52 protein-coding genes and 1 riboswitch (2 of these 53 running past the window's edge) are annotated in these 57343 nt (G+C 66.6%); of the genes, 36 read left to right on the top strand and 16 right to left on the bottom strand.

What is annotated here, in order from left to right; all coding sequences use genetic code 11:
- The 4 genes from N2K99_RS13840 to N2K99_RS13825 all read left to right on the top strand — a co-directional run.
- Nucleotides 1-456, top strand: the 3' portion of a protein-coding gene (locus tag N2K99_RS13840) for a type II secretion system F family protein (RefSeq protein WP_227919111.1). 171 nt of this gene lie to the left of the window's left edge; the window shows 456 of its 627 coding nt (coding positions 172-627); its start codon lies beyond the left edge, outside the window; the stop codon is at nt 454-456.
- Between the two features lie 150 nt (nt 457-606).
- A complete protein-coding gene (locus tag N2K99_RS13835; RefSeq protein ID WP_227919108.1) occupies nt 607-972 on the top strand; it encodes a DUF4244 domain-containing protein in 366 nt (121 codons plus the stop codon).
- Nucleotides 973-1073: 101 nt separating this feature from the next.
- A complete protein-coding gene (locus N2K99_RS13830) occupies nt 1074-1487 on the top strand; it encodes a TadE family type IV pilus minor pilin (RefSeq protein WP_227919106.1) in 414 nt (137 codons plus the stop codon).
- Nucleotides 1488-1596: 109 nt separating this feature from the next.
- A complete protein-coding gene (locus N2K99_RS13825) occupies nt 1597-2085 on the top strand; it encodes a hypothetical protein (protein WP_227919104.1) in 489 nt (162 codons plus the stop codon).
- Here the strand turns inward: N2K99_RS13825 and N2K99_RS13820 are convergent.
- The gene (locus N2K99_RS13820) at nt 2082-4421 is read right to left on the bottom strand and encodes a DEAD/DEAH box helicase (RefSeq protein ID WP_227919101.1); all 2340 of its coding nucleotides are present in this window, start codon (nt 4419-4421) and stop codon (nt 2082-2084) included. The genes N2K99_RS13825 and N2K99_RS13820 overlap by 4 nt on opposite strands.
- A 69-nt stretch (nt 4422-4490) precedes the next feature.
- Nucleotides 4491-5144 carry a GNAT family N-acetyltransferase gene (locus tag N2K99_RS13815; RefSeq protein WP_227919100.1) on the bottom strand — a complete coding sequence of 218 codons (654 nt, stop codon included), beginning with the start codon at nt 5142-5144 and terminating at the stop codon, nt 4491-4493.
- Between the two features lie 83 nt (nt 5145-5227).
- Here N2K99_RS13815 and N2K99_RS13810 point away from each other — a divergent pair, with 83 nt between their 5' ends.
- From N2K99_RS13810 to proC, 7 genes are all read left to right on the top strand, one after another.
- Nucleotides 5228-6121, top strand: a complete 894-nt coding sequence (locus N2K99_RS13810) for a rhodanese-related sulfurtransferase (RefSeq protein ID WP_227919098.1) — start codon at nt 5228-5230, stop codon at nt 6119-6121.
- 159 nt (nt 6122-6280) lie between these two features.
- Entirely contained in the window at nt 6281-8095 is a 1815-nt protein-coding gene (locus tag N2K99_RS13805; RefSeq protein ID WP_227919096.1) for an FAD-dependent oxidoreductase, read from the top strand.
- A 100-nt stretch (nt 8096-8195) separates the two neighbouring features.
- Complete coding sequence (locus N2K99_RS13800) at nt 8196-9815, top strand: methyltransferase (RefSeq protein WP_227919093.1); 1620 nt, start codon at nt 8196-8198, stop codon at nt 9813-9815.
- Nucleotides 9816-9981: 166 nt separating this feature from the next.
- The gene (gene topA / locus N2K99_RS13795) at nt 9982-12717 is read left to right on the top strand and encodes a type I DNA topoisomerase (protein ID WP_227919091.1); all 2736 of its coding nucleotides are present in this window, start codon (nt 9982-9984) and stop codon (nt 12715-12717) included.
- 25 nt (nt 12718-12742) lie between these two features.
- Nucleotides 12743-13765 (top strand): Ppx/GppA phosphatase family protein, encoded by a 1023-nt coding sequence (locus N2K99_RS13790; protein WP_227919089.1) that lies wholly within the window; start codon nt 12743-12745, stop codon nt 13763-13765.
- Nucleotide 13766: 1 nt separating this feature from the next.
- Nucleotides 13767-14603 (top strand): sugar phosphate isomerase/epimerase, encoded by an 837-nt coding sequence (locus tag N2K99_RS13785; RefSeq protein ID WP_227919087.1) that lies wholly within the window; start codon nt 13767-13769, stop codon nt 14601-14603.
- Nucleotides 14604-14671: 68 nt separating this feature from the next.
- On the top strand, nt 14672-15517 hold the full coding sequence (gene proC, locus N2K99_RS13780) for a pyrroline-5-carboxylate reductase (protein WP_227919085.1): 846 nt from the start codon (nt 14672-14674) through the stop codon (nt 15515-15517).
- Nucleotides 15518-16338: 821 nt separating this feature from the next.
- Here proC and N2K99_RS13775 read toward each other — a convergent pair.
- Both N2K99_RS13775 and N2K99_RS13770 read right to left on the bottom strand, forming a co-directional pair.
- Nucleotides 16339-17007, bottom strand: a complete 669-nt coding sequence (locus tag N2K99_RS13775) for a TrkA family potassium uptake protein (protein ID WP_227919084.1) — start codon at nt 17005-17007, stop codon at nt 16339-16341.
- On the bottom strand, nt 17000-18409 hold the full coding sequence (locus tag N2K99_RS13770; RefSeq protein ID WP_227932961.1) for a TrkH family potassium uptake protein: 1410 nt from the start codon (nt 18407-18409) through the stop codon (nt 17000-17002). The genes N2K99_RS13775 and N2K99_RS13770 overlap by 8 nt, the downstream gene beginning before the upstream one ends.
- A 110-nt stretch (nt 18410-18519) precedes the next feature.
- Between N2K99_RS13770 and N2K99_RS13765 the strand changes: the two genes are divergently transcribed.
- The 5 genes from N2K99_RS13765 to N2K99_RS13745 all read left to right on the top strand — a co-directional run bounded on the left by N2K99_RS13765 (nt 18520) and on the right by N2K99_RS13745 (nt 22738).
- On the top strand, nt 18520-19728 hold the full coding sequence (locus N2K99_RS13765) for an acetoin utilization protein AcuC (RefSeq protein ID WP_227919082.1): 1209 nt from the start codon (nt 18520-18522) through the stop codon (nt 19726-19728).
- Nucleotides 19729-20095: 367 nt separating this feature from the next.
- Nucleotides 20096-20575, top strand: coding sequence for a helix-turn-helix transcriptional regulator (locus tag N2K99_RS13760; protein ID WP_227919081.1), 480 nt, complete (start codon nt 20096-20098; stop codon nt 20573-20575).
- A 103-nt stretch (nt 20576-20678) separates the two neighbouring features.
- A complete protein-coding gene (gdhA, locus tag N2K99_RS13755; RefSeq protein ID WP_227919079.1) occupies nt 20679-22019 on the top strand; it encodes an NADP-specific glutamate dehydrogenase in 1341 nt (446 codons plus the stop codon).
- Between the two features lie 198 nt (nt 22020-22217).
- Nucleotides 22218-22430, top strand: coding sequence for a helix-turn-helix domain-containing protein (locus tag N2K99_RS13750; protein ID WP_227919077.1), 213 nt, complete (start codon nt 22218-22220; stop codon nt 22428-22430).
- A 209-nt stretch (nt 22431-22639) separates the two neighbouring features.
- Nucleotides 22640-22738 (top strand): 30S ribosomal protein bS22, encoded by a 99-nt coding sequence (locus N2K99_RS13745; protein WP_003792170.1) that lies wholly within the window; start codon nt 22640-22642, stop codon nt 22736-22738.
- Nucleotides 22739-22877: 139 nt separating this feature from the next.
- Here the strand turns inward: N2K99_RS13745 and N2K99_RS13740 are convergent, their stop codons facing one another.
- A complete protein-coding gene (locus N2K99_RS13740) occupies nt 22878-23690 on the bottom strand; it encodes an HAD family phosphatase (RefSeq protein ID WP_227919075.1) in 813 nt (270 codons plus the stop codon).
- Nucleotides 23691-23756: 66 nt separating this feature from the next.
- On the opposite strand from N2K99_RS13740, the gene N2K99_RS13735 reads away from it, so the two are divergent.
- Both N2K99_RS13735 and N2K99_RS13730 read left to right on the top strand, forming a co-directional pair.
- Entirely contained in the window at nt 23757-24008 is a 252-nt protein-coding gene (locus tag N2K99_RS13735) for a glutaredoxin family protein (RefSeq protein ID WP_227919072.1), read from the top strand.
- On the top strand, nt 24008-24766 hold the full coding sequence (locus N2K99_RS13730) for a redox-sensing transcriptional repressor Rex (protein WP_227932962.1): 759 nt from the start codon (nt 24008-24010) through the stop codon (nt 24764-24766). Before N2K99_RS13735 ends, N2K99_RS13730 begins: the two co-directional genes overlap by 1 nt.
- Here the strand turns inward: N2K99_RS13730 and N2K99_RS13725 are convergent.
- From N2K99_RS13725 to N2K99_RS13715, 3 genes are all read right to left on the bottom strand, one after another.
- The gene (locus tag N2K99_RS13725; RefSeq protein ID WP_227932963.1) at nt 24722-25891 is read right to left on the bottom strand and encodes a hypothetical protein; all 1170 of its coding nucleotides are present in this window, start codon (nt 25889-25891) and stop codon (nt 24722-24724) included. The genes N2K99_RS13730 and N2K99_RS13725 overlap by 45 nt on opposite strands.
- Nucleotides 25892-26856: 965 nt before the next feature.
- Nucleotides 26857-27576: a hypothetical protein gene (locus N2K99_RS13720; RefSeq protein WP_227919065.1), complete on the bottom strand. Its 720-nt coding sequence runs from the start codon at nt 27574-27576 to the stop codon at nt 26857-26859.
- Between the two features lie 263 nt (nt 27577-27839).
- Nucleotides 27840-28379: a YceI family protein gene (locus N2K99_RS13715; RefSeq protein ID WP_227920890.1), complete on the bottom strand. Its 540-nt coding sequence runs from the start codon at nt 28377-28379 to the stop codon at nt 27840-27842.
- Nucleotides 28380-28537: 158 nt separating this feature from the next.
- Between N2K99_RS13715 and N2K99_RS13710 the strand changes: the two genes are divergently transcribed.
- From N2K99_RS13710 to ccsB, 5 genes are read left to right on the top strand one after another with little or no spacing between them, the layout of a single operon-like run.
- The gene (locus N2K99_RS13710; RefSeq protein WP_227919063.1) at nt 28538-29200 is read left to right on the top strand and encodes a histidine phosphatase family protein; all 663 of its coding nucleotides are present in this window, start codon (nt 28538-28540) and stop codon (nt 29198-29200) included.
- 59 nt (nt 29201-29259) lie between these two features.
- Nucleotides 29260-29895: a TlpA family protein disulfide reductase gene (locus N2K99_RS13705; RefSeq protein WP_374200031.1), complete on the top strand. Its 636-nt coding sequence runs from the start codon at nt 29260-29262 to the stop codon at nt 29893-29895.
- Between the two features lie 5 nt (nt 29896-29900).
- Nucleotides 29901-30698 carry a cytochrome c biogenesis CcdA family protein gene (locus N2K99_RS13700; protein ID WP_227919061.1) on the top strand — a complete coding sequence of 266 codons (798 nt, stop codon included), beginning with the start codon at nt 29901-29903 and terminating at the stop codon, nt 30696-30698.
- Entirely contained in the window at nt 30698-32482 is a 1785-nt protein-coding gene (locus tag N2K99_RS13695; protein ID WP_227932964.1) for a cytochrome c biogenesis protein ResB, read from the top strand. Before N2K99_RS13700 ends, N2K99_RS13695 begins: the two co-directional genes overlap by 1 nt.
- Entirely contained in the window at nt 32482-33522 is a 1041-nt protein-coding gene (gene ccsB, locus N2K99_RS13690; RefSeq protein WP_227932965.1) for a c-type cytochrome biogenesis protein CcsB, read from the top strand. The genes N2K99_RS13695 and ccsB overlap by 1 nt, the downstream gene beginning before the upstream one ends.
- A 132-nt stretch (nt 33523-33654) precedes the next feature.
- On the opposite strand, the gene N2K99_RS13685 is transcribed toward ccsB, so the two are convergent.
- A complete protein-coding gene (locus N2K99_RS13685) occupies nt 33655-34026 on the bottom strand; it encodes a PLD nuclease N-terminal domain-containing protein (protein WP_227919056.1) in 372 nt (123 codons plus the stop codon).
- A gap of 84 nt (nt 34027-34110) precedes the next feature.
- Here N2K99_RS13685 and N2K99_RS13680 point away from each other — a divergent pair, with 84 nt between their 5' ends.
- Nucleotides 34111-34416: a DUF4229 domain-containing protein gene (locus N2K99_RS13680; RefSeq protein ID WP_227919054.1), complete on the top strand. Its 306-nt coding sequence runs from the start codon at nt 34111-34113 to the stop codon at nt 34414-34416.
- 40 nt (nt 34417-34456) lie between these two features.
- Here the strand turns inward: N2K99_RS13680 and N2K99_RS13675 are convergent, their stop codons facing one another.
- Genes N2K99_RS13675 through N2K99_RS13665 form a run of 3 tightly spaced genes read right to left on the bottom strand, consistent with a single transcriptional unit; the run spans nt 34457 to nt 37487 of the window.
- A complete protein-coding gene (locus N2K99_RS13675; protein ID WP_227919052.1) occupies nt 34457-35341 on the bottom strand; it encodes a 1,4-dihydroxy-2-naphthoate polyprenyltransferase in 885 nt (294 codons plus the stop codon).
- Nucleotides 35342-35389: 48 nt separating this feature from the next.
- A complete protein-coding gene (locus tag N2K99_RS13670) occupies nt 35390-36526 on the bottom strand; it encodes an AMP-binding protein (RefSeq protein ID WP_227919049.1) in 1137 nt (378 codons plus the stop codon).
- A 7-nt stretch (nt 36527-36533) separates the two neighbouring features.
- Complete coding sequence (locus tag N2K99_RS13665; RefSeq protein WP_227919047.1) at nt 36534-37487, bottom strand: 1,4-dihydroxy-2-naphthoyl-CoA synthase; 954 nt, start codon at nt 37485-37487, stop codon at nt 36534-36536.
- Between the two features lie 149 nt (nt 37488-37636).
- Between N2K99_RS13665 and N2K99_RS13660 the strand changes: the two genes are divergently transcribed.
- Genes N2K99_RS13660 through N2K99_RS13625 form a run of 8 tightly spaced genes read left to right on the top strand, consistent with a single transcriptional unit; the run spans nt 37637 to nt 48350 of the window.
- On the top strand, nt 37637-41356 hold the full coding sequence (locus tag N2K99_RS13660; RefSeq protein ID WP_227932966.1) for a nitrate reductase subunit alpha: 3720 nt from the start codon (nt 37637-37639) through the stop codon (nt 41354-41356).
- Entirely contained in the window at nt 41356-43128 is a 1773-nt protein-coding gene (gene narH, locus N2K99_RS13655; RefSeq protein ID WP_227932967.1) for a nitrate reductase subunit beta, read from the top strand. The genes N2K99_RS13660 and narH overlap by 1 nt, the downstream gene beginning before the upstream one ends.
- Nucleotides 43125-43823, top strand: coding sequence for a nitrate reductase molybdenum cofactor assembly chaperone (gene narJ / locus N2K99_RS13650; protein WP_227932968.1), 699 nt, complete (start codon nt 43125-43127; stop codon nt 43821-43823). The genes narH and narJ overlap by 4 nt, the downstream gene beginning before the upstream one ends.
- Entirely contained in the window at nt 43820-44635 is an 816-nt protein-coding gene (narI, locus tag N2K99_RS13645; RefSeq protein ID WP_227932969.1) for a respiratory nitrate reductase subunit gamma, read from the top strand. Before narJ ends, narI begins: the two co-directional genes overlap by 4 nt.
- 33 nt (nt 44636-44668) lie before the next feature.
- Complete coding sequence (locus N2K99_RS13640; RefSeq protein WP_227932970.1) at nt 44669-45904, top strand: MFS transporter; 1236 nt, start codon at nt 44669-44671, stop codon at nt 45902-45904.
- Between the two features lie 37 nt (nt 45905-45941).
- On the top strand, nt 45942-46682 hold the full coding sequence (locus tag N2K99_RS13635) for a histidine phosphatase family protein (RefSeq protein ID WP_227932971.1): 741 nt from the start codon (nt 45942-45944) through the stop codon (nt 46680-46682).
- On the top strand, nt 46663-47544 hold the full coding sequence (locus N2K99_RS13630) for an NAD(P)H-hydrate dehydratase (protein ID WP_227919031.1): 882 nt from the start codon (nt 46663-46665) through the stop codon (nt 47542-47544). Before N2K99_RS13635 ends, N2K99_RS13630 begins: the two co-directional genes overlap by 20 nt.
- Before the next feature lie 41 nt (nt 47545-47585).
- Nucleotides 47586-48350: a CPBP family intramembrane glutamic endopeptidase gene (locus N2K99_RS13625; protein ID WP_227932972.1), complete on the top strand. Its 765-nt coding sequence runs from the start codon at nt 47586-47588 to the stop codon at nt 48348-48350.
- A gap of 151 nt (nt 48351-48501) precedes the next feature.
- On the opposite strand, the gene N2K99_RS13620 is transcribed toward N2K99_RS13625, so the two are convergent.
- Both N2K99_RS13620 and N2K99_RS13615 read right to left on the bottom strand, forming a co-directional pair.
- Nucleotides 48502-48906 carry a hypothetical protein gene (locus N2K99_RS13620; RefSeq protein ID WP_227932973.1) on the bottom strand — a complete coding sequence of 135 codons (405 nt, stop codon included), beginning with the start codon at nt 48904-48906 and terminating at the stop codon, nt 48502-48504.
- A gap of 15 nt (nt 48907-48921) precedes the next feature.
- A riboswitch (SAM riboswitch) is annotated at nt 48922-49054 on the bottom strand.
- A gap of 613 nt (nt 49055-49667) precedes the next feature.
- Nucleotides 49668-50687 carry an LLM class flavin-dependent oxidoreductase gene (locus N2K99_RS13615; protein WP_227919023.1) on the bottom strand — a complete coding sequence of 340 codons (1020 nt, stop codon included), beginning with the start codon at nt 50685-50687 and terminating at the stop codon, nt 49668-49670.
- Between the two features lie 74 nt (nt 50688-50761).
- Here N2K99_RS13615 and N2K99_RS13610 point away from each other — a divergent pair, with 74 nt between their 5' ends.
- From N2K99_RS13610 to N2K99_RS13600, 3 genes are all read left to right on the top strand, one after another.
- The gene (locus N2K99_RS13610; protein ID WP_227919014.1) at nt 50762-51313 is read left to right on the top strand and encodes an alpha/beta hydrolase; all 552 of its coding nucleotides are present in this window, start codon (nt 50762-50764) and stop codon (nt 51311-51313) included.
- Between the two features lie 10 nt (nt 51314-51323).
- Entirely contained in the window at nt 51324-52391 is a 1068-nt protein-coding gene (locus tag N2K99_RS13605) for an ATP-dependent DNA ligase (protein WP_227919012.1), read from the top strand.
- A gap of 115 nt (nt 52392-52506) precedes the next feature.
- Nucleotides 52507-53889, top strand: coding sequence for an FAD-binding oxidoreductase (locus N2K99_RS13600; RefSeq protein ID WP_227919010.1), 1383 nt, complete (start codon nt 52507-52509; stop codon nt 53887-53889).
- 56 nt (nt 53890-53945) lie between these two features.
- Here N2K99_RS13600 and N2K99_RS13595 read toward each other — a convergent pair whose 3' ends face one another.
- Entirely contained in the window at nt 53946-54971 is a 1026-nt protein-coding gene (locus N2K99_RS13595; protein ID WP_227919008.1) for an SGNH/GDSL hydrolase family protein, read from the bottom strand.
- A 242-nt stretch (nt 54972-55213) separates the two neighbouring features.
- Between N2K99_RS13595 and paaZ the strand changes: the two genes are divergently transcribed.
- On the top strand, nt 55214-57289 hold the full coding sequence (gene paaZ, locus N2K99_RS13590; protein WP_227933060.1) for a phenylacetic acid degradation bifunctional protein PaaZ: 2076 nt from the start codon (nt 55214-55216) through the stop codon (nt 57287-57289).
- A 32-nt stretch (nt 57290-57321) separates the two neighbouring features.
- Here the strand turns inward: paaZ and N2K99_RS13585 are convergent, their stop codons facing one another.
- Nucleotides 57322-57343, bottom strand: partial view of a CGNR zinc finger domain-containing protein gene (locus N2K99_RS13585; RefSeq protein WP_227932974.1) — the end only. It continues 629 nt past the right edge of the window; the window shows 22 of its 651 coding nt (coding positions 630-651); the start codon falls outside the window, past its right edge; it ends in the stop codon at nt 57322-57324.

The raw sequence follows: 57343 nt of genomic DNA, 5'->3' as shown, positions 1-57343 counted from the left end.
GGACAACCGCTGCCCTCGGCGTTGGCCATCCTGCGCGGCGGTGTGGACCCGGCTACGTCACGCGATCTTGAGCGGCTCCTTCGGGCGTTGGACCTCGGAATTCCCTGGGATGCCGCGTGGCAGTTGTCCGCCGTTTCCGCCCCCGCGGGAGCGCAGCCAGCGGGTGCGGAACCAGCGGACGCGGAACGGGTATCCCGGGCCAGCGGAATGCCAATCTCGGCACTCGCGGCACTCGGTCCGGCCCTGCGCTTCACGGCCGTTACGGGGGCCCCGTCAGCTGCGGTGCTTCATTCCCAGGCGGACGCCCTTCGACGGCGCCGACAGACGGAGAGCAGGCGGCGGGCAGCGGCGCTCGGGGTTCGTCTGGTGATGCCGCTGGGGCTGTGTTCGCTGCCCGCGTTTGTGGCTTTGACCGTGGTGCCGCTGCTGATGTCCCTGCTGCCGGGGTGGAATTGACCGGTTTGGGCAGGGCTGGTTTCACCTGTTTGTTCCTCCACAACCAGCCGCCGGACCGGGGTTGTCCCCATCGGTATCGGAGCTGCAACCGTCGGGTGGCGGCCGGAGGCAGGATCGAAGTTCAGACCCTTTCAGCAGGAGGAAAGACACATGCCACTCAGCACCAGATCCGTCTCCGCACCATCCCGAGACGCTGCCCCCTCCGAAATGGACGGGGGAGGACCGGGGCCAGCCTGCCCGAACCCGGAATCGGACGGCAGCCACGGGGCATACAGCCTGTCCGGGCGCACTGCCGCGGATAAACCCCGCCTGACACTGGTGAAGCCGCTGCCGGAAACGCAGGCACCGGCGGATCCGCCGTGGACCGACCGGGAGGCCGGTATGGCCACCGCCGAATATGCCATTGCCACACTGGCGGCCGTGGCTTTTGCGGGTTTGCTGGCCATCATCCTGGGCGGCGACGAGGTCCGCGGCATGCTGGTCTCGCTCATCCGGTCCGCACTGACTTTGGGGTAGGCGGAGGGAACGGAGCGCGGGAAAGTGCCAACGGGACAAACATGCCTGGACCAGCAATCACAGCGGAGTCAACGGGGATCACAGCCGGGAAACCACAGGACGTGAGGCAGAAGATGACAGCCGCCGGTTCGGCACGCGAGACTCCGAAACAGAGCGACCGGGGAGCGGTGACAGCCGAATTTGCGGTGGCGCTGCCAGCCATTGTGCTTGTCCTAGTGGGAGGCCTGACCGGTATTTCGGCAGGTATCACCCAGCTTCGGCTGGAGGAAGCAGCCCGGGCGGCGGCGCGTGAGGTCATGCGCGCAGATCAGCCCGCCGCGGCGGCTGCAGTTCAGCGGCTGGCCGGAGATTCGGCCGAGCTGATCCTTTCCGTTGAGGGGCGCTGGACCGCCGTGGAGGTCCGCAGCTCCCTGACCCTGCCCGTGCTGAGCCTGCTCCCGCTGGAACTCTCCGCGGACGCCGTCGCTTTCCCGGGGGACGGAGGCCTGCCGCATGGCATTCCGTCCACCGGATAAACCCCAATCCGACGTTGTGGCCGGAGCCCAAGGGGAAGCCGAAGCCAGCCGTCCGGGCAGGACGCAAGGCAGAACGGCAGCCAGAACGGCAGCCAGGACGGAAGCCAGGATGGCAGCCAGGACGCTAGGCAGAACGGAACCGGCCAACTCCGGACCTGCTAACACCGAGCCGAATGACCGGGGTGCCGGAACGGTTGCCACGCTGGCGATCTGCATGGTGTTGCTGGGGTTCTCCGCGGCCGCGCTGGTGATGGTGCAGGCATCGGTGGCTGCGGTAAGGGCCGCCGCTGCCGCGGATCTCGCCGCGCTCGCCGGTGCGGATGCCCTACGCGGGCTGGGGCCGTCCGGAGCAGCTCCTATCGCGGACTACGATGCCGGCAACCAGGGTTCCAGTCGCCTCGATGCCGGGGCAGGCACAGCTGCCGGCACCGGGAACGCCTGCGGCGTGGCCGGAGAAGTAGCCGCGCGCAACAACGCTGCACTGCGCGACTGCACCGCGGATCCACGTTCCGGCACCGTCACCGTGGCAACGGAAGTGCAGGTCCCTGCACTTCCGGTGCCAGCCGTGGCCCGGGCACGTGCCGGACCTCCGGGCTAGGACGTGAGGGCCAGGGCCTCCGGGGCGTGGTCCAGCAGCACATTCAGGAGCGTGACGGCGCCTTTCTTATCCAGCGGATTGTTCTTGTTGCCGCACTTGGGGGACTGCACGCAGGAGGGACAGCCGCCGTCGCACTCGCAGGCACGGATGGCATCACGGGTGGCGGCGAGCCAGATCCGTGCCGCCTCGTAGCCGCGCTCGGCAAAGCCGGCACCGCCGGGATGCCCGTCGTACACGAAGATGGTCGGCTTCTCGGTGTCTGCATGCAGGGCAGTGGAGACACCGCCGATGTCCCAGCGGTCACTGGTGGCCACGAGCGGCAGCATGCCGATGGACGCATGTTCGGCGGCATGCAGGGAACCGGGGAAATCGGCAGGGGCAAGCCCCGCCGAGACAAGGAACTTCTCGTCGATGACAAACCACACGGCCTTGGTGAACAGTTCCTTGGCCTCCAGCTCCAACGGCTCCTCGCCGAGGATCTCGTTCGAGATCAGGGCCTTGCGCTGGTAGGAGACCACCTGCGTGGTGACCTTCACCGTGCCGAAGCAGACCTGGATGCCGTTCCACTCGGAGGTGCGGTCCGTTTCCAGCACCTCTACCTGCGTGATGTCACGCGCCTGGGTGTAGAACTCCGGATTGGTGCGGGTGACCATGGCGCAGTGGTCGGCCTCGTTGAGTTCATCCACCAGGAACGTCTGCCCCTGATGGACGTAGATCGCCCCGGTATGCGCCTGGTACTGCGCCTGCGGGGAGTCCATGGTGCCCAGCAGCGTGCCGGTTTCGGTCTCGACAATGTTGATCGGCCCCCCGCCTGCCGCCCGCAGGTTGACCATGGACGCGGCGCTTTCCGGATGCGTCCAGAACCAGCCGGAGGGCCGGCGCCGCAGATAGCCCTGGTCCACCAGCTGCTCCAGCAGCCCTCCCGCAGTGGGACCGAACAGCTCCCGCTCGTCCGGTGTCACCGGCAGCTCGGCCGCGGCAGCGCACAGATGCGGTCCCAGCACGTACGGGTTGGACGGGTCGAAGACCGTCGCCTCCACCGAAATATCGAAAATGGCTTCGGGATGATGCACCAGATAGGTGTCCAGCGGATCGTCGCTGGCGACAAAAGCGGCCAGCGCATCCTGCCCGGACCGCCCGGCCCGGCCGATCTGCTGGAACAGGGACGCGCGGGTGCCCGGCCAGCCGGCCACCAGCACCGCGTCCAGCCCGGAAATGTCGATGCCCAGTTCCAGCGCCGAGGTGCTGGCGATGCCCAGCAGTTCACCGCTGCGCAGCCGCCGTTCCAGCTCCCGCCGTTCCTCCGGCAGATATCCGGAACGGTAGGCCGCCACCCGGTCCGGCAGGGAAGGATGTACCTCGTCCAGCAGCCGCCGGGTGATGGTGGCAATGGTTTCGGCCCCGCGGCGGGATTTGATGAAAGCGATGGTGCGGACCTGCGCTGCGACCAGATTGGCCAGCAGGTCGGCAGTCTCCGCGACCACCGTGCGCCGCGACCGCGCTCCGTTCTCGCCCTTCAGCTCGGTCAGCTGCGGCTCCCACAGGGCCACCGTGGTGGACCCGTGCGGCGAATGGTCCTGCGTCACGGCGGTGACCGGTGCGCCGATCAGGCGGCTGAAGGAATCCGACGGTTCGGCGGACGTGGCCGAGGCGCCGATGAACACGGGATCGGCACCGTAGTACCGGCAGATCCGCCGGAGCCGGCGCATCAGGTTGGCGACATTCGAACCGAAGACCCCGCGGTAGCTGTGGGCCTCGTCGATGATGACGTATTTCAGGCGGCGGAAGAACCGCGCCCACCAGGCGTGGTTCGGCAGGACGCCAAAGTGCAGCATGTCCGGGTTGGCGAGCACGAGGTTGGCATGGTCACGGATCCAGCGCCGGGCACCCGTGTCCGTGTCGCCGTCGTACGTCTCGGCCCGGACCGTGGGAAGCTGCAGCGACTTGACGGCGGCAAGCTGATCGGCGGCCAGCGCCTTGGTGGGGGCCAGATACAGCGCGACGGCGCCGGACGGCTCCAGCGTGGCACGGTCATCGAGGGAAGTGCGGTGGATCGCGTCGAGGACGGGCAGCTGGTAGGCCAGCGACTTTCCCGAAGCCGTGCCGGTGGCAATGATCGTGTGCTGCCCGCTGTGTGCTGCTTCGGCGGCTTCCATCTGGTGCGCCCACGGCTCGTGGATGCCGCGGCGCTGGTAGGCGGAAACGACGTCGGGGTGCGCCCATTCGGGCCACGGCGCGGGAACGGCACGGCGCGCAGGAATGTGGTGCACGTGCATCAGCTGCTCGGGCTCGGCGCCGCCGCCCAGCAGCGGAATCAGGGAATCATGAAGAGCCACGTGCTCATTGTCCCACCCGGAAATCGGCGGGCACGCATGTTCACTGCCGGGGGAAAATGGGGTCGAAGATCAGAGCCGCGGCTCGAACATTACGACGGCGGCGAGGGACTCCCAGCCCAGGTACCGGTAGAGCTCCTGCCCGTCCAAGGAGGCGATAAGCAGCCCGGAATCGGCGTCGTCCTCCAAGGCCAGCGCGGTTAATGCCCGCATTACGTAGCTTCCCAAACCCCGGCGCCGGTATGCAGGCTCGGTGATGATCCGGTCAAACACGGCGTAACCGTCGATTACGGCGACCCGTCCCTGCGCTATCGGCTGCCCCGCATCGAACACCGTCACGGCACCCACCTGGTTCTCGTGGGTGCTTTCGGTTTCATAGTTATCCCACGGCAGCACGGGGTATTCGATGTCCTGGCCCTCCATATCGGCGGCCATCAGGACCTCGTCGCTTGAACGGATCTGCAGCCCGTACACCGAGGCCGCGCCGTGGATTTCATGAACCCGCGTAGTCACGATGGTGAACAGCCGGGTAGGGCTGTGCCGGGCGGAGGAAGCCAGGGCGGCGAACTCGTCGTGGGAAGGCTCGAGCGCGAAATACTCCCAGTCATTGGTCCGGTCATGCAGGAGTGCTGCCGGAAAGCGGCCCTCATGGCGTGTCCGGTACCCCCTGGCCTGGGCCCACCCGGAGACCCAGGTCTCAAGCAAATCGTCATCCAGCGCTCTCATAGATGCACACTAGCGGCCACCCGGTGTGAACGGTATGCATCCGAGATGAAATGCGGATGCCTGCCTCGGTCTACCCTTGTCTTGTGGCACTGAACCGAATCGCACTGTATTACGCTTTCACTCCTCTTCCCGACCCGGATGCAATCCGCCTCTGGCAACGCGCGCTCTGCGAAAAACTGGGCCTGCGCGGGCGCATCCTGATCTCGCAGGACGGCATCAACGGCACCGTCGGGGGAGAGCTGGACGCCGTCAAGGCCTACGTCAAGGCCACCCGGGAATACCCCGCCTTCAAGAAGATGGACATCAAGTACTCCGAGGGTTCGGCAGAGGATTTCCCGCGCCTGAGCGTGAAGGTGCGCAACGAGATAGTGAGTTTCGGCGCACCGGGCGAATTGAAGGTGGACGAGAACGGCGTGGTCGGCGGTGGAACGCACCTGCGCCCGGAAGAACTCCACCAGCTGGTGGAAGAGAAGGAAAAGGCCGGCGAGGAAGTGGTCTTTTTCGATGGGCGCAACGCGTTCGAAGCGCAGATCGGCAAGTTCAAGGGCGCCGTGGTGCCCGACGTGTCCACCACCCACGACTTCATCGCCGAACTGGAATCGGGCAAGTACGACGACCTCAAGGACAAGCCGGTGGTCACCTACTGCACCGGAGGCATCCGCTGCGAGGTGCTCTCCAGCCTGATGGTGAACCGCGGGTTCTCCGAGGTTTACCAGATGAAGGGCGGCATCGTCCGGTACGGGGAAACCTACGGCGACAAGGGCCTCTGGGAAGGTTCGCTCTACGTCTTTGACAAGCGGATGCACACCGAATTCACGGACGACGCCGTGACCATCGGCCAGTGCGTGCGTTGCCAGGCCCCCACGAGCAAGTTCGAGAACTGCTCCAACCCGTCCTGCCGCAAGCTGACCCTGTACTGCGCGGACTGCGCCTCGGACCCCGCCACGCTCCGCTGCCCTGACGGCTGCGACGGGTGACGCCCGAAAATTACTTAGGTTGCGGCTAACTGCCTATGTACTTCCCCACCCTCCGTTGTTAGCATCGCGGCACGGGCGCTGACGCCCGGAAAAGGCCTGAGCGGAACCGGCGTCTGCCGGGCACCCCGGATTCGGGCGCAGCCCAAAAGGCGGGGGAGTATGGAAACGGTTGACACGGCGGACGCCGCAAAGACGACAAATGACTGGGACCGGATAGTCGATGTCCTGGTGGTGGGATCGGGAGCAGCCGCGCTGACAGCGGCCATCACGGCAGCTGACGAGGGACTGGATGTCCTGGTTGTGGAAAGCACCAAGCTTTGGGGCGGCACCACCTCCATTTCCGGCGGCGGCCTCTGGATGCCCAACAACCCCCTGATGAAAGAGGCAGGGGTGCAGGACAGCCAGGAGAACGCGCTCACCTACATGGAAGAGGTGATTGCCGACGTCGGCCCCGTCTCCTCCCGCGAACGCAAGCTCGCGTTCCTGCGCACCGTGCCCGAGGTCGTGACGTTCCTGGGCGGTCTCGGGGTGCAGTGGATGCGCTCCAAGGACTACCCGGACTACTACCCGGACCGGCCCGGCGGCATGGTCGGACGTTCCCTCGAAGTGAAGGCCTTCGACACGAAACTGCTGGGGCCGTGGTTCAAGCAGTCCCGTCCGGCGGCGTCGGGCATTCCCGCACCGCTGGCCACCGACGATGTCTGGGAGCTCTCCAGGGCCTGGTCTACGCCGAGCGGGTTCATCCGCGGCGCACGCTTCGTTTTCCGCACCCTCGGGGGCCTGGTCCGCGGCAAACGGCTGTACGGTCTGGGCGGAGCCCTGTCCTCGTCGCTGATGTACATCGTGCGTAACCAGCAGACGCCGGTCTGGCTCTCGGCACCGCTGACGGATCTGGTCCAGGACGACGACGGCGCGGTGCTGGGCGCCGTCGTCCGCCGTCAGGGGCGGGACGTCCGGATTCGGGCCAGGCACGGCGTGGTGCTGGGCGCCGGCGGCTTTGCACGAAACGCCGAATGGCGGGAAAAATACCAGGGCCTCGAGAAGGAATACTCCTCGGCGCCGGAAGGCGACCTCGGACAGGCCATCGACATTGTGGCCTCCCGGGGCGGCGCGCTGGCGCTCATGGACGATGCCTGGTGGGGGCCGACCGCCGTCGGGCCCAAGGGGAAGGTCACCTTCACCCTTGCGGAGCGGTCCATGCCGTTCTCCCTGGTGGTGGACGCTACGGGCAAGCGGTTCCTGAACGAGTCCGAATCCTACGTGGATTTCGGTCACCACATGCTCGAGAACAACAGAAAAGTACCGGGCGATCCCGCCTGGCTGGTGTTCGAAGCCAGGCACGCCCGCCGCTACCTGTTCAACGCCCTGCTGATCGGGCGCAAGGACTGGACGCGGCAGGGACTGCTGCTTCGGGACGACACGGTGGCGGGCCTGGCGGAGAAGATGGGTGTCCCGCCGGCCGCCCTGCAGGCCACTGTGGAACGGTTCAACGGCTTCGCGCAGACCGGAGTCGACGAAGATTTCCATCGCGGCGACACCGTCTATGACAACTACTACAGCGATCCGCGGGTGAAGCCGAACCCGAACCTGGGTCCGCTGGAAAAGGGGCCGTTTTCCGCCGTGCGCCTGTACCCCGGGGACCTGGGCACCAAGGGCGGTCTGGTGACGGACGCCGATGCGCGTGTGCTCCGCGAGGACGGCAGTGTCATTCCCGGCCTGTATGCCGCTGGAAATACGACTGCGTCGGTCATGGGCCGCACCTATCCAGGGGCCGGGGCAACCATCGCACCGGCCGTGGTCTTCGGTTACCGCGCTGCCCGGCACGCGGCTGCGCACGGGCTCTCCGCTGTGGGCCCTGCGGCGGCAGCACCGGCGGCATTTATGTCGGCACCGGCAGCAGAACCGGCGGTACCGGCAGCAGCACCGGCAGAAGCACCGGCGTCGGTGGCCGGAGTGCAGGGCACAGCCGGGTAGCGGGCTCTCCGGCAGGCGGACGGGTGCATCCGGAAAGCGAAGGGGGTGCCCGTCCGCCGATTGCACGGACCGCCGATAGCGCGGCCCTAGACTGGGGGATGTGATTGATTTCTCTTCCGTTCCTTCCGCCCCCCTGAGCCGCGACACCTGGCTCCTCAAGGCGCTCGCCGCCGATCTGGAGGAGGCCGGATACACCGTAAACGGTGTGGCCGGGTTCCTTGGCGAGGCCGCCTCGGCGGCCCTGCAGCGGGACCAGCTGGTTCCGGCCCTGCTGGCCTGCCGTGCGGAAGCGGAAGCGGCATCGCCGCGTCGAGTGGCGGTTCCCATCCAGCTTTGGCTGTTGGGGGAAACAGCTGAGCGGGTCGAACTGGACAGCGCGTTCCCGCGCACCGGCACCGAAGGCCTGCTGGAACTCGGGCTCATTGAACGCGGACGCATCTTCGGCACCTTCCGTGCAGCAGTGGACCTGCGACCCTACGGCACCGACGACGGCGGCACCGGTTCCGCCGGGAACCCCGACGGTGACCTCTGGGTGGCCAGCGACCTGGGCAGCCACCAGCGGCCCGGCGTACTGCGCCGCGACCACGTCCTTGGCATCGGGCAGGCCTCCCTGAGCCTGGCCCAGCTCACCGTACGCGCGCCCGTGGGACGTGCCCTGGATCTGGGCACCGGATGCGGGATCCAGACCTTCCATCTGCTCCGGCACGCGGACCATGTCACGGCAACCGACATTTCCGAGCGTGCCCTCGGCTTCGCCCGGTTCAACCTGCTGCTCAACGCGCCCCAGCTGGACATCGATCCGGACCAGCCCGAGGATCGGTTCACCCTCCGGCTGGGCAGCCTGCTGGAGCCGGTGGCGGGCGAAAAGTTTGATTTGGTGGTCTCCAACCCGCCGTTCGTCATCACTCCGCGCACGGGCGGCGACGACGATGAGAGGTACACCTACCGCGACGGCGGCCTGGCCGGTGACGGCATCGTCGCTGCCCTGGTGGCCGGCCTCGAGGAGGTCCTGCGTCCGGGCGGCACCGCCCAGATGCTGGGCAACTGGGAGATCCCGGCCGGCCGCGACGAGGAATGGTCCGCCCGGCTCGAGGAATGGCTTCCGGACGGGACGGACGCCTGGGTTATCCAGCGCGAAACGCTCACCCCTACGGAGTACGCCGAAATGTGGCTCCGCGACGCCGCGCAGGGCCGCGAACGCGAGGAATACGCTGCGGCGTACGCCGGCTACCTGGAGGATTTTGCTTCCCGGGATGTCGGCACTGTGGGGTTCGGCTCACTTTGGCTGCGCCGACGGCGGAAGCCCGGCGCCGAGCCGCTGCGCAGGTTCGAGGAAATCACCCACCCCATCGAACAGCCCGTGGGGCCGCACCTGGATGCCGCCGTACGCCGGTTCGACTGGGTCAGCAGCCGCACCAAGCTGGAAACAGTGCACCTTCTGGTCGCCGACGACGTGACGGAGGAACGCCATCAGCGCCCCGGGGCCGAGCATCCGGGGGTGATTCTGCTCCGTCAGGGCGCGGGACTGCGGCGGACCAACCTCATGAGCACGGAGCTCACCGGGTTCGTGTCAGCCTGCGACGGCGAGCTCTCCGTGGGTCAGATAGTCTCAGCCCTCGCCGCCCTGCTGGACCGCCCGGAACCTGAGTTTGGCGAAAACCTGATCGCGGAAGTGCGTAATCTGGTCTTGGACGGGTTCCTCGTTCCGGACCGCTGGTAGGCCCCGCGCCTGTCCCGGTGCAGATCATGCCTGCGGTGCTTTCCGGTTACCCTAGTGCTGGGGCATCGCGCATACTGTCTGTGGATGTACCGGACTGCCGATGCACCAAAGCGCCGGAACGAAGCGCCCCGAACTTATTTGAACCACCCCGTTACGTAGGAGAACAGTGCCAGTTAAGGCAACGGACAAGAAGACCGGCAAGAAGAAGCTTGTAATTGTCGAGTCTCCGGCCAAGGGCAAGACCATCGCCGGGTACCTCGGCGAAGGCTTCGAGGTGACGGCGTCGATGGGTCACATCCGTGATCTTCCGCAGCCCTCCGACCTGCCCGCCGAGTTGAAGAAGACGGGCGTCGGCAAGTTTGCCGTGGACCTCGACAATGACTTCGAGCCGTATTACGTGGTCTCCGCGGACAAGAAGAAGAAGGTCGCCGAGCTCAAGGCGGCCCTCAAGGACGCCGACGAACTCTACCTCGCAACTGACGGTGACCGCGAAGGTGAAGCCATTGCCTGGCACCTGCTCCAGGTGCTCAAGCCCAAGGTCCCGGTGCACCGCCTGACCTTCCCCGAAATCACCAAGGAAGCCATCCAGCGCGCCCTGCTGGAAATGCGCGACGTCGACGTCGCCATGGTGGATGCCCAGGAAACCCGCCGTATCCTTGACCGGCTCTACGGCTACGAGATTTCCCCCGTGCTGTGGCGCAAGGTTGCCCGCGGCCTGTCCGCCGGACGCGTGCAGTCCGTCGCCACCCGACTCGTGGTCGAACGCGAGCGGGAGCGCATGGCGTTCCGCGCGGCGTCGTACTGGGACCTCGTGGGAACCTTCGCCACGGAAGCCGCCGAGAAATTCAAGGCCCGCCTGGTCTCCGTTGACGGCTCCCGCGTAGCCACCGGCAAGGACTTCACCGACCGGGGTGAGCTGAAGTCCAAGACCGCCGTGCACCTGGACGAAGCAGCAGCCGTGTCGCTCGCCGCCGGCCTGGAATCGGCCGCGTTCAGCGTCCGTTCCGTCGACACCAAGCCGTACACCCGCCGTCCGGCCGCGCCGTTCACCACCTCCACCCTGCAGCAGGAGGCCGGCCGCAAGCTGCGCTTCTCCTCGCGGGTGACCATGCAGGTGGCCCAGCGGCTGTACGAAAACGGCTACATCACCTATATGCGTACAGACTCTCCGGCGCTGTCGGACCAGGCCATCAACGCCGCCCGCCGCCAGGCCTCGGAGCTTTACGGCCCCGAGTACGTGCCCGAAGCCCGGCGCGTCTACAAGGGCAAGTCCAAGAACGCCCAGGAAGCGCACGAAGCCATCCGCCCCGCCGGTGACTCCTTCCGCACTCCGGCACAGGTTGCCTCCTCGCTGCGCGGCGACGAGTTCCGGCTTTACGAGCTGATCTGGAAGCGCACCGTCGCCTCCCAGATGGCCGATGCCAAGGGTTCCACGGCATCCGTGCGCATCGGTGCGGTGTCCGCTGACGGGCGCGACGCCGAGTTCTCGGCTTCCGGTACGGTCATCACCTTCCGCGGCTTCATGGCTGCCTATGAAGAGGGCCGCGACGCCGTCCGCGACGACGACGAGGCCGAGGGTACCGAAGGCGCCCGCCTGCCGGTGCTGAAGGCCCAGGACACCCTGACCGCTGCAGACATCGCTGCCGGCGGCCACGAGACCTCCCCGCCGCCGCGTTTCACTGAAGCGTCGCTGGTGAAGATGCTCGAAGAACTTGGCATCGGCCGCCCCTCCACGTACGCCGCCACCATCTCCACGATCATGGACCGCGGCTATGTCACCAGCCGCGGCCAGGCACTCGTGCCGAGCTGGATCGCGTTCTCCGTGGTCCGCCTGCTGGAGGAACACTTCACGGATTACGTGGACTACGACTTCACCGCGGAGCTCGAAGAGGACCTGGACCGTATCTCCCGCGGCGAAGCCGGCCGCGTGGAGTGGCTGAACCAGTTCTACTACGGCGACCGGGTGCAGACCGGCCTGCACACCATCGTGAACGATCTCGGCGAAATCGACGCCAAGGCGATCAACTCGATCGAGATTGCCGACGGCATTGTGCTGCGCGTGGGCAAGTTCGGCCCCTACCTGGAGCGTCCGCTGCCCGCAGACGCACCCGAAGGGACCGAGCCCGAGCGGGCGAACGTTCCCGAGGACCTGGCCCCTGACGAACTCACCGCCGAAAAGGCCGTGGAACTGATGGAGACCGCCGCTCCCGAAGAGCGCGTGCTGGGTACCGATCCGGAGACGGGCCGGACCATCGTGGCCCGCAACGGCCGCTACGGCCCGTACGTGATCGAGCTGATCCCGGAACCCACCGAAGAGGACCTGGCGAACCAGCCGGTGGAGTACTACAAGAACGGCAAGCCCAAGCCTCCGAAGAAGCCGGTGAAGGTCAAGCCGCGCACCGGCTCGCTCTTCAAGTCCATGAGCGTGGAAACGGTGACCCTGGAAGAGGCGCTGAAGCTGATGAAGCTGCCGCGCGTCCTGGGCACCGACGCCGAGGGTAACGAGATCACGGTGCAGAACGGCCGGTTCGGTCCGTACCTGAAGAAGGGCACGGATTCACGGTCCATCGGTTCCGAAGAGGAGATCTTCACGATCACGCTCGAGCAGGCGCTGGAGATCTATTCCCAGCCCAAGCAGCGCGGCGGCCGGCAGGCTGCGGCACCGCTCGCGGAATTCGGTGCTGATCCCGTGTCGGAAAAGCCGATTGTGGTGAAGGACGGCCGCTTCGGTCCCTACATCACGGACGGCATCACCAACATCACGGTGCCCCGCTCCACGGCCATCGAGGAGCTGACCCGGGAGCAGGCCATTGAGCTGCTGGCGGAGAAGCGCGAGAAGGGCCCGGCGAAGAAACCCGTGAAGAAGCGCGCGGCGCCTCGGAAAGCTCCGGCGAAGAAGTAGGGGCCGGTAGAGCGATAATGGAATCATGCGCCTAGGCGTTCTCGACATCGGGTCCAACACCGTCCACCTCCTGCTGGTGGACGCCCATCCCGGTGCGCGTCCCGTCTCCTTCGCCTCGCACAAGCGCCCGCTGCAGCTGGTGTCCTATCTGGACGCCGACGGCGCGATAAGCGAGGCCGGGCAGGACGAACTGATCGGGTTCGTCAACGAGGCCTGGAACTTCGCCCGCCGGCACGGTGCGCAGGACCTGCTGGCCTTCTCCACCTCGGCCATCCGGGAATCGGCCAACGGCGCCGAGGTCCTGGCCCGGGTGCACCGGGAGACTCCGGTGCACCTGGAGGAACTCTCCGGCGGAGACGAAGCGGCGATGACTTTCCTCGCCGTCCGCCGTTGGTACGGCTGGGGTGCCGGTTCCATCCTGGACCTGGATATCGGCGGAGGTTCCTTCGAGATGGCACTGGGCCAGGACGAGCTTCCGGAAATCGCCCGGTCCCTGCCGCTCGGTGCCGGTCGGCTGACCCGGGACTGGCTTCCCGAGGATCCGCCCTCGCCCAAAAGCATCAAAAAGCTGCGCAAATACATCCGCGGCATGGTCGGGGAGGCGGCTGAGGAGTTCAGCGCCTTCGGCCGACCGGACCTCGTTGCCGGAACGTCCAAGACCTTCCGGTCGCTGGCGCGCATTGCCGGCGCCGCGCCGTCGGCCGCCGGACCGTTTGTGCCCCGCGTGCTCACGTTGGAGGACCTGTCCCTCTGGACCAAGCGGTTGGGGGCCCTGAGTGCCCGGGACCGTGCCGGACTGGACGGGGTGTCCGCGCTGCGCGCACCGCAGATGCTTGCCGGAGCGCTGGTGGCGCAGGCTGCCATGGAAGCCTTCGATGTGCAGTCCCTGAAGATCTGCCCCTGGGCCCTGCGCGAGGGTTTGATCCTGCGCCGATTCGACACGCTTCGCTTTGAAACAACCGGCGACCTGCCGCGCGGCCCCGCCGAAGGGGAGGAATTCCTCGTGGCTGCAGGGGCGGGTCCTTCGTCCAATGGAAAGCCAAGCTGACATGCCGACGTCTCTCCCGCTGCCCGGACGCGCCGCTATTCCGGTGGCGCTGTCCAGTGCATCCGTGTACCCGCTGTCCGTACATGACACCTTCGCGGTGGCTCATGACCTGGGCTATGACGGTGTGGAAATCATGGTCACCAACAGCCAGGTCAGTCAGGACCCGGACTCCCTTAGGGAGCTGAGCGAGCAGTACCAGCAGCCGATCCTGGCCATCCACGCTCCCACCCTGCTCCTGACGCAGCAGGTCTGGGGTGCGGCTTGGACAAAGATCGAACTGTCCGCGGCGATGGCCGCGGAAGTAGGTGCTTCCACAGTGGTGGCGCACCCGCCGTTCCGGTGGCAGACGGGTTATGCGGAGAACTTCGCCGAAGGCGTGAAGGACATCGCCGAACAATACGGCGTCACCATCGCCGTGGAGAACATGTATCCATGGCGGGTCCGGGGGCGTGAGGCAAAAGCCTACCTGCCGCATTGGAACCCGATCCCCGAGCCGTATGAAAACGTCACCTGGGACTTTTCCCACGCTGCCATCGCCGGTATGGACTCCTTTGAGCAGATCCGTAAACTCGGGGATCGGCTCCGGCACGTCCACCTCACGGACGGAACTCCCAACGGCAAGGATGAGCATCTGCTGCCCGGTGAGGGTACGCAACGGTGCGCCGAGGCGTTGTCCTACCTGGCCGACGGCGGGTTCGACGGCGTGGTGGCCGTGGAAGTCAGCACCCGAAAGGCGCGGGGAGCGGGGGAGCGCGAGGAACAGTTGAAGCAGACCCTGGAATTCGCGCGGGAGCACCTCCGGCCCAAAACAGTCCTGGCCGGGCACGACGCCGGATAGCCGGCCGCCGTCGGCGGTCCGCAACCGGCGTAGAAGCGGCATATTCGCGGCATGACAGAATCGAAGTCATGGAAAGCGCACAGAATCCCCGACTGACATTCCTTGGCTGCGGCTCGATGAACGAAGCCATCCTCGGCGGAATCCTCGCCGGGGGCCTTGCCGCCGAGCAGGTAACCGCCACCGTCCGGCGGGCCGAACGGGCCGAAGAGCTTCGCACGGCCCACGGCATCACCGTCCTTGCGGGCAGCGAGGATCCGGACGCGAACCGGAAAGCGGTCGCCGGAGCCGACCTCGTCATTGTGGGCGTCAAGCCCGTAGGCGTGGCTGACCTGCTGCGCGAAATCGCTGCGGACCTGCCCCGCGGCGCCGTCGTCCTGAGCGTGGCTGCCGCGGTGCCGCTGGCCCTGATGGAGTCGCTGCTGCCGGAAGGCCAGTCCGTTATCCGTGCGATGCCCAACACCCCGTCCCGCCTCGGCCGCGGCGTCACGTCCATCTCCGCAGGCAGTTCCGCCGGTCCGGACGCGATGGACCTGGCCCGCCGCGTGCTGTCCGCCACCGGCACCGTGGTGGAGGTGCCCGAAGAACAAGTCGACGCCGTTTCCGCCGTCAGCGGTTCCGGCCCCGCCTACGCGTTCTACCTGGCCGAGGCCATGGCCCGGGCCGGCGTCGAGCTCGGTCTGGACCCGGACCTCTCGGCCCTGCTGGCCCGCGAAACTGTGGCCGGTGCCGGATACATGCTGGCCGAGCCCGACGCCGATGCTCCGGCCCTGCGCCGAGCCGTCACCAGCCCCAAGGGCACCACGGAAGCGGCCATCCGGACCTTCGACGAGATGAACCTGCCCGGCGTGATCGAGGCCGGCGCCCGTGCGGCAGCGGCTCGGGCCGAAGAGATCACGAAGCAGCTGACTGCTTAGGTCTGCTGGCTGGGCCGGCTGGGTGGCTGGGCCGGCCTTCGGGCCTGGCTCCGGCGGCAACGAAATTCCTACGCTCGCAGAGCTCGCTCGGAATATTAAAGCCGCCTCCGCCAGGCCCTTCGGCCGGACGGGTGCCGCTGCCGCCTCGGCCAGGCCCTGCGGCCGGACGGGTGCCGCTGCCGCCTCTGTCAGGATCCCTTCGGGCGGACGGGTGCCGCTGCCGCCTCTGTCAGGATCCCTTCGGGCGGACGGGTGACGCTGCAAGGCCAGCACTGCGCCCAGGATCCCTTCGGTTTGTCGGGTTCCCTGCGGTTTGTGGCAATCCCTGCGCCGCGCGGCGGAGGGAAGTGCACAAACCGCAGGGTCTTTACACAAACCGCAGGGTTTTGCGTTCGGTCGACAGGCATCACCGGCGCTGTCGGCTGTGCGGGCTGCTCTGATTCCTGCTGGCGCCTATGCCTCGGGTGATTGCACGCATCAGCGAGTCCGGTGCCCGTGCACAGCGGCCCGGGCATCGGAAGCTACGAACCAACTGACCCCGTAGCTCTGACTTGCTCTGCAGGCGACGCTCGTGCAGGTGCTAACCGCCGTAAGGCGTGGCGGAGGCGGCTTTAATATTCCAAGCGAGCTCTGCGAGCGAGGAATTTCGTTGCCGCCGGAGACATGCCTGGAGGCGACCCGCAGGTGCCCTGCCGCCGGAGCCATGCCTGAAGCCGACCCGCAGGTGCCCGCCGCCGGAGCCATGCCTGGAGGCGACCCGCAGGTGCCCCGCCGCCGGAGCCTCCCCTGAAGGCGGCCCGGCAGGCAACAGGAAAACCGACCTACGGCCGGGCCGCAAACCGTTCCAGCAGATCCACGTGCCCGGACACGATCAGGGTGTCGCGGCTGGAGACCTTGGTATCGGGCTGCGCGTAGGTGAAGTCCTCACCGGGGGATTTCACGCCGACCACGGTGACGCCGTACTTCGCCCGCACATTGGACTCGCCCAGGGTGAAGCCCTGCGTCTCCTTCGGCGGGTACATCTTCACGATTGCGAAACCGTCATCGAACTCGATGAAGTCCAGCATGCGGCCCCCGACCAGGTGCGCGGCCCGCCGTCCGGCGTCGGCCTCCGGGTAGATCACGTGGTTCGCCCCGATGCGGGTAAGGATCTTGCCGTGCGCCGGCGTGATGGCCTTGACCCACAGGTGCTCAATGCCCAGGTCCACCAGGTTCACGGTGATCAGCACGCTGGACTCGATCGAGGTGCCCACGCCCACGACGGCGGCGGAGAAGTCCTCGGCGCCCAGCTGCTTGAGTGCCTCGATGTTGGTCGCGTCGGCCTGGACCACGTGCGTCAGCAGGCCGGAAGCCTTCTGGACGAGCGCCGGATCGCGTTCCACGGCCAACACCTCGCGGCCCTGCCGGACAAGCTGCTCGGCGGTGGCGGCACCGAATCGGCCGAGTCCGATGACCAGGACCGGTGCATTGTGGGGAGGTCTGTCAGCCAATGATCGGCCTTTCTTCGGGGTAGTGGTAGAGGGTGCTGCGGTGGCGCACGGCAAGTGCCGCGGCAAGGGTGATGGTGCCGACGCGTCCGGCGAACATAAGCATCGACAGGACGTACTTTCCGGACGGCGGCAGGGCTTCGCTGAGGCCGGTGCTCAGCCCCACCGTGGCGAAGGCGGAAATAACCTCGAAGAGGACCGGCTCCAGGGATTCATTGGTGATGACCAGCAATGCCGACGTGGCCACCGCCACCAGGGTGGCGCCGAGGATGGTCACCGAGATTGCCACCCGCATGGCGCCCTGCGGGATGGTGCGGCCAAAGGCCCGGACGTCGGAGTCGCCCCGGGCCTCGGCCACCACGGCCAGGAACAGGACGGCGATGGTGGTGACCTTGATGCCGCCTGCCGTGGAGGCGGAACCGCCGCCGGCGAACATCAGCATGTCGGTTATGAGCAGGGTGCTGGAATCCAGGTCCGTCATGGAGACCAGGTTGAAGCCGCCGGATCGGGTCATCACCGAGGCGAAGATCGAGTGGATGATCTTGTCCCCCAGGGACAGGTCGCCGATGGTGCGGCTGTTGAACCACTCGAAGGCGCCCCAGATTATCGCGCCGGCCACCAGCAGGATGGAGGACACCAGCACGGTCAGCTTGGTGTGCAGGTTCCATTTGCTGACCCGCGCACGGGTCTGCAGCAGGACCATGATGACCGGAAAGCCCAGCGAGCCGATAAATACACCGAGCATCAGCGGAATCAGGATCCACAGGTCTTCTTCGTACGGCACCAAACCGTCGGAGTGCGGCGTGAAACCGGCGTTGTTGAACGCGGAAATGGAATAGAAGACCGCATGCCAGATTGCCTGGCCGGGGGACTCACCCAGGATCATGAACCGCGGCGCCATGATCAGGGCAAGGGCCAGTTCAATTACGACGGCGGTGCTGAAGACGATGCGCAGCAGGTGGCCCACTTCGCCGAGCCGGCCCGTGTTCATACCTTCCTGGGCCATGAGCTTGCCGCGGACGCCGAGCCGCTTGTTCACGGCCAGTGCCAGCAGCGAGGCCAGGGTCAGGATGCCCAGACCGCCCACCTGGATCGCGATCAGGATCAGCACCTGTCCGAAGGCGGACCAGTAGGTGGCGGTGGAGACCACGGTGAGGCCGGTGACGCAGACGGCCGATACAGCGGTAAAGAAGGCATCGTGCAGCGGGGCGGATTCCCCGCTGCTGGAAGCGGCAGGCAGGCTCAGCAGGGCGGTAAAGAGCAGGATGACCAGGCTGAACACGATAAGCGCCAGCCGCGCCGGCCGGCCGGTGACCAGCCCGCCCACAAACTCGCGGATCCCGGCAACGATGGCGGGACCGCTGTGCTGCTCTTTCTCCAGCAGGGATTGCCGTGGGATTGCCATGGGTGGTCCAGTTCTTTTCCGCGGTGGTTCCGCACAGTAGTAGCACTTATCCGGCAGATGGGCGCGGACACCAATATCAGAGTAGCGCCCGCATCACGTAGCCTGTCTGCATGATCAGTTCCGGGCTAAGCCTTCCCATTATGCCGACGTGCATTGTCTGGGATGAATCCATGCTGGCTTACGACTTCGGCGCAGGCCATCCGATGAGCCCGGCGCGCCTGGACCTGACGGCCCGGCTGGCCCGTGAATTGGGACTTTTCGACCTCGAAGGGGTCTCCATGACCGAGCCGTATGTCGCCTCGGCAGCCGACCTGCTGACCGTCCATGGCTTCGACTACATCAGCGCCGTGCAGGCCGCCGGAGCCGACCCCGCGAACTGCAACACCCTGCTGGGGCTGGGTACCGAGGACACGCCGGTCTTCGCCGGCATGCACGAAGCCAGCGCCCGGTTGGTCGGCGGTTCCCTGGCCGCTGCGGACGCCATCCTGTCCGGCGAGGCGACACACGCGGTCAACTTCGCCGGCGGCATGCATCATGCCGGCTATGAAAAAGCGTCCGGATTCTGCGTCTATAACGACGCCGCGGCCGCCGTCGCGCGGCTCCTTGCCAAGGGTGTGCAGCGGGTGGTGTACATCGACGTCGACGCCCACCACGGCGACGGCACGCAGAACATTTTCTGGGACGATCCCCGCGTTATGACCATCTCGCTGCATGAAAGCGGCCTGACCCTGTTTCCGGGGACGGGTTTCGCCAACGAAACCGGTGGCAAGGCAGCCGAAGGAACCGCGGTCAACATCGCCGTACCGGCACGCACCACCGACGCCGGCTGGCTGCGGGCGTTCCACGCAGTGGTACCCCAGCTGACTGAGGCCTTTGCTCCGGAAGTAATTGTCAGCCAGCACGGCTGTGACAGCCACACGGATGATCCCATGACCAGCCTCCGGGTCAGCGTGGAGGCCCAGCGGCAGGCTGCCCTGACCATCAGCGACCTGGCCGGCCGCCTGTGCGAAGGCCGCTGGATCGCCACCGGCGGAGGCGGCTACAACGTCGCCTCCGTGGTGCCGCGGTCCTGGGCGTTGCTGATGTCAGTGGCTGCCAACGGGCGGGTGCGTCCCGCCACCCCGCTGCCCCCGGCCTGGCGCGAGTACGTGCTGGAAAAGCACGGCGTGAAGTCCGGCGAGACGCTGGGAGACGGGGCGGATATCTGGTGGCGTTCCTGGGAAGTGGGCTACGACCCGAATGACGAGATCGACCGGACCGTGATGGCGACCCGCAAGGAATTGTTCCCGCTGCACGGGCTGGATCCGTGGTTCGACTAGGCGGTTCCTCCGGGATGCTCCCGGCTGAGGGTACGGATAAACTGGCGGGGTCCCGGCCTGGGCCTGCCGGGCAAGCTGTCCGGCACCTTCCACGCGGGCGGGCGGAAGCAGTTCTGGAATATTTCCGGATATGACCGCGCCGTCGTCATCGCACTGGACCCCGCGGAAAAATTTGACCGTCTCGTGATCACGGTTGATGACCCGAACCAGCTGGTGGACATGATCAACAACGCGGTCGGCGTACGGTAAACCAGCAGAACCGCTGGTTCAACCCGCGGCTCCTGCAGTGCAACGAGGCACCGGCCGCAGCGAGCATACGGTGGTCCTCCGGGATGCTCCCGGTCCCATATCCGCTAGGGTAAATGCCATGGTCTTTGACGATGTGTTTGCAGTAATCGCGGAAGGTACGCGGCGTGAAATCCTGGGCGCCCTGCGTACCGGCGACAAGTCCGTAGGGACACTGGTGGAGGAACTCGAGGTCAGCCAGCCCACGGTCTCCAAGCACCTGAAAGTGCTGCGCGAAGCCGGACTCGTCTCCATGCGGGCCGAAGGCCAGCGCCGGTACTACTCGCTGGAAACTGCCCCGCTCGAGGAACTGGTCCTGTGGCTGCGGGCCTTTGACCTCGCGTCGCTGACGGAGTCCCGCCTGGCATCCGTTTCGGCAAGCCACCAACCCGCCACCGCGGCTGCCGCGGCGGCCGGTGCGCTGGTGCCCGGCGCCGCGGAGACCCGCCCGCTGCCGGTGGACGCCGGCGTGCAGAACCTCGGCCGCACCGTGGGACGGGCCGCAGAGCGGGCCGCCGACCTGTTCGGCCAGTTCCCGAAATTCCGCCGCCGCCGGCCCTAGGGACGCGGCCCGCAGGCACTTTGGCCCGCCTTGCATCGCATCCCCGGCATCCGCGGGGCTAGCGTAGTCCTAACCGGGGAATCCAACCTCTAAGGAGCAGCAAATGGAACGTGTACTGACACGCGTACGCGACGACGTCTTCCGTCGCAATCCCGGGGAAACCGAGTTTCACCAAGCCGTCGTGGAAGTCTTCGACTCCCTCGCCCCCGTGCTGCGCAAGCATCCCGAATTTGCCGAGGCCGCGATCCTGCAGCGGATCTGCGAACCCGAACGGCAGATCATCTTCCGGGTGCCCTGGGTGGATGACAAGGGCCAGGTACAGATCAACCGGGGCTTCCGGGTGGAATTCAACTCTGCCCTCGGCCCGTACAAGGGCGGGCTCCGGTTCCACCCCTCCGTGTACCTGGGCATCATCAAGTTCCTCGGTTTCGAACAGATCTTCAAGAACGCACTCACCGGCATGCCGATCGGCGGCGGCAAGGGCGGCTCGGACTTCGACCCGCGGGGAAAGTCCGACGCTGAAGTAATGCGCTTCTGCCAGTCCTTCATGACCGAGCTGTACCGGCACATCGGCGAGTACACGGACGTTCCGGCCGGTGACATCGGCGTCGGCGGCCGCGAGATCGGTTACCTCTTCGGACAGTACAAACGCATCACGAACCGCTACGAATCGGGCGTCCTCACCGGAAAGGGCGTGAGCTGGGGCGGATCCCTGGTCCGTCCCGAGGCCACCGGCTACGGCGCGGTGATGTTTGTCGAGGAGATGCTCAAGACCAAGGGCATGAGCCTGGACGGGCAGCGGGTGATCGTCTCCGGGTCCGGCAATGTCGCCATCAACGCCATAGACAAGGCCCAGATGCTCGGCGCCACGGTGGTGGCCTGCTCTGATTCCGCGGGCTACATAGTTGACGAAAAGGGCATTGACGTTCCGTTGCTGCGGCAGATCAAGGAAACGGAGCGGGGCCGGATCTCGGAATATGCCGAGCGCCGCGGACACTCCGTGAGCTACGTGACGGAGGGTTCCATCTGGAACGCGGGAGCCGGCGTCGCCCTGCCCTGCGCCACCCAGAACGAACTGGACGAAGCAGACGCGCTGGCATTGATCAAGTCCGGAGTCCGGGCCGTGGCCGAGGGCGCGAACATGCCGTGCACTCCGGCCGCCATCACCGCATTCCAAGCCGCCGGGGTACTGTTCGGCCCGGGTAAGGCGGCCAACGCGGGCGGCGTCGCCACCTCCGCGCTGGAGATGCAGCAGAACGCGAGCCGGGACTCCTGGTCCTTCGAGCATACGGAACGCCGGCTCAGCGAAATCATGGTCAACATCCACGAACGGTGCGCCCGGACCGCAGAGGAATACGGTTCGCCCGGCGACTACGTAGTGGGTGCCAACATCAGCGGCTTCGTGAAGGTAGCCGATGCGATGCTGGCCCAGGGCGTGATCTAGGCCGGCTTGCACGGCCCGGGCCCCGTGGCTGCGGAAAGAACTTCCACTATGGTTACTCCTGCCACTACAGTAGGGACCATACGGGGCCATCAGTGACGCACGTCGCAACAGGCCGGTGACGCGATATCCTTCAGCCACAGGTGCTCCCACATGGCTTGCTGTCGGGAGCGGCGGCAATGAGCAAAGGAACGGGACTAAATGGCAGACGAGGGAAACTTCTCGGATGTGCGGTTTCTGACGGTATCGGAAGTTGCCGATGTCATGCGGGTCTCCAAGATGACTGTGTACCGGCTGGTCCATTCCGGCGAGCTGCCGGCCGTCCGTTTCGGCCGGTCCTACCGTGTGCCTGAATCGGCCGTCCAGAAGGTGCTCCGCGACGCCGTTATTGACCGGCGTACAGACACTGCCTAAGCCCTGCCTCGGGTACACCGCTTCACTGAACAGCGCCGGGACGCGCCGTTCCCGGCTGCTGTTCCGGGCTGGCAAATTCCACAGCCCCGAAGCTGTACCCTGTTAAGGAACGTTTTAACCGAAAGCCAGTAACTACCGGCAACCAGCTCCTGTGCCCACGGCAACAGGGGAGGGGAACCGGTGACTCCTAATAAGTTTGTGAGGACTCTGTGGGTTCAGTAATCAAGAAGCGCCGCAAGCGTATGGCCAAGAAGAAGCACCGCAAGCTGCTTCGCAAGACCCGCCACCAGCGTCGCAATAAGAAGTAGGTCCTTCTTAGCGACCGTTGTCAGCTGGCCCCCGCTGCACATGCAGTGCTGGGTCCGCTACGGCAGAGCCCGCCAGTCCCTAGGGATAGGCGGGCTCCGGTTTTTAAGCAGCCGCCGGGCGGTCAGCTCTGCTGGGCTGTCAGCGGGCCCGCACCCAGGAGAACCCCCGCCACAGTCCGTACGTCGCCCCGGCAACGGTCGCCGACTTCAGGCCCAGCGTTGCTGCCCTCCGGCCTGACCGGAAGTCGTACACGGGCCAGTTGCGCTCACGGGCATGACGGCGCAGGCGTGCGTCCGGATTGATCGCCACCGGATGCCCCACCAGGCTCAGCAGCGGAACGTCGTTGTAGGAATCGCTGTACGCCCAGCAGCTTTGCAGATCCAGGCCTTCCTTCTCGGCCAGCGCCCGGACACCGGCAGCCTTGGCTGGCCCATGCAGGAACTCACCCACCAGGCGTCCGGTGTACATGCCGTCGGTGACCTCGCTGACAGTGCCGAGGGCACCGGTGAGGTCGAGCCGGCTGGCGATGACCGAAGCAACTTCGATGGGCGTTCCGGTGACCAGCCAAACCGGCCGGCCGGACTTCATATGCTGCTGGGTCAGGGCCCGGGTGCCGGGCCAGATCTTGGAGACAATCATTTCGTCGTAGACCTCTTCGCCCAGCGTGCGCACATCCTCCGAAGAGAGACCAACGGCGAAGGCCAAGGCGGCGTCGCGGACAGAGTGGACGTCCTTGAGGTTTTCACCCTGGAGCATGAACCTCAGCTGCTTGCTCGCGAACCCGGCTGCTTCACGGATCGTGAAGACTTTCCGCTGGTACATTTTCCGGCCCACGTGGAACAGGCTGGCACCGCGCATGAGCGTATTGTCGACGTCGAAAAAGGCGGCTTCGCCAGGTTTGCCCGCGGCGTCTGTGGTTCCGGTGGCTCGGACTACAGTGGCTCGGGGCATGGTCCGAGTCTACGCAAAACCCGGCCTGAGCGCGGAAATCCGACGTATTGGGGCTATTTTGGACATATGAGTGAATCCGTCGGACCGGAAGTCGTCCTCCTTACCCGACCGGGCTGCCATTTGTGCGAAGACGCCCGCCTGGTGCTCCGGCGCGTGGGGGAGGACCTTGGCATTCCCTGGCAGGAACGCAGCGCCGAGGATGACCCGGAACTCGCCGTCCGCTTCGGCGAGGAGATCCCGGTGTTGTTCATCGACGGCGTCCAACGGGACTTCTGGAAAATCGACGAAACACGGCTGCGGCGTCTGCTGGGGGCGTGATGACACCCGAGGAAGTCCGGTCGGAACGATCCGCCCTGGAGGGCGGAACGGCCAACAGCGGCGAGGCGGCCCGACCATCGTCGGCCGGTGCGGGTGCAGGACGGCACATACCGCCGGCGTCGCTGGCGCGGTTGACTATCTACTTGAGGGCGCTGTCCGTCATGCTCGCCGACGGGATAGAACGTGTGTCCTCTGAAGAGCTGGCCGAAGCGGCCGGAGTTAACTCGCCCAAGCTGCGCAAGGACCTGTCCTATCTGGGGTCCTACGGGACCCGCGGCGTTGGATATGACGTCCCGTATCTCAGCGGACAGATTTCCGCCGCGCTTGGCCTGACATTGAATTGGCGGGTAGCCATAGTAGGAGCCGGCAACCTCGGCCGTGCCTTGGCAGGCTATCCCGGGTTCGGCTCAAGGGGCTTCGAGGTTGTGGCACTGTTCGACGCCGACCCGATGGTTATCGGCCAGGAGGTGGGCTGGCTAAGGATCAGCCCGGTGGACTCGCTTGAAGCAGTGCTCGCGAAGACGGAGGCGAACATGGCGGTGCTTTCGGTGCCCGCCGAGGTTGCCCAGGATCTATGCGACCGCCTCGTGGAGTCCGGCATTACCAGCATCCTCAGCTTTGCTCCCGTAGTGCTGCAGGCGCCCGAAGATGTCCAGATCCGCAAAGTGGACATGGCGACCGAACTGCAGATCCTTGCCTACCACGCACAGCGTTCACAGGTTTCGCAGATCGCCGCCCGGGCCCGCCTGGCGCGCTAGGACCGGTTCCGACGGCAGGGGTTCCGCCTGGCCTCCTAGGTGTTGGTGCGGCTTTGTTTGGTGCCGTTGCGGCGCGAACGGCTCAGCCGAGAGTACCCGCGGGCGGAACCACGGAGCTGCTCCCTTGGTGAAGGTGATCACGGCTCCTGCGACGCCCAGGGCTGCCGCGAGAGACTGGGTGCCGGTTCCTGCGTTCGTCGCGTAGAACAGTGCCGTGCCCGCAAGGACCGCGGTGGCTATCCGCGCCCAGCGGTGCCGGTCCCGAACGGCAACCGCAAGCAGGAGGGCGGATCCCAGGATCACCAGGGCATAGGCGAGCTCTACCGCCGCCTGCGTCCTGGCATAGTGGGTGCCGGTCACTCCGTACCGCTCGAGGAGGGCAATGGCGGGCGGCAGCGAATCCGGTATGGGCATCCGCGAAACGGTTGTAATGGTGCCCCACAGATTGAGCAGGCCGGCACCTGAAATCAGCGCGAATGCGGCGGCAATGGCAGGAACCGGGTTGCCGGTGTTCGCCGGCAGGTGGCGCTGTACGGCCCGCACCACCACGGCTATCGCGTGCGCTGTGGTGCGGGCTGCAACGGCTATGGCATGTGCAACGGTGCGGGCTACCACCGAGGTGGCGTGTGCGACGGCGCGGGCACCGACGGCTGTGGCGTGCGCTGTGGTGCGGGCTGCAACGGCTATGGCATGTGCAACGGTGTGGGCTACCACCGAGGCGGCGTGTGCGACGGCGCGGGCACCGACGGCTGTGGCGTGCCCTGTTGTGCGGGCGCCTACGGCCGTGACGTGTGCTGTGGTTCGTGCGCCTACGGCCGTGGCGTGTGCTGTGGTGCGGGCGGCCGTCGAAACGGCGTCGGCGACGGCGCGGGCGCCTACGGCTGTGGCGTGCGCTGTTGTCCGGGCGGCAACGGAGATGGCATTTCCGATGGTGCGGACTGCGACGGCAACGGCGTGGGCCGTGGTGCGGGCGGCCATCGAAACGGCGTGGGCCGTGGTGCGGGCGGCCATCGAAACGGCGTGGGCCGTGGTGCGGGCGGCCATCGAAACGGCGTGGGCCGTGGCGCGGGCCGCCACCGACACCGCATGGGCGGCAGCGCGCGCCCCGGCGACAGTCGAGTGCACCGCGGATTGAATCGCCGCCGATGCGGCGTGTGCAGCGGAAAGTATCCAGTTCCAGACGGCATGGGCCGCGGCTTGGAGCCATGCCGAGGCGGCACGGGCTCCGGCGCCAACTCGGTTGGCCCCGGACTGGACCGCAGCGCTGGTGGCATGGGCGCCGGCTTGAACCTGAATGGATGTTGCATGCGCCCCGGCATGGACTCCGGCAGAAGTTGCCTGGGCCCCGGCTTGAACCCGCAGCGAAACGGCGTGTGCTCCGGCGCGGACCCGGACAACCCCTGTATGGACGCCGGCAGAAGTAGCCCGGGCTCCCGCCCGGGCTTGATTGGAGGTGGCATGCGCCGCGGCTTGGACATGATTGGATGCGCTGCGTGCCAAGCTGCGGAGCCAGGAGTAAGTTCCCTGCACCCCGGTGCGGAGCCAGGCGGCGGTTCCTCCCGCCCCGACGCGAAGCCAGGCAGATATACCCCGCAGTCCTGCACCCAACCACGTAAAGGTGCCATGAAGGCCGCTGCCAATCCAGGCGATGACGCCCTGGAACCCTGCCCGGAGCCAGACGTAGAGGGCGTGGCCGCTGCCGTTCTCCCCGATCCCTGAGGGTGAGCCGGGTTCAGGGGAGGTAGGTTCCTCCCGTTTCCCGGATCCGCTGCCGGGGCCTGCCGGGGAGCCCCCGGATACCGTCGGGGGATGGAGCGGTACTTCCGGGATGAAGATGTTGGGCCCTGCATACTCCGGAGAATCGGCTGCCCGGTTGCGCAGGGGAATACGGGTTTTTTGTTGCTGCGGGTTAGGAAGCAGAGCTGCCATGGTCCTCCCCTTCACGGCGGAACTCCGGGGCCGTTGCGTAGCAACTCGCCGCCGGAAGAGAACACAACGCTACGCGGGCACGGTCGGCGTGTGACCCCTCCACTGCGAAACCCGATCCGGCAAGGGAGAAGTCCCGCCGAAACCGACGGGACTGTGCGAACTCAGTAGGGGTACAGCGGAGCCTTGCGGAAGTACGGGGTGGACGGCCGCAGATACAGCATCACGATCCCGGCAATTCCCAGCAGGCTGGAGGCCAGCGAAATCAGGCTTAGTGGTGAGGTGAAGTAAGCGCCCAGCATGGTGAAGATGCCGATTAAGGAGAAGGCGGCAAACACGGTGCCCAGAATGCGGGCCCAGTTTTTTCCCCTCCGTACAAAGAACGCGATCAGCACGTAGATTGCAAAGCCGATCAGGGCCACGACGATGCCAAAGGAAATGAGGAAGGAGCTCACGCCTTCTTCGTCCAAACCGGTTTCGGCGAACGCCTCCTGCTCCTGGGAAGTCATGATCGACGGCAGGCTGAAGGAGGTGATGACGTTGTTGATGAGGCTCAGCACGCCGGCAGCAAGGATCAACCACGATCCGATGATGACCTCGCGCGGGGCAGGTCCCTTAGCCGGTTTTACCGGCGGTGCATAGGAGTAGGGCTGGGCGTAGCCGGAGGGCTGGGGGTAGCCGGAGGGGACGGACTTGTCGTAGGGGCCGCCTGGAGCATACTGACCGTACTGCGGCTCCGGACGGGATCCGGGACCGGTTCCGGGAACAGTAAATCCATCGGGATTCGCAGCGCCGCCTGCACCCTCGGGGCTGGTTGTGCCGTCAGGATTGGTCGGGTGGTTGGGCTCGCGCCCTGGCTCGGGAGTGTTCTCTGGTGTGCTCATGTCCGCCTGCTTGCTGGTTGGTGTCTCGAAGCGGCTGGACGAAGGTGCCGTCGGCGTGGCCGGGGCGCCCCCGCAGCCAAACATCCAGCGTATCGCGGTGGGTCCGGGACGGTCAGGGGTCCCGGAAAGATGGTCCCCGAAAACAGTCCCGGAAAGACGGCCCCGGAGTACAGCCCCGAGGACAGTCCCGGAAAACAGCCCCAAAAAAACGGCCCCGGACCAATGGGTCCGGGGCCGCCCTGTGGGGGGGGGGGAATGGGGGGCTAGGCTGCTACGAAGGCTGCGTCAACGTTGATGGTGACCTTGTCGCCCACCAGGACGCCGCCGGTTTCCAGTGCCGCGTTCCAGGTCAGGTCAAAATCCTTGCGGCTGATAACCGTGCTGGCGGAGAAGCCGGAGCGGGTGGCGCCGAAGGGATCCACGGCCACACCGTTGAACTCCGTGTCCATGACGACGGAGTGGGTGATGCCCTTGATCGTCAGGTCGCCTGTGATCTTGTAGGTGGAACCGGCGCCTTCAATTCCGGTCGCAGTGAACGTCAGCTCCGGGAACTGCTCGACGTCGAAGAAGTCCGCGCTCTTGACGTGGGCGTCACGATTGGCGTCGTTGGAGTTGAAGGAGTCAGCGGCAATCACGGCAGTGACCACGGTGTCAGCCAGGGTCTCGCCGACCACGAGGGTAGCCTCGACCTTGTCGAAGTTGCCGCGGACCTTGCTGATGCCGGCGTGACGGACAGTGAAGCCCACTTCGCTATGGGAGGCGTCGAAATTCCAGGTTCCGGTGGTGAGGCCGCTGGGGATCATGGAGAGCTCCTTCTGGTAGCGGTGCTGCCGGGAGGCCCCGACGGCACTTTCATGCATTTGCATACAGTGTTGCACGGTTTGGTTAAAGGTTCAAGTGAAATGGGTCCGTCGATTTCGAAGATTTAGCTGACGGCTCCAACTCTGCGAAACTGGGACACATGTCCCGCTCATCCATACACCTCGTGCGCCACGGTGAAGTCTTCAATCCGGACAAGGTCCTTTACGGACGCCTTCCGGAGTTCCATTTGTCCGACCTCGGCCGCCAGATGGCGGACCGGGTGGCGGAACACTTCATCGAAGAGCGCAGCAAGGGGGCCAACCTGGTCTACCTGGTTGCTTCGCCGCTGACCCGGGCCCAGGAGACCGCCGCCCCGTTGGCGGCCGGACTGAACCTGGAAATCGCCACGGACGAGCGGATCATAGAGGCGGAAAACCGCTTTGAGGGCATGTCCCGCATCAAGAGCCAGCTGCGCAATCCGCGGTACTGGCCGCTCCTGCGCAATCCCATGCGTCCCTCCTGGGGGGAGCCGTACGCCAAGCAGGTTGCCCGTGTGATGTCCGCCGTTGATGATGCACGGATGCGCGCCGTGGAACTTGGCGGAGATGATGCCGAAGCCGTTTTGGTCAGCCACCAGCTGCCCATCTGGGTCACCCGGCTCGCAGCCGAGGGCCGGAAGCTCTGGCATGACCCCCGCCAGCGCGAGTGCACCCTGACGTCCGTCACCACCCTGGAGTTCGACGGCGCCGTACTCACCGGCGTGCGCTACGCCGAGCCCAGCGCGGACCTCCTTCCCGGTGCAGCAAATGTTCCGGGAGCATAATAGAATTACTACGCGTTGTAGAAGTGGCTCCTCCCTGCCGCGATGAAAGCTGGAAATCCTTGAAGAACCGCACACGCCCTGCTGAGCCGGAAGCCCTTGGGCGACGTTCCTTCCTTCGGCTCGGTGCCGGGCTGGCCCTCGCCGTCCCCTTTGCCGCAGCTGCCACCGGCTGCTCCACGGATGACCCCCTGGCCGAACAGGCCAACGCTGGAGACAACAAGAACTACATTGCCGGCGACGGCTCCGTCACTGAATACGACGCAGCCGAGCGCGGAGAAGCGGTGCAGTTCTCCGGTTCCCTGTTCGACGGCACCGAGGTGACCTCCGCTGACTGGGCGGGCGACGTCGTCGTACTCAACTTCTGGTACGCGGCCTGCGCCCCGTGCCGGAAGGAAGCCCCGGACCTGGTGGAGCTGCACGATGAGTTCGCCGGTGCCGGTGCCCGCTTCTACGGCGTGAACATCCGGGACGAGAAGGCCACCGCGGAAGCGTTCGAACGGAACTTCAATATTCCGTACCCCAGCTTCCGGGACAAGGACGGCGGCGTACTGCTGGCCATGACCAAGTTCGTTCCGCCGTCGGCCGTACCCACCACGCTGGTGCTGGACCGGCAGGGCCGCGTGGCTGCCCGCATCCTCGGACTGGCAGACAAGGGCACCTTGAAGGCCCTGATCAGCGACTCGCTGGCAGCGTAGGGACAGTGTCCTTCCTTACTGCCGTCGTGGCCCCGGTGACCGAGTCCACCGCCAATACCTTTGCAGACACCGTCCTGAACGGGTCCGTACTGCTGGCTATCCCCGTGGCTGCCCTCGCCGGCCTCGTATCCTTCCTTTCCCCCTGTGTGCTGCCCCTGGTTCCGGGCTACCTCGGCTATGTCACCGGGTTGACCGGCGTCGACCTGCAAAAGCAGCGGCGGGGACGGATGTTCGCCGGCATCGGATTGTTCGTGCTCGGCTTCTCCGTGGTCTTCGTGGCCCTGGGCGCCGGAATCGGACAGCTGGGTGCGTGGTTGAAAGGCTCCGAACAGGCCTGGATTTCGCAGGTCCTGGGCCTCGTCGTGATCCTGCTGGGCATCGTGTTTATGGGCGGCATGAGCTGGTTCCAGCGGGACCGCAAGATCGAAGCCAAGCCGCCGGCCGGGCTCTGGGGAGCTCCGGTGCTCGGCATCACCTTCGGGCTGGGCTGGGCACCGTGCATCGGCCCCACGCTTTCGGCAGTCCAGTTGCTTTCCTTCTCCGGCAGCGACGCCAGCGCCGCAAAGGGAGCCCTGCTGACCTTCGTGTACTGCCTCGGACTGGGGCTGCCCTTCCTGCTCATCGCCGTCGGGTTCCGCCGCGGCATGGGCGCCCTTGGCATCTTCCGCCGGCACCGGCTGGCCCTGCAGCGTTTCGGGGGCGGCATGCTGATTGCCCTGGGCCTGCTGATGGTCAGCGGAGTCTGGAACCAGTGGATCAACCAGCTCCAAGGTTGGTTGGGTAACGTGACCCTGCCGATCTGATGCCGAAACCCAGTGAAGAACAGACGACCAATGAGAACACCTTGACCCCCGGACCGGATGACGTGACAGACAAAGCAACAACGCCCCGCCCGTCCAACCCCCGCCCCGCCAAGGGACGCCGGGACGACGTTGCGCTGCCCGCACTGGGCCTGCTTGGCACGCTGCGCTGGGCCTGGAACCAGCTGACCAGCATGAAGACGGCGCTGTTCCTGCTGCTGCTGCTCGCCGTCGCCGCCGTGCCGGGATCACTGTTTCCGCAGCGCCCCGCCGATCCTTCGGTAGTCACGCAGTACATCAAGGACAATCCCGAAACCGGGCCCTGGCTGGACCGCTTCCAGCTTTTCGACGTGTACTCCTCCGTCTGGTTCTCGGCGATCTACCTCCTGCTGTTCATCTCGCTGATCGGCTGCGTGATTCCCCGGGCCAAGGCCCACTTCAAGGCCATGCGCTCCAAGCCTCCGCGCACGCCGAGCCGTCTTTCCCGGATGCCCGAGTACGGCACGCTCACGGTTCCGGCGCAGCTGTCACTGACACCGGCGGATGCCGTGCGCGACGCCGCGAAGATCCTGCGCCGCCGCGGTTACCGCGTGGACATCCGGGACGAGGACGGCGAACGTCCTTCCGTCGGCGCCGAGCGCGGCTTCGCCAAGGAACTGGGCAACCTGGTGTTCCACACCAGCCTGATCGGCGTCCTGGCCTGCGTGGCTTTGGGCGGGTTGTTCGGCTACAGCGGACAGAAGATCGTGGTGGAGGGCGAGTCCTTCGTTAACACCCTGGTCAGCTATGACACCTTCACGCCCGGCTCCAACTTCACCGAAGACCAGCTGAGCCCCTATTCCCTGACGCTGGACGACTTCGAGATCGAATTCGACCGCGAATCCGAGACCCACTACGGACAGCCCCTGGACTTCACGGCGAACGTGACGGTGAAGGAAGACCCCGAGGCCGAGGCCGAGGAACAGGTCCTGAAGGTCAACTCGCCCCTGACGCTGGGCGGCACCCGGGTGTACCTGGTGGGCAACGGCTACGCCCCGATGGTGACGGTGCGCGACGGCGAGGGCAACGTGGCGCTGGAAGGCCCGGTGGTGGCCGTGCCCACCGATGCCATGTACACCTCCCTGGCCGTGGTCAAGGCTCCGGATGCCAAGCCGGACCAGCTCGGCTTCGTCGGGTTCTTCCTGCCGACCGCCATGATCGACGAAGCCGGAGTCAGCTACTCCGGCGACCCGGATCCGATCAATCCCCAGCTGAACCTCAACTCCTACTACGGGGACCTGGGGCTGGACGAAGGAGTGCCTTCCAACGTCTACGTGCTGGAAACCGAAGACCTGACGCCGCTGAACAACCGCGACCTCGACGCCGGCGGCATTGTGCTGGGCGCCAACGAGACGTATGAACTCCCCGACGGCAAGGGATCCATCACCTTCGACGGCCTCAAACGGTACGCAGCCCTGGACATCCACTACGATCCGGGAAAGACCGGAGTCCTCGTGTTTGCCGTGCTCTCCCTGTCCGGTCTGGCTGCCTCGCTGTTCCTGGCACGCCGGCGGGTCTGGGTGCGGGCCGGCCAGCATCCCGACGGACGGGTAATGGTTGAATACGGGTTGCTGGCCCGGGGCGAAGATCCCCGCCTGACCAGTGAAGCAGCTGCACTCCGCGGACTGTTCGCTGAGAAGTGGTTGGCAGGGCAGGACGCAGAAGGACAAAATGTTGGACGGGCCACCGTCTCCGCACACGCATCGGCAGATAGCACCGCCACAGAAGAATCAGGTAAGGACCAGTAATGCCCTCCATTGATTACACCCTCGCCAGCTACAGCGAGCTCTTTATGCTGCTGGCGGCATTTGCCTACACGATCGCCTTCCTGGCGTTCACGTGGGACCTTGCCAAGAGCAGTAAAACCATCCGATCGGTGGAAAGCCGGCTGGAACAGAAGACCTCCGTGCGTGAAACCGTTCCCGCCGGCGCCGGCGCCGGTGCCGGCAACGGCTCCGCCCGGGACTGGGACGCCGACGGCAGCCGCGAGGCACAGACCGCTGACAGCGCCATGGGCTACACCGGTCCGCGGCGCAACGCAGCCCGGGTAGGCGTGGCCCTGACCGTGCTGGCGGCAGCCATCCACGCGGCCGGCGTCGTAACCCGCGGTATGGCGGCGCACCGCGTCCCCTGGGGCAACATGTACGAGTTCTGCACTACGGGCGCCCTGGTGGTAGCCGTGGTGTTCCTGCTGGTGCTGACCCGCCGTGACCTGCGCTTCCTCGGCACCGTGGTGGTGGGCCTGGTGCTTGTTATGATGATGGCCGCCACCATCGGGTTCCCGACGCCGGTGGCACACCTGGTTCCGGCGCTGCAGAGCTACTGGCTGATCATCCACGTTTCGGTTGCCGTGATTGCGTCGGCACTGTTCACGTTGACGTTCGCCATGTCCGTCCTGCAGCTCCTGCAGGCTGACCGGGAAACCCGGATCCGCGCCGGACGCAAGGAACGGCTGCCGTTCATGCGCATCGTGCCTTCCGCGCAGAGCCTGGAGAACCTGTCCTACCGCATCAACGCAGTGGCCTTCGTCCTGTGGACCTTCACCCTCATGGCCGGCGCCATCTGGGCCGAACAGGCGTGGGGCCGGTACTGGGGCTGGGACACCAAGGAAGTCTGGACCTTCGTTATCTGGGTGGTCTACGCAGGCTACCTGCACGCCCGTGCCACCCGCGGCTGGACCGGGACCCGTTCCGCCTGGCTGTCGATCGTCGGCTACCTCTGCGTGGTCTTCAACTTCACGATCGTCAACATGTTCTTCTCCGGCCTGCACAGCTACTCCGGCGTCTAACTCAACCGGGGTCTAGCTCCACAGGGGCTGGCCGCCCGGCCCCACAGACACTGAAAGACCCGTTCCGGGACATCCGGAACGGGTCTTTTTTATGCGGTGATCAGCTTATGTCTGTGAAGTGCTGCAGGGACCTCAGGCGCCGGGCTTGCCGTCGTCGTTCTGTTTATCCCTGCCTTCTTCCTTGGCCCGCAGCTGGGCCTCCCGGGCCCGCAGCTCGGCTTCCTTCTGTGCCTGGCGGCGCCGGACCTCGAGGTTGCGCAGGAACTCCGGATCGTCGTCGGGCGCCGAGGGGCGCCGCGGCTCGCGCGGCCCGGGCCCTGCGGAGGGCCGGCCGAACAGGAACCAGAGCACTGCGCCCAGGACCGGAATCAGGACGATGGTGAACATCCAGGACACCTTGGAGATGCTGCGCACCTCGTTTGCCCGGGACATGAGGCAGTCAATGGCGGCGTAAATGATCACGGCAGCGACGATGATGACGCCGAACAAGACAAGACGGGGCATACGGACATTGTAGTGGAGGGCACGGTCCGTGGCGTCGGGTGGACGGAAGGAACGCTGAGGACGCCGAGCGCCTAGAATGAAGGCGTGGCTTTCTGGAAATTTACTGCTCTCCGCCTGGGTTTGGTGGCCGTCTTCTTCGTGATCTGCATGCTGCTGCAACTCGGCATCGTGCTTTCGGCGCTTGCCGCCGCCGTGCTGGCGTGGTGCGTCACCTATCTTTTTGCCCGTGATATGCGGGACGAAGCGGCCCGTACGGTACAGCGGCGCTTCACCGAGGAACGTGCACCCAAGCGCAACCGCGGCGAACTGGATGATTCCGCGGCAGAGGACACCTTGGTCGCCGAGAACCCGGACGTCCAGATCGACAACGACCGCCGCCGCGACGCCTAGCCTGCCGCGACGCCTAGCCTGCCGCGGCGACGCGGTAAACCTAGGCCAGCAGCCGCGTGAGGACGAGTCCGGCGCCGTAGAGCACGCTGAAGCCGAGGTTGATCAGGCCGGTGTGCTTCAGGACCGGGATCAGGCTGGAACCCTTTTTACCCGTGAGCATCAGCCCGCAGGGCAGGATGCACGCCGGAATGAGCAGCAGCACCAGCAGTATCCACGGGTAGCTGCCCGCGATGAAGAGCGGCAGCAGCAGCGCCAGGGCCAGCATCATCACGTAGCTGATCCGTGCAGCGCCGTCGCCCAGCCGCACGGCGAGGGTCCGCTTGCCGGCCACCCGGTCCGTGGGGATGTCGCGGACGTTGTTGGCCATCAGCAGGGCCATGGCGATCAGGCCGGTACCGATGGCGCCCAGCACCGAGGCTGTGTTGATTTCCAGTGCCTGCGTGTAGGTGGTTCCCAGCGTGGCCACCAGTCCGAAGAACACAAAGACGAAGATGTCGCCCAGCCCCCGGTAGCCGTAGGGGTTCTTCCCGCCGGTGTAGCCCCAGGCAGCGGCAACGCAGCCGATTCCCACGAGGATCAGGTACGGGGTGCCGGCCAGGACCACGAGGGCCACGCCCGCCAGCATTGCGGCGGCGAAGCAGCCGAACGCCGCGTACTTGACCTGCTTCGGGGATGCCAGCCGGGAGCCGGTCAGCCGCAGCGGCCCCACCCGGTTGTCATCCGTGCCGCGGATGCCGTCCGAATAATCGTTCGCGTAGTTCACGCCCACCTGCAGCAGTACGGCAATCAGGGCGGCCAGGACGGCGCGGACGGGTGAGAAACCGCCGAGGTCGTACGCGGCGGCGGATCCGATAATGACCGGCGCGATTGCCATCGGCAGCGTCCTGGGACGGGCGCCTTCTAACCATTGGGCGGCTGTAGCCACGGTGTTTTTCCTTAGTTCTTGAGTTGAGACAGGTGCGTAAAAGACGGGTCAGTGCCGCGCGGCGGCCAGCAGCCGCAGCAGCGTCATGCGGTCCGCCTTGCCGTTGGGGAGCAAGGGCAGGGATTCCAGCAGCAGGACCACCTTCGGGACGGCAGCGGCGCCCAGCCGGGAGCGGACGGCGTCGCGGATCAGTTCGGGGTCCACGCTGCCCACGACGGCGGCGCCCACCCGGGAGCCCCATTCGGCGTCGTCCAGGCCCAGCACAAACGCCTGCTCGACCCCGGCAACCGTCTCCACTACCTCGGCCACGGCCTGCGCGGAGACCTTGATCCCGCCGCTGACAATGACGTCGTCCAGCCGGCCGGAGACGGTGACCCTGCCGGCGTCGTCCACTGTGCCGGTGTCATCCGTGCGGAACCAGCGGCGTCCGGAGTTAAACCGGAAACGGTCCTCGGTCAGGTCCGGCCGGCCCATGTAACCGTCCGAAAGGACGTCACCGGCAATCCAGAGGCGCCCCTCCCACCGGATGACGTCGACGCCGGGCAGCGGAACGCCGTCGTAAACGCACCCGCCGCAGGTTTCGCTCATCCCGTAGGTGGTCACGACGTTCAGCCCGTAGCCGCGGGCCTTTTCCAGCAGGGGAGCGCCGGCCGGTGCGCCGCCGAGCAGGATGGCGTTGAACCGGCGCAGCACGCGCAGGGTTTCCGGCGCCGGATCCTGCAGCAGGCGGTGAAGCTGGGTGGGCACCAGCGAGGTGAAGCGGTTGCGGTCCGTCATGTCCTCGGCGGCACGGGTGAACACCTCGGCGCTGAACGGCACGGAAAGGTCCATAAAGACCGGCTGCGTCCCGGCGTACAGGGAGCGGACCAGGACCTGGATTCCGGCAATGTAGTTGACCGGCAGGGCCGCCAGCCACTGCCCGTCCGACTTCAGGGCCATGGCGGTGGCCATCGAGGACGCGGCCAGCGCGTCCGTGCTGAGCATGGTCTGCTTCGGGGTGCCGGTGGAGCCGGAGGTGCTGACCACCAGGGCTATGTCGTCATTGGGCAGTTCACCCTCGAACGTCTGGTCCGGGTCGGTGTGCGGTGCCACCGCGGGGCCTTCCCCGGCCAGGGCATCGGCAAGCGGGGAGAGCAGCATGCCGGCGTCGAAGCCGGGGGTAATCAGGACTGGGAGCAGTTCCAAGGGGGTCCTAGAAGTAGTAGGGGAATGAGGACCAGTCCGGGTCGCGTTTGGCCAGGAATGCTTCCTTGCCCTCCACCGCCTCGTCCGTCATGTAGGCCAGCCGCGTCGCCTCGCCGGCAAAGACCTGCTGCCCGGCCAGGCCGTCGTCGGCCAGGTTGAAGGCGAACTTGAGCATCCGGATGGCCTGCGGCGACTGCCGGGCAATGTCTGCGGCGTATTCCAGGGCGACCTTTTCCAGGTCCTTGTGGTCCACGGCTTCGTTGACGGCACCCATGGCCACCATCTCCTCGGCGGAGTATTCCCGGGCCAGGAAGAAGATCTCGCGGGCCTTTTTCTGGCCGATCTGCCGGGCCAGGAGCGCCGAGCCGTAACCGGCGTCGAAGCTGCCCACGGTCGCGTCGGTCTGCTTGAACTTGCCGTGCTGGCGCGAGGCGATGGTCAGGTCCGAGACCACGTGCAGGCTGTGGCCGCCGCCGGCTGCCCAGCCGTTCACAACGGCGATGACCACCTTGGGCATGGTGCGCATCAGGCGCTGCACTTCCAGGATGTGCAGCCGGCCGGCGCGTGCCGGGTCGATGGTTTCCTTCGTCTCTCCCTCGGCGTACCGGTACCCGTCGCGGCCGCGGATCCGCTGGTCCCCGCCGGAGCAGAAGGAGTGGCCGCCGTCCTTGGGGGAGGGGCCGTTGCCGGTGAGCAGGACGGTGGCGACGTCCGGCGTCATCCGGGCGTGGTCCATGGCCCGGTACAGCTCGTCCACGGTGCCCGGGCGGAAGGCATTGCGGACCTCCGGCCGGTTGAACGCGATACGCACGGTCGGCAGGTCACGCACGACTGCACCGTCGGCGTCGCGCTCCACCTGACGGTGGTACGTCATGTCCTGCAGGTCCTCGAACCCGGAAACAAGACGCCACTGCTGCGGGTCGAAGATATCGGACACCTGTACTGGAAGTTCTGTGCTCACAAACCGAGTTTATCGCCCGTGGGCAAAACCTCCGGACGGCGGGCTCCTGTTCGGCGAAGCACCCGCCCGGGCACCGGAGTGCCCGGGTCCGGGGTCAGTTCTCCGCTTACCACTGTCGGGTTCGGGCGCACTGCCCCAAGCTTGTAGGTATGGCTGGCTCCGTTTCGGGGATCGATGGCCCCGCTTCCGATGCAATGCTCTCTCTCGGCAGGTTCTTCACCCGGTGGGATGAAACGGGTGACGGACGCGCCGTGTTCCGGGAAGGCGGCCGTGAAGGAGACGCCTTCTACCGGAACCGGTGGAGCCACGACAAGGTGGTGCGCTCCACCCACGGCGTGAACTGCACGGGCTCCTGTTCGTGGAAGGTGTACGTCAAGGACGGGATCATCACCTGGGAGGCGCAGGAAACCGACTATCCCTCGGTGGGACCGGACCGGCCGGAGTATGAGCCCCGCGGCTGTCCCCGCGGAGCAGCCTTTTCCTGGTACACCTATTCCCCCACCAGGGTCCGGTTCCCCTATATCCGCGGGGTGCTGCTGGAAATGTACCGGGAAGCCAGACAGCGTACCGGAGACCCGGTGCTGGCCTGGGAAGAGATCGTCCGCGACCCGCAGCGCCGCCGGAAGTACCAGCAGGCCCGCGGCAAGGGCGGGCTGGTGCGTTCCAGCTGGGCCGAAGCCCTGGAGATGACGGCCGCAGCACATATCTCCACGATCAAGAACTACGGCCCGGACCGCTGCACGGGCTTCTCGCCGATTCCGGCCATGTCCATGGTGTCGCACGCGGCCGGAGCCCGGTTCATCAACCTCATCGGCGGGGTGATGAACAGCTTCTACGACTGGTACGCGGACCTTCCCGTGGCCAGCCCGCAGGTGTTCGGCGACCAGACGGACGTCCCCGAATCCGGAGACTGGTGGGATGCCACCTACCTGATGATGTGGGGGTCCAACATCCCGGTGACCCGCACCCCGGATGCGCACTGGATGGTGGAAGGGCGCTACCGCGGGACCAAGGTGGTCTCCGTCAGCCCCGACTATGCGGACAACACGAAGTTCGCGGACGAATGGCTGCCTGCCGCCGCCGGCTCCGACGGCGCGCTCGCCATGGCCATGGGACACGTCATCCTCAAGGAAAACTTCGTGGACCGGCGCGTGCCGTTCTTCGAGGGCTATGTGCTGCAGTACACCGACCTGCCGTTCCTCGTCACGCTCGAGGAGCGGGACGACGGCACCGTGGTGCCCGGGAAGTTCCTCACCGCCGCGGACCTGGGACGCCGCGAAGCCAAGGCCTCCGACTCCGCGTTCAAGACGGTCCTGCTGGACCGCGAGGCCGGCACACCCGTAGTGCCCAACGGATCGGTGGGCTTCCGGTACAACGAGGCCGACGCCGGCAAATGGAACCTGGACCTGCAGGGCGTGGTGCCGGCACTGTCCATCGCGGATGCCGCTACCGTCCGGCAGGGGACCAGCCGGGTGGACCTGCCCGCCTTTACGGACCCCGGCGGCACGGGCTCCGTCCTGCGCCGCGGCGTGCCGGTGACCACCGTGGCAGGGAAAACCGTCACCACCGTGTTCGATCTGATGCTCGCCCAGTACGGGCTCGGGCGGAACGGCCTGCCGGGGGATTGGGCGGCCGGGTACGACGACGCCGGCACCCCCTACACTCCGGCGTGGCAGCAGGAGATCACCAATGTGACTCCCGACGCCGTGATCCGCACGGCCCGGGACTTCGCCGCCAACGCGGAGAAATCGAACGGCCGGTCCATGATCATCCTCGGCGCCGGCATCTGCCAGTGGTACCACGGGGACGTGACCTACCGGGCGATCCTGGCGATGCTGATGCTCTGCGGCTGCCAGGGCCGCAACGGAGGGGGCTGGGCGCACTACGTGGGCCAGGAAAAATGCCGGCCGATTACCGGCTGGGCGGCCATGGCCTCAGCCGGGGACTGGAACCGGCCGCCGCGCTTTATGATCGGCACCGCATTCTGGTACATGCATACCGACCAGTTCCGCTCCGACGGCTACTCCTCCGATTCGATGCAGTCGCCCCTGGCCGCCGGACACCTGCGCGGGCTGCACACCGCCGACGTCATCGCGAAGTCCACCCGGATGGGCTGGATGCCTTTCTTCCCGCAGTTCGATGCAAAGAACTCCCTCGATGTCGCCGACGAGGCGGCAGCAGGGGTGGCCCGCGGCGAGGCACCCGACGAGCCGGGGTGGGTGGCGCAGCAACTCAAGGACGGGCGGCTGCGGTTCGCCGTGGAGGACGTTGACGCCCCGGAAAACTGGCCGCGGACGCTGATCCTGTGGCGGTCGAACCTGCTGGGCTCCTCCGCCAAGGGGGAAGAATATTTCCAGAAACACCTGCTCGGCACGCTGAACAACGTGATGGGCGAGGATCACAACGAGTCCCGGCCACGCGACGTCGTCTGGCGGGAAGACGCACCGCAGGGCAAACTCGATCTGCTCGTCTCCGCCGACTTCCGGATGACGAGCTCCACGCTGCTGTCCGACGTCGTGTTTCCCGCTGCCACCTGGTACGAGAAATACGACCTTTCCTCCACAGACATGCACCCCTATGTGCACGCGTTTACCCCCGCGATCCCGCCGCCGTGGGAAGCGAAGACGGATTACGACCTGTTCCGCCTGCTCTCCGAGGAGTTCTCCCGGCAGGCCGCGAAGCACCTCGGGGTACGCAGGGACCTCGTAGCCACGGCGCTCACGCATGACACGCCCGGGGAGATCGCGCAGCCCGGCGGGCACGCCCCGGACTGGAAGGGCACCGACATCCCGGCGGTCCCGGGAAAGAACCTGCCCTCCCTTGCCGTGGTGGAGCGGGACTATACGGCCATCGCCGAGAAGTTCGCCGCCGTCGGACCGCTGGCGGACAAACTGGGATTCACCACCAAATACGTCAAGTACGACGTGACGCGGCCCTTGGAACAGCTGGCCCGCAAGCACGGGGTCTTTGACCGGGGCGCGGCGGCGGGCCGCCCGGCGGTGGACACCGACGCCCGCATGGCCGAGGCGATCCTGCTGCTTTCCGGCACCACCAACGGGGAACTGGCCGTGCAGGGTTTCCGGACCCTGGAGAAACGGACCGGAACGCCGCTCGTGGATCTAGCCGAGGGCGCCGAGGACCGGCAGATCACCTTCCGCGACACCCAGGACCGGCCGACGCCGGTGCTGACCTCCCCGGAGTGGTCCGGCTCCGAGACCGGGGGCCGGCGCTACGCACCGTTCACGATCAACATCGAACGGCTCAAACCCTTCCACACGCTCACCGGGCGGATGCATTTCTTCCTCGACCATGACTGGATGCTGGACATGGGCGAGGCCCTGCCGATCTACCGGCCGCCGCTGGACATGCACCGCCTGTTCGGGGAACCGCAGCTGGGCACCCGCGGGGAGCTCTCCGTGGCAGTGCGCTACCTGACCCCGCACAACAAGTGGTCCATCCACTCCGAATACCAGGACAACCTGCTGATGCTCTCGCTGTCCCGCGGCGGAACCTCGGTATGGATGAGCCCGCAGGACGCCGCGCTGATCGAGGTGTCGGACAACGAGTGGGTGGAATGCGTGTCCAACTCCGGGGTGCTGGTGGGCCGGGCGATTGTCAGCAGCCGGATGCCGGCCGGAGTGATTTACGTCTACCACGCGCAGGAACGCATCATCGACGTGCCCAAGTCCGAAGCCACCGGCCGGCGCGGCGGCATCCACAACTCCGTGACCCGGATCCTGGTCAAACCCACCCACATGATCGGCGGGTATGCCCAGCTGTCCTGGGCCTTCAACTATCTCGGCCCCACCGGCAACCAACGGGACATTGTCTCCGTGGTGCGCAAACGTTCCCAGGAGGTGCAGTACTGATGCGGATCATGGCGCAGACAGCAATGGTGATGGCGCTGGACAAGTGCATCGGCTGCCACACCTGTTCGGTGACCTGCAAACAGGCCTGGACCAATCGGGCCGGCACCGAGTACGTGTGGTTCAACAACGTGGAGACCCGGCCCGGGCAGGGGTATCCGCGCCGGTACGAAGACCAGGAGCGGTGGAAGGGCGGCTGGGAGCTGAACAACCGCGGCAGGCTGAAGCTCAAAGCCGGCGGGAGGCTCGCCAAGCTCTTCGGCATCTTTGCCAGTCCGGTCCAGCCGGAGCTGAACGACTACTACGAGCCCTGGACCTACGACTACGAAAACCTGATCAACGCGCCGGCCGGCAACGACTTTCCGGTGGCCAAACCCAAGTCCCTGATCACCGGCCAGGACATGAAAATCACCTGGTCGGCCAACTGGGACGATGACCTGGGCGGATCCGAGCGGACCGGCGGCCAGGACCCGGTGCTCGAGAAAATGCGCCGGGACGCGGAGGAGAAGGTGAAGCTGGAATTCGATTCCACCTTCATGTTCTATCTGCCGAGGATCTGCGAGCACTGCCTGAATCCCTCCTGCATGGCCTCCTGCCCAAGCGGTGCGATCTACAAGCGTGAAGAGGACGGCATTGTGCTGGTGGACCAGGACCGCTGCCGGGGCTGGCGGCAGTGCATCACCGGCTGCCCGTACAAGAAGATGTACTTCAACCACCGCTCGGGCAAGGCGGAGAAGTGCACGTTCTGCTATCCGCGCATCGAGGTGGGCATCCCCACGGTCTGCGCCGAAACGTGTGTGGGCCGGCTGCGGTACATCGGGATTTTCCTGTACGACGCCGATCGGGTCACCGAAGCCGCGTCCGTGCCCAACGAGCAGGACCTCTACGAGGCGCAGCTGGACCTGATGATGGATCCCAATGACCCGGAGGTCATTGCCGGTGCCCGGGCCGAAGGCATCCCGGAGGACTGGCTGGACGCCGCCCGGCGCTCGCCGGTCTACGCCCTGGCCAAGGAAATGCGGGTGGCGCTGCCGCTGCACCCGGAATACCGCACGATGCCGATGGTCTGGTACGTGCCGCCGCTGTCCCCGATCGTGGACGTGCTGAAGGAGCAGGGGCACGACGGCGAGGCGGCGGAGAATCTCTTCGGCGCCATTGAGGCCCTGCGGATTCCGGTGGAATACCTCGCCGAACTCTTCACGGCCGGGGACACGGACCTGGTCACCGCAGTGCTGCGGAAGCTTGCCGCCATGCGCGCCTACATGCGGAACATCACCCTGGGTGATGAGCCTGACGAGAGGATCGCGGCCGACGTCGGCATGACCGGCGAGCAGATTGTCGCGATGTACCGGCTGATGGCCATTGCGAAATATGAGGAGCGGTACGTGATTCCCGCAGCGCACGCGGAGGACGCCCACAACCTGGAAGAGATTGGCTGCTCCCTGGATGTGGAGGGCGGCCCCGGGATGGGACAGACAGGGGTCTTCGGTGAGGCTTCCGGGCGGCCGATGCCCGTGGCTGTGGAGAACTTCGAAGCCCTGCAGGCCCGCCAGCGCGGGGAGGACCCGACGGGCAACGGCAACCTGGGCGGGCGGGTGAACCTGCTCAACTGGGACGGGCGGGGCTCGCCGCAGGGGCTGTTCCCAGCCAACAACAACCGGCGCGCACCCGATGAGGGTGCCGGCGAGGGCATGGGTGCCGGATACGACCAGGCAGAGGGCGATGGGCCTGGCTCGGATCAAGGCAGGGCTGACCGGGGCGGGCCGCAGCCATGAGCCTGCTGGAGAAACTGCTCGGCAAACCCGGGAAGGGCACCCTTGAGCCCGAGCCCTACGCCGATGCCCGGCCCGGCCGCAGCCGGGTGATCCGGCAGGCGGCTGCCCTGCTGCTCGAATACCCCAACGAGCAGCTGGTGGAACTGATCCCGGGAATCCGCGCGGCCCTGGCTGAAGCCGGGGCGCCGGCAGGGGAGCTGGAACCTCTCTTCGCCTGGCTGTCGTCCCGGCCGCTGCCGGAGGTGCAGGCCGCCTATGTGCAGGAATTCGACCTGTCCAAGCGGCACAGCCTGCACCTGACCTACTGGACCGACGGGGATACCCGCCGCCGGGGCGAGGCGCTCGCCGCCTTCAAGGAGATCTACCGCTCCCACGGCGTGCTGCCGGAAGGCACCGAGCTGCCGGACTACCTGCCCCTGGTGCTGGAATTCGCCGCCAAGGTTTCTCCGGAGGACGGGTACGAACTGCTGCAGCGCTACCGTCCGTCAGTGGAACTGCTCCGGCTGGCCCTGCGGGACGACGACCTGCCCTACGAAGGCGTCCTGACCCTGGTCTGCTCCACCCTTCCCGGTGCGTCCCCCGAGACCCAGGCCGCCGTGATGCGTACGGCGGGCTACGGTCCGCCCACCGAAACCGTGGGTCTGGAACCGTACAGCTCGCGGCTGCTGCCGGTGAGCGAAAGGAGCCACCCATGACTGCCGTACCTCCACCGCTGGACGTGCCGCCGCCGGAGAACGTGCAGGTGGGCGTGGACGACGTCATGCTTTGGGGCGTGCTGCCGTATCTGGTGCTGGCCATCCTGGTGCTCGGTTCCATCTGGCGGTACCGGTATGACCAGTTCGGCTGGACCACCCGGTCATCCCAGCTCTACGAATCCAGGCTGCTGCGGATTGCTTCCCCGCTCTTCCACTTCGGGATCCTGGCGGTGATCGTGGGGCATTTCGTCGGATTGGTGATTCCGAAAACCTGGATGGACGCGATCGGACTCAACGAGGACACCTACCATTTCTTCGCCCTGAGCGTGGGCGTCCTGGCCGGCATAGCCACGCTGGTGGGGATAGTCCTGTTGATTTACCGACGCCGGACCACCGGCCCGGTATTCATGGCCACCACCCGCAATGACAAGGGGATGTACATCTTCCTGCTGGCGGCGATCCTGACCGGATTGGCGACCACGGTCTTTTCCGTTTTCGACACGAACATCGTCAACTACCGGGACACCGTGGCGCCGTGGTTCCGCTCCATCTTCATCCTGCAGCCCGACATCACGGGAATGACGGCTGCCTCCATGTCCTTCAAGATCCATACGGTCTTCGGGCTGGTGCTCTTTGCCCTCTGGCCCTTCACCCGCCTGGTCCACGCGTTTACCGCGCCCGTGCACTATCTGTTCCGGCCCTACATCGTCTACCGTTCGCGGGGCCGGCGGCCGGTTCCCGGTGCGAGGACGCCGCGCGGCGGCTGGGACCCCGTGGGGACCCCCGATCGGGACCGCCCGGGCACACCTTAGAACCGAGTTCATCTGGCGGAAGGCAGGCAGCCCATGTCCACAGCATCTTCTCCTCCGGCCGCAGGCGCAGACCTCCGGTCCGGCCAGCTGCGGAACCTCATCGTGGCAACCATTGCCTCCACGGTGGGGTTCTGGGCCTGGACGATCATCGGGCCGCTCTCCAGCCGCTACGCCGCAGACATGGACCTGGGGGCCGGACAAACCTCAGTCCTTGTGGCCATGCCCATCCTGGTCGGCTCGGTGGCCCGGATCCCCGTCGGCGCCCTGACGGACCGATACGGCGGGCGCGTTATGTTCACCGTGATCCTGGGAGTGACGGCGCCGCTGGTGCTGCTCACCGGAATCGTCGGCCAGCAGGGAAACTTCCCGTTCCTGGTGGTCATCGCGTTCTTCCTCGGCATTGCCGGGACCGTCTTCGCGATCGGCATCCCCTTCTGCTCCGCCTGGTACGAACGCAGCCGGAAGGGCTTCGCGACCGGCGTGTTCGGGGCCGGCATGGTGGGGACGGCCGTGTCGGCGTTCTTCACCCCGCGGCTGGTGGCCGCCGTCGGCTACATGGGCACCCACATCACCATCGCCGTCGTCGTCGCGGCCATGGCGGTGCTGAGCTGGCTGATCCTGCGTGAATCCCCGGCATGGTCACGACCCACGGAACCGGTGCTGCCGAAGATCACCCACGCCTTCACCCTGCGCGTCACCTGGCAGCTGTGCTTCCTGTACGGCGTGGTGTTCGGTGCGTTTGTGGCGTTCTCCAACTACCTGCCCACCTATCTGGGCAATGTCTACGATTACGACGCGACCGCGGCAGGAACCCGGACCGCAGGCTTCGCCGTGGCCGCCGTCATCGCCCGGCCGATCGGCGGCACCATCGCGGACAAGGTGGGGCCGAAGCTGGTCACGCTCGTTTCCTTTGCCGGCACGGCGGTCCTGGCCGTTATCGTTGCCCTCCGCCCGGAGGAAGAGGAGGTCTACGGTACGGCGTTCATCCTGATGGCCTTGTTCCTGGGGCTGGGCACCGGCGGAGTGTTCGCCTGGGTGGGCCGTGCCGCTCCGGCGCAGGATGTGGGTACCGTCGGCGGGATTATTGCCGCCGCCGGCGGGCTAGGCGGCTACTTCCCGCCGCTGGTTATGGGGGCAACCTATGACCCGGCGAACCGCAGCTATTTCGTGGGCCTGATGCTGCTTGCGGCTTTTGCCGCCGTCGCCCTGCTGCTGACGTTCACGGTGCGCAACGGCGGCAGGGTGGACACTCGCTCCGGTGCCTCCTGACCCTTGGCCTCCGGATACCGGCGGGTAGAGTCGGAGCATGGGTGCAACTGAACTGATTCTGGTCCGTCACGGTGAATCCGCCGGCAACGTGGCCGCTACCCGCGCCGGCCGCGAGGGCGCCGAACGTATTGACCTTCCCTGGCGGGACCCCGACGTCCCGCTCAGCTCCGACGGCGAGGAGCAGGCTGCAGCGCTTGGCCGCTGGATTGCCGGGCTTCCCGCCGATGAGCTGCCCGAGTCCGTCTGGTGTTCGCCCTACCTGCGGGCCCGGCAGACAGCGGAACTGGCGGGGCTGGCCGGCCTCACCGGCGTCATGCGGATTGACGAGCGCCTGCGGGACCGGGAACTGGGGATCCTGGACCTGCTGACCTCCGCCGGCGTCGCAGCGCGCTATCCCGAGGAAGCCGAACGACGGTCCTGGCTGGGGAAATTCGCCTACCGTCCGCCGGGCGGCGAGTCCTGGGCCGACGTCGCGCTGCGGCTGCGTTCGGTGTTCCGGGACCTTGACGACGAGGAAGACGGCAAGCGTGTGGCAGTGGTCTGCCACGACGCCGTGATCCTGCTGATCCGCTACGTTTTGGAACGGATGAGCGAGCAGGAACTGCTGGACACCGCCGCCGCCAACAGCGTGCGGAACGGCTCAGTGACCCGGCTGGTGCGCCCCGCCGGCACCGGGCCCTGGAAGCTGCACACCTTCAACAGCGTGCTCCACCTGCAGGACAGTGGAGCACCGGTAACCGAACATGCAGGAGAAACTGATGACATCCACCCCCGCTGAGCTTGTTACCCCCGCGCTGCTGCGCGGCTGGCGGCTTTCCACCGAGGCCTCCGGCAAGGAGGACCGCGGCACCGTGCTGGTGGTCGGCGGAGCCCGGAGCACTCCGGGAGCGGTGATGCTGACCGGGCTTGCCGGGCTGCGGGTCGGCGCAGGCCGCCTGACCATGGGGTTGGCGGAATCGGCAGCGATCGCCGTCGCCGTGGCCATCCCCGAATCCGGGGTGGTGGGACTGCCGGAGGAAGACGGCGGGATTGACGGCGCTGCGGCAGGCAAGGTGCTCGAATCCGATCTTTCGACGGCGTCGGCAGTGGTAATCGGTCCCGGCCTGGACGACGCCGAGCAGGCCGCAGCGCTCCTGCAGTCAGTGGTTCCTCTGCTCGGGAAAAAGACGCAGGTGGTACTGGACGCCTTTGCCCTGGGAGTGCTGCCCGGGCTGCCGGAACTTTACGACACCCTGGCCGGCAGGCTGGTCCTGACCCCGAACGGTGCAGAAATCCTGCGTCTCCTCGAGGACGAGGATGCCGACGAAGACTCTCTGGACCTGCCGAAAGCCTCGCTGGAGGTGGCACGGAAATACTCCGCGGTGGTCAGCGCGCACAACGTCATTACCGCGCCTGACGGAAGGAGCTGGGAAGTGCCGGCCGGGAACTCGGGCCTGGGTACTTCCGGGTCCGGGGATGTCCTTGCCGGTGCGGTGGGAGGGTTCCTGGCCCGCGGTGCGACGCCGGAACAGGCAGCGTGCTGGGGCACCTATCTGCACGCGGTGAGCGGGGACCGGCTCTCCGCCTCGCGGGGACCGCTCAGCTTCCTGGCACGGGAACTGCTCGAGGCCATGCCGCCGGTGATCGCGGAGTTGAGCTAGCGAGGGCTGTATCCCGGCGGAACGGCCCATATCCTGAGGTAATGACAGCGAACGAATACCGGACCGGCCCTCCGGGGCGACCTGCGGCCCAAATTCCGTGGCTTTCCTACCGTTTCACCCGCCGTGACGCCGTGGCAGCAGGTTTCTACGTGTTGTTCCTGCTGGTCCTGAGCTTTGCGCCCGGACTCGTTATGCCTGTCCTGGTGATGCTGGTTCCGGATCCGGTTGCAGCTGCCTACGTCCTGAACCTGGCGTTTTACGGGGTTGCCGGCCTCTTGGCTTTCCTCGCGGCCCGGCCCTACGTGGTGCGCGAAGCCAAGATCCTGGCCACTCGGCCGGTGCTGTCCCTGTCCCTGATTCCTGGCGGCGTCATCGCCATGCTTATTGTCACCATGATCGGGGCGTTGCTGAGCGGGCAGGTCGAAACGGCGGTAAACCAGGAAGCCGTAGAGGGATTTGTGGGGTCCGTTTCGCCGTGGCTGGTGGTGCCGCTGCTGGTGGTGCTGGCGCCCTTTGTCGAGGAGTACATTTTCCGGCACCTGCTGATCGGCAAGCTCAGCCGCTACTGGAATCTCTGGGGCTGCTGCATCCTGTCGGTCCTGTTGTTCGCCTCGATCCACATTGTGGGCAAGGAATCCCTGTCCCTCCCGGTGCTGATGCCCTACCTGGCGATGGGTGCCACCCTTGTGGGCATCTACGTCTGGGCCGGAAACAACTTCATGCTTTCCTACGGTGTGCACGCCGCCAAAAACCTGCTGGGCGTCATCCTCATCTACAGCGTGCCGCCGGAGCTGCTGCAGCAGTAGCTGCCGTCTGCCTTCTGGACAGCTAACGCCGGGGTCCGTGGCTGGCCTCGTAGCGGAGGGCACGCACCCCGCCGTTCCACTGCGACCGGTTTCCTCCGTGTAGCTTGCTCTGCCCCGTTATCCGTTGGGATCCCGGGGCAGAGCCGAACGGCTAGGACCCGGCCTTTTCGACCCGCTCAGTTTCCGGGGCCCGAACCAGGGAGCCGTTGCATGGAACCACCCGCTCCGGCCGGGCCAAGTAGAAAAAAGAACTCCGGGCATCCGAATCGAATCCGCCGGGCACCATCAGTGTGGAATAGCGCTGGCACCACTGCGGGGTGTCGACGGCGGCCGCGAGCGCAGTGGCGACGGCCGGAACGTTGTGGAACCACATCAGGTGCTGGGTTCCGTCGGACACCAGATAGATGAGGTCCAGCTGCGGATCGGCCGTGACTTCGACGTCCGACCACTGCTCCCAGCCCTCGAGGCGGCGGCGATGGATCCAATGGATGTTGTGCCCGGGGGCGAAGCCGCTGCAGTTGCTGAGACCGGATTTGCTGACACTGGAAATGCTCACAGTGGGTTCCTTTGCAGGTTGTCCTTGCCTGCGACGGATGACGCAAGCCGCTTCGTCATCCGAACCACCCGCCGAACAGTGGGGTTGGTGTGGGGCCAGTCGGAGCTTTTGTGCCCGGTAAACCGGGCGAAGGCCACATCTCGTGAAGCTGAAAACTACTGTAGCTGAGGCCACTGACATTTCGACAGAGGACCGTTTCCGGGGGTGCGGTTGTGCGCGTTCCGGTGGGTGCGCCGGGCGGTGCGATGGGGGTACGTTCCGGTGGGTGCGCCGGGCGGACCGGAACGGCGGCAACGAAAATCCCTGCTCGCAGAGCTCGCAAGGATTATTAAAGCCGCCTAACCCGGCCCGTCCGGCGCCTACGTTTCGCACCTCACCTGCCATCAACCCCGGGAGACCGCTGGACGAACATCCTCACGCTCGCCGCCGCAGGAGCTGGGGTCAGAACCCGCCACCGGAGACACTGGGGCCACATCCCGCCACCGGAGACACTGGGGAGCTGGGGTCCATGCGCCGCCGGAAGGTGACACCACACGCCGCCGCCGGAGGGGCTGGAGGAAGGCGGCTTTAATATTTCCCGCGAGCTCTGCGAGCGGGGAATTTCGTTGCCGCCGTTCCAGCCCCGCAGGGGGCGGACGCAGGGGACGAACTCTAGGGGGACCGCCCGCAGGGGACGAACTCTAGGGGGACCGCCCGCAGGGGGCGGGCGAACTCTAGGGGGACCGCCCGCAGGGGGGCGGGTCCGGCCCCAGGGACGAGACTTACCGCCAGCCGGCCCCCGGGGCCACAAGCTTGACGATGCTCTCCAGCAGATGTGCATTGTACTCCACGCCCAGCTGGTTCGGCACGGTCACCAGGACGGTATCGGCCTCCTGCACCGCGGCGTCCGCGGCCAGCTCTGCGGCAATGACGTCCGGTTCCCCGATGTAGCTCTTCCCGAACCGGGCCAAGCCGCCGTCGAGGTGGCCCACCTGGTCCCGGCCTTCGGCCTGCGCCCGCAGCCCGAAGTAGTGCCGGTCCTGCCCGGTCACCAGCGGAATGATGCTGCGGCTGACGGACACCCGCGGGGTGCCCTGGTGTCCGGCGTCGGCCCAGGCCTTCCGGTACACCGCGATCTGCTCGGCCTGCAGCTGGTCGAACGGCACCCCGGTGTCCTCGGTCAGGAGCGTGGAGCTCATCAGGTTCATGCCCTGCTCGCCGGTCCACTTGGCGGTGGCCCGGGTCCCGGACCCCCACCAGATCCGCTCCGGCAGTCCGGGGGACAGCGGGTCAATGGCCATGGCTCCGGTGCTGCCGGTCATGGCCGGATCAGCCTGCGCCACCCCGGCGCCGGCAATGGCGGCACGGAACACTTCGGTGTGCTGCCGGGCCATTTCCGCGTCGGAGGAATCCGGGCCGGGAACGTAGCCGAAGGACTCATAACCGCGCAGGGCAGGCTCGGGGGATCCCCGGCTGATGCCGAGCTGCAGCCTGCCGCCGCTGATCAGGTCCGCCACTGCGGCGTCTTCTGCCATCGCCAGCGGATTCATGTAGCGCATGTCGATCACGCCCGTGCCCAGCTCGATCCGGCTGGTCCGTGCCGCCATGGCGGAGAGCATGGGGAAGGGGGCGGAGAACTGCGGGGCGAAGTGGTGCACCCGCATGTACGCGCCGTCGACGCCGATTTCCTCGGCGGCGACCGTCAGTTCAATCTGCTGCAGTATTGCGTCCTGCGCACTGGGAGTCATCGATCCCACGGCATTCCGGTAATGTCCGAAGGACAGGAATCCTATTTTCTTCATACAAGCTCCAGCGCCGGAAACGCCGGCAGTATTCCCGGTCACCTGCGCCGAACCAGTGAAAGGAAACAGCCCCAGTGCACATCACCATGGTCCCGGGCTATCAGGGCTCACCACCGGAGCAGTGGCAGAGCCGCTGGGAGGCGGAGCTGCCGGACGTCACCCGCATCGCGCCGTCGTCGTGGGATGAACCCGAGCTGGAGGACTGGATGGCGGCGCTGGACCGGGCCGCCGGCGCGCAGAACGGTCAGACGGTCCTGGTGGCACACAGCCTGGGCTGCCTGGCGGCGGTGGAATGGCTGCTGCGCAACCCCGACGGCGCCCACGGGGTGTTCCTGGTCAGCCCGCCCGATCCCGTTGCCGCTTCGTTTCCGCAGGCCGCAGGAACGTTCCGGTCTCCGCGGATGCAGGAACTGCCCGTGCCCGGCCTGCTGATTGCCAGCGAGAGCGATCCGTACTGTGCGCTGCCGGCCGCGCAAAGCATCGCCGCGGCCTGGAAGGTGCCCGTTATTGATGCCGGCGAGCTGGCCCACATCAACGAAAAGAGCGGGGTGGGCTACTGGGAGCAGGGCCGCGACCTGCTCACGGCCTTCACAGCAGGGCTGGGGGAACCGGCCGCAATCGGATAAGAATGGGCACATGGACCTTCCAGTGATGCCCCCGGTTGCCCCGATGCTGGCCAAATCCGTCAGCGCCCTGCCCCGCGGGGACTACTTGTACGAACCCAAATGGGACGGATTCCGGTCCATCATTTTCCGGGACGGCGACGACGTCGAGATCGGCTCCCGGAACGAGAAGCCAATGACGCGGTACTTCCCTGAAATCGTCGAAGCCCTCAAAGCGAACCTGCCCGAGAGGTGCGTGCTGGACGGCGAGATCGTCATGGTGGCTCCGGACGGCAAACGGCTGGACTTCGAACTGCTGCAGCAGCGGATTCATCCCGCCGCCAGCCGGGTGAAACTGCTCGCGGAGGAAACCCCCGCCCGATTTGTGGCCTTCGACCTGCTGGCCCTGGGCGACGTCGACTACCGGGACCGGCCGTTCTCCGAACGCCGGGAGGCCCTGGTCCAGGCGCTGAAAACGGCACAGGCACCGGTGTCCGTCACCGCCGCCACCGACGACGCCGACCAGGCGCAGGACTGGTTCGGCCGTTTTGAAGGTGCCGGCCTGGACGGCGTGGTGGCCAAACCGCTGGACGGCCCGTACGCGCCGAACAAGCGCACGATGGCCAAGCTCAAGCACGAACGCACTGCGGACTGTGTGCTCGCCGGCTACCGGGTGCACAAATCCGGCCCCGATCTGATCGGCTCCCTGCTGCTGGGGCTCTACAACGACGACGGCGTGTTGGTGAACGTGGGCGCAGCAAGTTCCTTCCCGATGGACCGCCGCCGGGAACTGTTCGAGGAACTCCAGCCGCTGGTCGCCGTCGAGGACGGACACCCCTGGGCCGAGGGGGAGCAGGAGAAGGGCACGCGCACCCCGCGCAACTCCGAGGGCAGCCGCTGGAGCGGGAAAAAGGACTTCTCTTTCGTACCGCTGCGCCCGGAACGGGTAGTGGAGGTGCGCTACGACCACATGGAGGGGGAGCGGTTCCGCCATGTGGCCCAGTTTTCCCGCTGGCGGCAGGACCGGACGCCCGAATCCTGCACCTATGAGCAGCTGGAGGAGCCGGTGAAGTTCGATCTGGCGGAGGTGCTCGGGAGCTAGCGGAAACTGTCCGGCGGGGCTAGGCAGGGAAGCACATCGATGCCTAGCATTTTTTGTCAGCATCTCCGGTCCGCTGGACCGGCGGCCGCGGACACCCGCCCACAAGGAGCCGAAGATGATCCAGGCAGCCGACCTCGAAACCCTGCGCAGCGTTGTCCATGGTCCGCTGAACAGTCCAGGGGAGCCCGGGTACGCCGTAGACACCGCCGGCTTCAACCCCTCGTTGATCCAGCATCCCGATGCCGTGCTCGGTGCAGCCGACGTCGAGGATGTACAGAACGCCGTCCGCTGGGCCGCTGAGCGGGGCATCCCCGTCGGGATGCAGGCAACCGGCCACGGTGCTGCCGCCGCCATGGACGAGGGCCTGCTGATCAACACGTCCCGGCTGCAGGACCTGGCGGTGGACTCCGACGCAGGCACGGTCACCGTGGGTGCCGGCGTCAGCTGGCGCTCGGTGCTGGAGAAGACCGTGCTGCTCGGGCTTACGGGCCCGCACGGCTCCTCCGGAACGGTGGGAGTGGTGGGCTACGCGTCCGGCGGGGGGCTGCCGCTGATGGGCCGGGCGCTGGGATTCGCCAGCGACCACGTGCAGGCCATAGATGTTGTGACCCCCGACGGCAGCCTGAGGCACCTCGAAGCAGGCAGCGCCGAGGACGCCGGGTTGTTCGCGGCACTGCGCGGCGGCAAGGGCAACTTCGGCGTCATCACGGCCATGACGCTCGGGTTGACCCCGTTCCGGGAATTTTACGGCGGCGGCATCATGTACCCGGAAGATGCCGGCCCGGAGGCCCTGGCCGCCTTCCGTGCCTGGACACCCCAGCTGCCGACAAATGTTTCAGCGTCCCTGGCCTTCCTGCACCTGCCGGATGCCCCTTTCCTGCCCGAGGAACTGCGCGGTACCGCGCCGGTGCACCTGCGGTTCGCGGTGTTCGGCAGCCGGGAAGAGGGCGACACGCTGCTGGAACCCATGCGGCATGTCTCCGCGCCCTTCATGGATACGGCCGGACCGATGGACTACGGGGCAGTGGGCAGCATCCACATGGATCCGGACGAACCGGTGCCCGCCCTGGACCGCGGGACCCTGCTGGCCGAGCTGCCCGATGAACTGGCGGCCGGAGTGCTGGGCCAGGTGGGGCCGGGTTCGTATACTCCGCTGATGATGACGGAAATCCGGTTGATGGGCGGATCACTGGCTCTGGATCCTCCGTTCGAGGATGCGGTGTCAGGCCGGGAGGCAGCCTTCAACCTCTACTCCGTGGGACTCAACGTCCCGCCGGCTGCGGACGCCACAGCAGCCGCCCTCGATCGGCTCGACGTCGTCGTCGGCCCCTACGCTGCCGGCGCGCTGGTCAACCTCAGCGGACCGGCACGCACGGAGGCAGGCGCCCGGCCTGCGTGGGATCCGGAGGTTTTCGGGCGGCTGCAGGCGGCCAAGGCCGCCTACGATCCGCAGAACCTCTTCCGGTTCGGCCACGCGGTTCCGCTGCCGGTCTCCTGACGGCGGCCCGGACGGGAGGTTCTGGGCCGGGAGGTGCCGCCCGGCGGCATCCGCGTCTAGCGCCGTCCGCGGCAGCCGACCCCGAACTCGCTGCCCGCGTCCTCGAGGATGGCCGCGGTGTAGCCCTCCCGGTATCCCGTCTCCGTGGGATGCAGGTTGTACGGGCTTAGGAGATCGAAGATGATCCAGGAATCCGTGGACCCTACGCCGTGCCCGGCGAACTCATCCACCACGTCCACGAACACCCCGTTGTCCGGAACCTGTTCCGCGATGACCGTGTTCAAGGCATCGGTACCCCGTGTAAAGAGGGCCTGCGCCTCGGTACTGAGCGGTCCGGGGGTTCCGGGCTCAAACAGGTACGGATACCCCGTCACCACCAGGGTTGCCCTTGGAGCCAGTTCAGCGATCCGGGCAAACTCCGCTGCCAGCTGTGGTGCCAGGACGGTCTGTGCGTAAGCGGCAGCTTGATCGATGGCAGGGGCGCAGGTGGCCGGCAGCTGTGCCCCGGCGCAGGCGGCTACCACCGAAGCGAACCGGACGTCATCGCCGCCGATGGTCACGGTGACGGTGTCCGTCTTTCGATTCAGCAGGCCCCGGGCAGCGGCGTCGTCGATCTGCTCGGGAAGGTCCACCGGAGCGTCGGGCGGGGTTGTGAGAGCAGTGGCGCCCGAACAGGTGACATTACCGTCCAGCTCTACCCGGTCCAGGGCGTCCAGAAGCACGGGGTAGCCCTGTGCCGTCCGGCCGCAGGTGTCCAGTACGGGGCCGCCGCCGAAGCCGGAGGCATAGGAGTCACCGAACGCCACGTAGTCGACACTGCCGTGCCCCCGACCGTGCCCGCCGCCGTGCCCACCCCCATGCCCGTGTCCGCCGCCGTACCCGTGCCCGCCGCCGTGCCCACCCCCATGCCCGTGTCCGCCGCCGTACCCGTGCCCGCCGCGGTGCTCAACCGTATGCCCGCCGCGGGAATCGGGCCCGTGGGCACCGCCGGCGCTGGCCGGGGCAGCACCTCCGGCCAGGAGGGCAGTGGTAGTCACTGCCAGGACAGCCAGACGTCGGGACAGCAGCGGTTTGGGGCTCATCTCGTGCTCCTTAGCGGGGGTGCTGCAAACGTTCGAGGGCACGAGTCTGGCGCAGGGGAGGGACCCGCGGCAACCAGAGGTACACCATGTCGGCACGGCAGCAGTATTTAAAGTCCAACGGGTGTGGGAAGGGCCGCTTTCGGCTAGGGTGTCGATATACCGACCGCATGGTCAGTAATCCCGCGGCAGTGACGCCTGCAGGAGGACGGCTGCGGTTTCTTCCCGTTTCGAAAGGCAGCGAAATGACGGCCACCGCCATCGACGTCGAAACCGTTCCCAGCTACGTTCGGGGGTCCTGGTGGACACCGGATCCCGCAGGAGTCCGCGGAACCGAAGTGCACGATGCCAGCACCGGCGAGCTGCTGGCGCTGGTCAGCAGTGAGGGTCTGGACACCGCCGCCGTCGTCCACTATGCCCGAACCGTAGGGCAGGCCGAACTGGGGAAGTCCACCTTCCACCAGCGGGCCCTGCTGCTCAAGGAACTCGCAGTGCACCTCAATGCGCAACGCGATGAGCTGTACGCCGTGTCCGCCCGCAGCGGCGCCACCCGGACCGATTCCCTGGTGGACATTGACGGCGGGATCGGCGTCCTGTTTGCCTACGGTTCCAAGGGCCGCCGCGAACTGCCGAACTCCACCGCGATCATTGACGGCGCCGTGGAACAGCTCGCCAAGGACGGCTCGTTCCTCGGTGAGCACATCTACACCCGGATCCCGGGCGTCGCAGTGCAGATCAACGCCTTCAACTTTCCGGTCTGGGGCATGCTGGAAAAACTGGCCCCGGCATTCCTCGCCGGGGTGCCGAGCATCGTCAAGCCCGCCAGCCCCACCGGGTACATCACCGCAGCGGCCGTGCGGATGATCGTGGACTCGGGCATCCTTCCCGCCGGATCCCTGCAGCTGATTTCCGGTTCCGCGCGGGACCTCCCGGACCACCTCGATTACCGGGACATGGTCTCCTTCACCGGCTCGGCCTCCACCGCCGAACGCCTGCGTGCCCATCCGCAGATCGCCGTAGGAGGTGTCCGTTTCACGGCGGAAACGGATTCGTTGAACGCGGCGATCCTGGGTCCGGACGCCGTTCCCGGTACCCCCGAGTTTGACGCCTTCATCCGCTCCCTGGTCACCGAGATCACGGCCAAGGCCGGCCAGAAATGCACCGCAATCCGCCGGGCCATCGTCCCTGCCGGGCTGGTCGATGATGTGGTTGCCGCGGCCGGGGAGCGCATCCGCGGGCGCGTGGTCCTGGGCGATCCGCGTGCCGAAAACGTGACCATGGGTGCCCTGGCCTCCCGGGAGCAGCTCGACGGCGTCCGGGAAGCGGTGCAGCGGATGCTGGCGGCCGGCGCGCAGCTGGCGCTGGGGTCGTTGGACGCCCCCGACGTCGTCCGTGCCGACGGAAGCGAGGGAACCTCGCCGGACGGCGCCTTCATGGAGCCGCTGCTGCTGACCTGGCCGGACAACGACGCGGATGCCCTGCACAATATCGAAGCGTTCGGCCCCGTGGCCTCGATGGTGGGCTACACCGACGTCGCCGACGCCGTCCGGCTGGCCGCGCGGGGCGGAGGATCGCTGGTCGCTACGGTATGCACCAATGACCCGGACGTGGCCCGGGAAGTGCTTACCGGCATCGCCGGACACCACGGTCGGGTATTGTTCCTGAACCGCGAAGACGCCCGTTCCTCCACCGGGCACGGTTCGCCCGTGCCCCACCTGGTGCACGGCGGTCCGGGCCGTGCCGGCGGCGGCGAGGAGCTGGGTGGCATCCGTGCGGTGCGGCATTACATGCAGCGCACCGCGGTGCAGGGCTCACCCAATATGCTCACCGCCCTCACCGGTATCTGGCATCCGGGGGCGGACCGCCGGTTCGACGCCGGACATCCGTTCCGCAAGCACCTCAGTGAGCTGCGGGTGGGCGACGCCGTGCGGTCGGATCTGCGGGAAGTGACCCTTGAGGACATCGCCGCTTTTGCGGAGACCACCGGGGACACGTTCTACGCCCACACGGACGCCGCAGCCGCGGAGGCGAATCCGTTTTTCCCGGGCATCGTGGCGCACGGCTACCTGCTGCTGTCCTGGGGTGCGGGCCTGTTCGTGGATCCTGCGCCGGGGCCGGTGCTGGCCAACTACGGACTGGAAAACCTGCGGTTCCTGACGCCGGTGGCCGCGGGGGACTCCATCCGTGTGACGCTGACCGCCAAGAAGATCACGCCGCGTGAAACGGACGGGTACGGCGAGGTGGCCTGGGACGCGGTGCTGACCAACCAGAACGACGAACTGGTGGCTACCTACGACGTGCTGACCCTGGTGGAGAAGTAAGTCCCCGGAAGGGGGCGGGCCAGGAGTTCGGGCTAGGCATTCCGTTTGCGGTAG

The sequence above is a fragment of the Arthrobacter sp. zg-Y1110 genome, assembly GCF_025244865.1.
Lineage (GTDB): Bacteria > Actinomycetota > Actinomycetes > Actinomycetales > Micrococcaceae > Arthrobacter_B.
The sequence above is the reverse complement of the archived record's forward strand: the minus strand, read 5'-3'. Positions and strand labels throughout refer to the sequence as shown.

Bases quoted from the DNA above. Each gene is read 5' to 3' on its own strand.
- N2K99_RS13835 (WP_227919108.1), top strand. From the start codon at position 607: ATGCCACTCAGCACCAGATCCGTCTCCGCACCATCCCGAGACGCTGCC.
- N2K99_RS13825 (WP_227919104.1), top strand. From the start codon at position 1,597: ATGGCAGCCAGGACGCTAGGCAGAACGGAACCGGCCAACTCCGGACCT.
- N2K99_RS13815 (WP_227919100.1), bottom strand. From the start codon at position 5,144: ATGAGAGCGCTGGATGACGATTTGCTTGAGACCTGGGTCTCCGGGTGG.
- N2K99_RS13805 (WP_227919096.1), top strand. From the start codon at position 6,281: ATGGAAACGGTTGACACGGCGGACGCCGCAAAGACGACAAATGACTGG.
- N2K99_RS13790 (WP_227919089.1), top strand. From the start codon at position 12,743: ATGCGCCTAGGCGTTCTCGACATCGGGTCCAACACCGTCCACCTCCTG.
- N2K99_RS13785 (WP_227919087.1), top strand. From the start codon at position 13,767: ATGCCGACGTCTCTCCCGCTGCCCGGACGCGCCGCTATTCCGGTGGCG.
- proC (WP_227919085.1), top strand. From the start codon at position 14,672: ATGGAAAGCGCACAGAATCCCCGACTGACATTCCTTGGCTGCGGCTCG.
- N2K99_RS13770 (WP_227932961.1), bottom strand. From the start codon at position 18,409: ATGGCAATCCCACGGCAATCCCTGCTGGAGAAAGAGCAGCACAGCGGT.
- N2K99_RS13765 (WP_227919082.1), top strand. From the start codon at position 18,520: ATGATCAGTTCCGGGCTAAGCCTTCCCATTATGCCGACGTGCATTGTC.
- N2K99_RS13760 (WP_227919081.1), top strand. From the start codon at position 20,096: ATGGTCTTTGACGATGTGTTTGCAGTAATCGCGGAAGGTACGCGGCGT.
- gdhA (WP_227919079.1), top strand. From the start codon at position 20,679: ATGGAACGTGTACTGACACGCGTACGCGACGACGTCTTCCGTCGCAAT.
- N2K99_RS13750 (WP_227919077.1), top strand. From the start codon at position 22,218: ATGGCAGACGAGGGAAACTTCTCGGATGTGCGGTTTCTGACGGTATCG.
- N2K99_RS13740 (WP_227919075.1), bottom strand. From the start codon at position 23,690: ATGCCCCGAGCCACTGTAGTCCGAGCCACCGGAACCACAGACGCCGCG.
- N2K99_RS13735 (WP_227919072.1), top strand. From the start codon at position 23,757: ATGAGTGAATCCGTCGGACCGGAAGTCGTCCTCCTTACCCGACCGGGC.
- N2K99_RS13730 (WP_227932962.1), top strand. From the start codon at position 24,008: ATGACACCCGAGGAAGTCCGGTCGGAACGATCCGCCCTGGAGGGCGGA.
- N2K99_RS13720 (WP_227919065.1), bottom strand. From the start codon at position 27,576: ATGAGCACACCAGAGAACACTCCCGAGCCAGGGCGCGAGCCCAACCAC.
- N2K99_RS13715 (WP_227920890.1), bottom strand. From the start codon at position 28,379: ATGATCCCCAGCGGCCTCACCACCGGAACCTGGAATTTCGACGCCTCC.
- N2K99_RS13710 (WP_227919063.1), top strand. From the start codon at position 28,538: ATGTCCCGCTCATCCATACACCTCGTGCGCCACGGTGAAGTCTTCAAT.
- N2K99_RS13695 (WP_227932964.1), top strand. From the start codon at position 30,698: ATGCCGAAACCCAGTGAAGAACAGACGACCAATGAGAACACCTTGACC.
- ccsB (WP_227932965.1), top strand. From the start codon at position 32,482: ATGCCCTCCATTGATTACACCCTCGCCAGCTACAGCGAGCTCTTTATG.
- N2K99_RS13685 (WP_227919056.1), bottom strand. From the start codon at position 34,026: ATGCCCCGTCTTGTCTTGTTCGGCGTCATCATCGTCGCTGCCGTGATC.
- N2K99_RS13660 (WP_227932966.1), top strand. From the start codon at position 37,637: ATGGCTGGCTCCGTTTCGGGGATCGATGGCCCCGCTTCCGATGCAATG.
- narH (WP_227932967.1), top strand. From the start codon at position 41,356: ATGCGGATCATGGCGCAGACAGCAATGGTGATGGCGCTGGACAAGTGC.
- narJ (WP_227932968.1), top strand. From the start codon at position 43,125: ATGAGCCTGCTGGAGAAACTGCTCGGCAAACCCGGGAAGGGCACCCTT.
- narI (WP_227932969.1), top strand. From the start codon at position 43,820: ATGACTGCCGTACCTCCACCGCTGGACGTGCCGCCGCCGGAGAACGTG.
- N2K99_RS13640 (WP_227932970.1), top strand. From the start codon at position 44,669: ATGTCCACAGCATCTTCTCCTCCGGCCGCAGGCGCAGACCTCCGGTCC.
- N2K99_RS13635 (WP_227932971.1), top strand. From the start codon at position 45,942: ATGGGTGCAACTGAACTGATTCTGGTCCGTCACGGTGAATCCGCCGGC.
- N2K99_RS13630 (WP_227919031.1), top strand. From the start codon at position 46,663: ATGACATCCACCCCCGCTGAGCTTGTTACCCCCGCGCTGCTGCGCGGC.
- N2K99_RS13625 (WP_227932972.1), top strand. From the start codon at position 47,586: ATGACAGCGAACGAATACCGGACCGGCCCTCCGGGGCGACCTGCGGCC.
- N2K99_RS13615 (WP_227919023.1), bottom strand. From the start codon at position 50,687: ATGAAGAAAATAGGATTCCTGTCCTTCGGACATTACCGGAATGCCGTG.
- N2K99_RS13605 (WP_227919012.1), top strand. From the start codon at position 51,324: ATGGACCTTCCAGTGATGCCCCCGGTTGCCCCGATGCTGGCCAAATCC.
- N2K99_RS13600 (WP_227919010.1), top strand. From the start codon at position 52,507: ATGATCCAGGCAGCCGACCTCGAAACCCTGCGCAGCGTTGTCCATGGT.
- N2K99_RS13595 (WP_227919008.1), bottom strand. From the start codon at position 54,971: ATGAGCCCCAAACCGCTGCTGTCCCGACGTCTGGCTGTCCTGGCAGTG.
- paaZ (WP_227933060.1), top strand. From the start codon at position 55,214: ATGACGGCCACCGCCATCGACGTCGAAACCGTTCCCAGCTACGTTCGG.